At 61.9% G+C, this 56507-nt stretch carries 53 protein-coding genes and 1 pseudogene (1 of these 54 running past the window's edge); 27 read left to right on the forward strand and 27 right to left on the reverse strand.

The features are described from left to right. Positions 1-322 precede the first annotated feature (322 nt). The 4 genes from hemG to pepQ are packed head-to-tail and all read right to left on the reverse strand — an operon-like array spanning position 323 to position 4288. On the reverse strand, positions 323-847 hold the full coding sequence (gene hemG, locus AB5Y93_RS00845; RefSeq protein WP_029313439.1) for a menaquinone-dependent protoporphyrinogen IX dehydrogenase: 525 nt from the start codon (positions 845-847) through the stop codon (positions 323-325). Between the two features lie 7 nt (positions 848-854). Continuing rightward, positions 855-2312, reverse strand: coding sequence for a TrkH family potassium uptake protein (locus AB5Y93_RS00850; RefSeq protein WP_048209300.1), 1458 nt, complete (start codon positions 2310-2312; stop codon positions 855-857). 36 nt (positions 2313-2348) lie between these two features. After that, entirely contained in the window at positions 2349-2966 is a 618-nt protein-coding gene (locus AB5Y93_RS00855) for a YigZ family protein (RefSeq protein ID WP_010672418.1), read from the reverse strand. Then, positions 2966-4288 (reverse strand): Xaa-Pro dipeptidase, encoded by a 1323-nt coding sequence (pepQ, locus tag AB5Y93_RS00860; protein ID WP_368228652.1) that lies wholly within the window; start codon positions 4286-4288, stop codon positions 2966-2968. The genes AB5Y93_RS00855 and pepQ overlap by 1 nt, the downstream gene beginning before the upstream one ends. Before the next feature lie 196 nt (positions 4289-4484). Between pepQ and AB5Y93_RS00865 the strand changes: the two genes are divergently transcribed. From AB5Y93_RS00865 to AB5Y93_RS00890, 6 genes are all read left to right on the forward strand, one after another. Next, the gene (locus AB5Y93_RS00865) at positions 4485-6422 is read left to right on the forward strand and encodes an acetoacetate--CoA ligase (protein WP_368228653.1); all 1938 of its coding nucleotides are present in this window, start codon (positions 4485-4487) and stop codon (positions 6420-6422) included. Between the two features lie 204 nt (positions 6423-6626). Further along, positions 6627-8774: a fatty acid oxidation complex subunit alpha FadB gene (fadB, locus tag AB5Y93_RS00870; RefSeq protein WP_368228654.1), complete on the forward strand. Its 2148-nt coding sequence runs from the start codon at positions 6627-6629 to the stop codon at positions 8772-8774. A gap of 21 nt (positions 8775-8795) precedes the next feature. Next, positions 8796-9959 (forward strand): acetyl-CoA C-acyltransferase FadA, encoded by a 1164-nt coding sequence (gene fadA / locus AB5Y93_RS00875; RefSeq protein WP_182976184.1) that lies wholly within the window; start codon positions 8796-8798, stop codon positions 9957-9959. Between the two features lie 347 nt (positions 9960-10306). Continuing rightward, positions 10307-11029 (forward strand): response regulator, encoded by a 723-nt coding sequence (locus AB5Y93_RS00880; RefSeq protein WP_010672413.1) that lies wholly within the window; start codon positions 10307-10309, stop codon positions 11027-11029. A 113-nt stretch (positions 11030-11142) separates the two neighbouring features. Further along, positions 11143-12588: an ATP-binding protein gene (locus tag AB5Y93_RS00885; RefSeq protein ID WP_010672412.1), complete on the forward strand. Its 1446-nt coding sequence runs from the start codon at positions 11143-11145 to the stop codon at positions 12586-12588. 3 nt (positions 12589-12591) lie between these two features. Beyond that, positions 12592-13848 carry an ABC transporter substrate-binding protein gene (locus AB5Y93_RS00890; RefSeq protein WP_069784354.1) on the forward strand — a complete coding sequence of 419 codons (1257 nt, stop codon included), beginning with the start codon at positions 12592-12594 and terminating at the stop codon, positions 13846-13848. Between the two features lie 44 nt (positions 13849-13892). Here AB5Y93_RS00890 and AB5Y93_RS00895 read toward each other — a convergent pair whose 3' ends face one another. After that, the gene (locus tag AB5Y93_RS00895) at positions 13893-14084 is read right to left on the reverse strand and encodes a hypothetical protein (protein WP_010672410.1); all 192 of its coding nucleotides are present in this window, start codon (positions 14082-14084) and stop codon (positions 13893-13895) included. 281 nt (positions 14085-14365) lie between these two features. On the opposite strand from AB5Y93_RS00895, the gene tusA reads away from it, so the two are divergent. From tusA to AB5Y93_RS00910, 3 genes and pseudogenes are all read left to right on the forward strand, one after another. Then, positions 14366-14611 carry a sulfurtransferase TusA gene (tusA, locus tag AB5Y93_RS00900; protein WP_041214136.1) on the forward strand — a complete coding sequence of 82 codons (246 nt, stop codon included), beginning with the start codon at positions 14366-14368 and terminating at the stop codon, positions 14609-14611. Positions 14612-14629: 18 nt separating this feature from the next. Continuing rightward, positions 14630-14977, forward strand: a complete 348-nt coding sequence (locus AB5Y93_RS00905; RefSeq protein WP_045522565.1) for a RidA family protein — start codon at positions 14630-14632, stop codon at positions 14975-14977. 28 nt (positions 14978-15005) lie between these two features. Further along, a pseudogene (locus AB5Y93_RS00910) lies at positions 15006-15095 on the forward strand (endoribonuclease L-PSP); the annotation flags it as partial. A 145-nt stretch (positions 15096-15240) separates the two neighbouring features. On the opposite strand, the gene AB5Y93_RS00915 reads toward AB5Y93_RS00910, so the two are convergent. Beyond that, complete coding sequence (locus AB5Y93_RS00915) at positions 15241-15897, reverse strand: OmpA family lipoprotein (RefSeq protein WP_010672405.1); 657 nt, start codon at positions 15895-15897, stop codon at positions 15241-15243. Positions 15898-16058: 161 nt separating this feature from the next. Then, on the reverse strand, positions 16059-16301 hold the full coding sequence (locus AB5Y93_RS00920) for a hypothetical protein (RefSeq protein ID WP_043156027.1): 243 nt from the start codon (positions 16299-16301) through the stop codon (positions 16059-16061). Positions 16302-16727: 426 nt separating this feature from the next. Here AB5Y93_RS00920 and AB5Y93_RS00925 point away from each other — a divergent pair, with 426 nt between their 5' ends. Then, positions 16728-17288, forward strand: a complete 561-nt coding sequence (locus AB5Y93_RS00925; protein ID WP_368228655.1) for a cysteine hydrolase family protein — start codon at positions 16728-16730, stop codon at positions 17286-17288. A 55-nt stretch (positions 17289-17343) separates the two neighbouring features. Here AB5Y93_RS00925 and AB5Y93_RS00930 read toward each other — a convergent pair whose 3' ends face one another. Beyond that, a complete protein-coding gene (locus tag AB5Y93_RS00930; RefSeq protein WP_368228656.1) occupies positions 17344-17922 on the reverse strand; it encodes a DNA-3-methyladenine glycosylase I in 579 nt (192 codons plus the stop codon). A 187-nt stretch (positions 17923-18109) separates the two neighbouring features. Between AB5Y93_RS00930 and glyQ the strand changes: the two genes are divergently transcribed. Beyond that, positions 18110-19033 (forward strand): glycine--tRNA ligase subunit alpha, encoded by a 924-nt coding sequence (gene glyQ, locus AB5Y93_RS00935; RefSeq protein ID WP_041212022.1) that lies wholly within the window; start codon positions 18110-18112, stop codon positions 19031-19033. A 9-nt stretch (positions 19034-19042) separates the two neighbouring features. Further along, positions 19043-21124, forward strand: coding sequence for a glycine--tRNA ligase subunit beta (glyS, locus tag AB5Y93_RS00940; RefSeq protein WP_368228657.1), 2082 nt, complete (start codon positions 19043-19045; stop codon positions 21122-21124). An 81-nt stretch (positions 21125-21205) separates the two neighbouring features. Here the strand turns inward: glyS and AB5Y93_RS00945 are convergent, their stop codons facing one another. Continuing rightward, positions 21206-22042, reverse strand: a complete 837-nt coding sequence (locus tag AB5Y93_RS00945) for a hypothetical protein (RefSeq protein ID WP_368228658.1) — start codon at positions 22040-22042, stop codon at positions 21206-21208. Between the two features lie 446 nt (positions 22043-22488). Beyond that, on the reverse strand, positions 22489-22995 hold the full coding sequence (locus AB5Y93_RS00950; RefSeq protein WP_368228659.1) for an AAA family ATPase: 507 nt from the start codon (positions 22993-22995) through the stop codon (positions 22489-22491). 426 nt (positions 22996-23421) lie between these two features. Between AB5Y93_RS00950 and AB5Y93_RS00955 the strand changes: the two genes are divergently transcribed. Both AB5Y93_RS00955 and AB5Y93_RS00960 read left to right on the forward strand, forming a co-directional pair. After that, on the forward strand, positions 23422-24186 hold the full coding sequence (locus tag AB5Y93_RS00955; protein WP_368228660.1) for an EAL domain-containing protein: 765 nt from the start codon (positions 23422-23424) through the stop codon (positions 24184-24186). A gap of 165 nt (positions 24187-24351) precedes the next feature. Further along, positions 24352-25125 (forward strand): hypothetical protein, encoded by a 774-nt coding sequence (locus tag AB5Y93_RS00960; RefSeq protein WP_368228661.1) that lies wholly within the window; start codon positions 24352-24354, stop codon positions 25123-25125. A gap of 57 nt (positions 25126-25182) precedes the next feature. Here AB5Y93_RS00960 and AB5Y93_RS00965 read toward each other — a convergent pair whose 3' ends face one another. Further along, entirely contained in the window at positions 25183-25359 is a 177-nt protein-coding gene (locus tag AB5Y93_RS00965) for a hypothetical protein (RefSeq protein WP_154670450.1), read from the reverse strand. Positions 25360-25463: 104 nt separating this feature from the next. Between AB5Y93_RS00965 and AB5Y93_RS00970 the strand changes: the two genes are divergently transcribed. Then, positions 25464-25868, forward strand: a complete 405-nt coding sequence (locus AB5Y93_RS00970) for a hypothetical protein (protein WP_010672394.1) — start codon at positions 25464-25466, stop codon at positions 25866-25868. A 93-nt stretch (positions 25869-25961) separates the two neighbouring features. Here AB5Y93_RS00970 and AB5Y93_RS00975 read toward each other — a convergent pair whose 3' ends face one another. The 8 genes from AB5Y93_RS00975 to norV all read right to left on the reverse strand — a co-directional run bounded on the left by AB5Y93_RS00975 (position 25962) and on the right by norV (position 34974). After that, a complete protein-coding gene (locus tag AB5Y93_RS00975) occupies positions 25962-27182 on the reverse strand; it encodes an aromatic amino acid transporter (RefSeq protein ID WP_041214146.1) in 1221 nt (406 codons plus the stop codon). Positions 27183-27380: 198 nt separating this feature from the next. Further along, entirely contained in the window at positions 27381-28595 is a 1215-nt protein-coding gene (locus AB5Y93_RS00980) for an aromatic amino acid transporter (RefSeq protein ID WP_368228662.1), read from the reverse strand. 70 nt (positions 28596-28665) lie between these two features. Continuing rightward, positions 28666-30132: a tryptophanase gene (gene tnaA, locus AB5Y93_RS00985; protein ID WP_010672391.1), complete on the reverse strand. Its 1467-nt coding sequence runs from the start codon at positions 30130-30132 to the stop codon at positions 28666-28668. Between the two features lie 203 nt (positions 30133-30335). Beyond that, positions 30336-30419 (reverse strand): tryptophanase leader peptide, encoded by an 84-nt coding sequence (gene tnaC, locus AB5Y93_RS00990; RefSeq protein WP_069652909.1) that lies wholly within the window; start codon positions 30417-30419, stop codon positions 30336-30338. A gap of 176 nt (positions 30420-30595) precedes the next feature. Continuing rightward, on the reverse strand, positions 30596-31813 hold the full coding sequence (locus AB5Y93_RS00995) for a 4Fe-4S binding protein (protein ID WP_368228663.1): 1218 nt from the start codon (positions 31811-31813) through the stop codon (positions 30596-30598). A 120-nt stretch (positions 31814-31933) separates the two neighbouring features. Then, on the reverse strand, positions 31934-32275 hold the full coding sequence (locus AB5Y93_RS01000) for a DUF1971 domain-containing protein (protein WP_043155426.1): 342 nt from the start codon (positions 32273-32275) through the stop codon (positions 31934-31936). 51 nt (positions 32276-32326) lie between these two features. Continuing rightward, the gene (gene norW, locus AB5Y93_RS01005; protein WP_368228664.1) at positions 32327-33493 is read right to left on the reverse strand and encodes an NADH:flavorubredoxin reductase NorW; all 1167 of its coding nucleotides are present in this window, start codon (positions 33491-33493) and stop codon (positions 32327-32329) included. Continuing rightward, complete coding sequence (gene norV, locus AB5Y93_RS01010) at positions 33490-34974, reverse strand: anaerobic nitric oxide reductase flavorubredoxin (RefSeq protein WP_182935042.1); 1485 nt, start codon at positions 34972-34974, stop codon at positions 33490-33492. Before norV ends, norW begins: the two co-directional genes overlap by 4 nt. Positions 34975-35144: 170 nt before the next feature. On the opposite strand from norV, the gene norR reads away from it, so the two are divergent. Continuing rightward, positions 35145-36671, forward strand: a complete 1527-nt coding sequence (gene norR, locus AB5Y93_RS01015; RefSeq protein WP_368228665.1) for a nitric oxide reductase transcriptional regulator NorR — start codon at positions 35145-35147, stop codon at positions 36669-36671. Between the two features lie 83 nt (positions 36672-36754). Here the strand turns inward: norR and AB5Y93_RS01020 are convergent, their stop codons facing one another. Further along, positions 36755-37759, reverse strand: coding sequence for a substrate-binding domain-containing protein (locus AB5Y93_RS01020; RefSeq protein WP_010672385.1), 1005 nt, complete (start codon positions 37757-37759; stop codon positions 36755-36757). A 435-nt stretch (positions 37760-38194) separates the two neighbouring features. On the opposite strand from AB5Y93_RS01020, the gene AB5Y93_RS01025 reads away from it, so the two are divergent. The 6 genes from AB5Y93_RS01025 to AB5Y93_RS01050 all read left to right on the forward strand — a co-directional run bounded on the left by AB5Y93_RS01025 (position 38195) and on the right by AB5Y93_RS01050 (position 44070). Continuing rightward, positions 38195-39316, forward strand: a complete 1122-nt coding sequence (locus tag AB5Y93_RS01025; protein WP_039041003.1) for a branched-chain amino acid ABC transporter substrate-binding protein — start codon at positions 38195-38197, stop codon at positions 39314-39316. Between the two features lie 66 nt (positions 39317-39382). After that, on the forward strand, positions 39383-40309 hold the full coding sequence (gene livH, locus AB5Y93_RS01030; protein WP_368228666.1) for a high-affinity branched-chain amino acid ABC transporter permease LivH: 927 nt from the start codon (positions 39383-39385) through the stop codon (positions 40307-40309). A gap of 82 nt (positions 40310-40391) precedes the next feature. Further along, positions 40392-41660 carry a high-affinity branched-chain amino acid ABC transporter permease LivM gene (locus AB5Y93_RS01035; protein WP_039041002.1) on the forward strand — a complete coding sequence of 423 codons (1269 nt, stop codon included), beginning with the start codon at positions 40392-40394 and terminating at the stop codon, positions 41658-41660. After that, complete coding sequence (gene livG / locus AB5Y93_RS01040; protein ID WP_010672381.1) at positions 41657-42430, forward strand: high-affinity branched-chain amino acid ABC transporter ATP-binding protein LivG; 774 nt, start codon at positions 41657-41659, stop codon at positions 42428-42430. The genes AB5Y93_RS01035 and livG overlap by 4 nt, the downstream gene beginning before the upstream one ends. 10 nt (positions 42431-42440) lie before the next feature. After that, complete coding sequence (locus AB5Y93_RS01045) at positions 42441-43142, forward strand: ABC transporter ATP-binding protein (protein ID WP_010672380.1); 702 nt, start codon at positions 42441-42443, stop codon at positions 43140-43142. Positions 43143-43224: 82 nt separating this feature from the next. Beyond that, complete coding sequence (locus AB5Y93_RS01050; protein ID WP_069652902.1) at positions 43225-44070, forward strand: AraC family transcriptional regulator; 846 nt, start codon at positions 43225-43227, stop codon at positions 44068-44070. Here the strand turns inward: AB5Y93_RS01050 and AB5Y93_RS01055 are convergent. After that, positions 44049-44642 (reverse strand): LysE family translocator, encoded by a 594-nt coding sequence (locus AB5Y93_RS01055; protein WP_010672378.1) that lies wholly within the window; start codon positions 44640-44642, stop codon positions 44049-44051. The two genes, AB5Y93_RS01050 and AB5Y93_RS01055, sit on opposite strands and share 22 nt — an antisense overlap. Positions 44643-44805: 163 nt before the next feature. On the opposite strand from AB5Y93_RS01055, the gene glpE reads away from it, so the two are divergent. Then, positions 44806-45129: a thiosulfate sulfurtransferase GlpE gene (gene glpE, locus AB5Y93_RS01060; protein WP_368228667.1), complete on the forward strand. Its 324-nt coding sequence runs from the start codon at positions 44806-44808 to the stop codon at positions 45127-45129. Between the two features lie 29 nt (positions 45130-45158). Next, a complete protein-coding gene (glpG, locus tag AB5Y93_RS01065; RefSeq protein ID WP_161653360.1) occupies positions 45159-45992 on the forward strand; it encodes a rhomboid family intramembrane serine protease GlpG in 834 nt (277 codons plus the stop codon). Positions 45993-46051: 59 nt separating this feature from the next. On the opposite strand, the gene AB5Y93_RS01070 is transcribed toward glpG, so the two are convergent. Then, positions 46052-48469, reverse strand: a complete 2418-nt coding sequence (locus tag AB5Y93_RS01070) for a VolA/Pla-1 family phospholipase (protein ID WP_053288913.1) — start codon at positions 48467-48469, stop codon at positions 46052-46054. A gap of 301 nt (positions 48470-48770) precedes the next feature. Between AB5Y93_RS01070 and AB5Y93_RS01075 the strand changes: the two genes are divergently transcribed. After that, a complete protein-coding gene (locus AB5Y93_RS01075) occupies positions 48771-49028 on the forward strand; it encodes an accessory factor UbiK family protein (RefSeq protein ID WP_041212039.1) in 258 nt (85 codons plus the stop codon). 139 nt (positions 49029-49167) lie between these two features. Here the strand turns inward: AB5Y93_RS01075 and fre are convergent, their stop codons facing one another. From fre to trxA, 5 genes are all read right to left on the reverse strand, one after another. Beyond that, complete coding sequence (gene fre / locus AB5Y93_RS01080; RefSeq protein WP_010672373.1) at positions 49168-49866, reverse strand: NAD(P)H-flavin reductase; 699 nt, start codon at positions 49864-49866, stop codon at positions 49168-49170. A 155-nt stretch (positions 49867-50021) separates the two neighbouring features. Beyond that, positions 50022-51491 (reverse strand): 4-hydroxy-3-polyprenylbenzoate decarboxylase, encoded by a 1470-nt coding sequence (gene ubiD / locus AB5Y93_RS01085; RefSeq protein WP_052815127.1) that lies wholly within the window; start codon positions 51489-51491, stop codon positions 50022-50024. A 33-nt stretch (positions 51492-51524) separates the two neighbouring features. After that, positions 51525-52532, reverse strand: a complete 1008-nt coding sequence (locus AB5Y93_RS01090) for a hypothetical protein (RefSeq protein ID WP_368228668.1) — start codon at positions 52530-52532, stop codon at positions 51525-51527. 106 nt (positions 52533-52638) lie between these two features. Then, on the reverse strand, positions 52639-53904 hold the full coding sequence (gene rho, locus AB5Y93_RS01095; protein ID WP_010672370.1) for a transcription termination factor Rho: 1266 nt from the start codon (positions 53902-53904) through the stop codon (positions 52639-52641). Positions 53905-54111: 207 nt separating this feature from the next. Continuing rightward, a complete protein-coding gene (gene trxA / locus AB5Y93_RS01100) occupies positions 54112-54438 on the reverse strand; it encodes a thioredoxin TrxA (RefSeq protein WP_010672369.1) in 327 nt (108 codons plus the stop codon). Between the two features lie 113 nt (positions 54439-54551). Between trxA and rhlB the strand changes: the two genes are divergently transcribed. Both rhlB and gppA read left to right on the forward strand, forming a co-directional pair. Beyond that, positions 54552-55841 (forward strand): ATP-dependent RNA helicase RhlB, encoded by a 1290-nt coding sequence (rhlB, locus tag AB5Y93_RS01105; protein ID WP_368228669.1) that lies wholly within the window; start codon positions 54552-54554, stop codon positions 55839-55841. 13 nt (positions 55842-55854) lie between these two features. After that, positions 55855-56507 carry the beginning of a guanosine-5'-triphosphate,3'-diphosphate diphosphatase gene (gene gppA / locus AB5Y93_RS01110; protein WP_049636360.1) on the forward strand. It continues 838 nt past the right edge of the window, so the window shows 653 of its 1491 coding nt (coding positions 1-653); the start codon lies at positions 55855-55857; the stop codon falls past the right edge of the window.

Below are 56507 nucleotides of genomic sequence, written 5' to 3' on the forward strand. Positions count from 1 at the left end.
GTGCCCACACAGATTGCTTGATTCAAATTGTTAAAGAGCGTCACGCTTATCGCGTTGAGGAGGCGCATCTTACGCTCCTCACTTCGAAAGTCAAGAGGTTGTTTTCGCTTTTCTTTCGGCGCCCACCTCACCAGGAGGCTAGCTCATCAGTTCGGCGTGGTCCGCCGTGCTGGTAGGGGCGCATTATAGGGAGCCGCGCCGGGATGACAAGGGCTATTCTGCGAAAAATAGTCCTTTTTACCGTTTTATTGCTCGAACGCCTACTTATCAAACAAAAAGCCCTGCTTACGCAGGGCTCTGGCCGCTCTGAATGACGTCACTGTTACTTTTTTGACCAGAACTCACGGGCAAAGCCGCGCACCTTGTCCCAGTCGGTGAATTCCAGATCCTTGCTGGTATCCGTGCTGCCCCCGGTGATCTTCATGATCAACTGAATGATGCGGGTCTGCCACCAGTTGTAACGGGAGTACTGCAATGCCCCGGCAAACACCCCCAGAGTTTTGGGCTTCCAGGGAGATAGGCGCAGAAACTTCTTCATGTAGGCGTTGGTCTGCGGCGTCTGCTTCTCGGGCTTGCGTGCCGTCAGGTTCACGCAGAAGAACGCCGCATTGGCTACTTCCAACTGTTCATGATGTGCGTGTATGAAGCTAAGCAGGCTGGGGTGGAAGTTACCGTAGCGAATGGAAGCGCCAATCAACACCTTGGCATACTTGCTGAGGTTGCACATGGGCAGGGTGTGCAGGTCGTGCATCACCACTTCGCATCCTGATATTTCCTCCAGCATGACATCCACGATTTTCCGCGTTTGCCCGTCCCGGGAAGAATAAAGCACCAAAATCTTGTCCATACCAACCTCAACTACGCCAGAATGCAGGAGTAAACAGTACCAGAAGTGTGAAGATTTCCAATCGACCAAACAACATGGCCACGATTAATATCCACTGTGCTGTGGCCGAGATATTGCCGAAATTGGCCGACACCTCCCCCAGACCCGGCCCCACGTTGGTGAATGCCGCAGCCACGGCGGAGAAGGCCGTCACTTCGTTCAGCCCCGTCATCAGCAGCAACAACATGAAGATGAAGAACAGGATGATGTAGGTGGCAAAGTAGCCCCAGACCGCTTCCACGATCCGTTCCGGTACGGCACGCCGCCCCAGCTTCAAGGTGTAGATGGCCCGCGGATGCACCAGCCGTTTGAGTTCACGCATCCCCTGCAGGAACAGGATCATGAAGCGCATCACCTTGATGCCCCCCCCGGTACTGCCAGCACAACAGCCGATGAAGGCGGAGAACATCAACAGCATGGGCAGAAAGGAGGGCCACTCCGCATAGCTGGTCGTGCTGTAGCCGGTGGTCGTGCCCAGCGACACCGCCTGGAACAGACCATGGTTGAGCGCCTCCTGCCAGGTGGCGTAATGACCGTGGAACAGCAGAGAGACGAAACAGATCAGCACCAGCACGCATTGGATGCTCAGAAACACTTTGAGCTCCGAGTCCCGCAGATAGCTGCTCACGCGCACCGGCTTATGGGCAAACACCATGAAGTGAAGCGCGAAGTTGACGCTCGCCAGCAACAGGAACACCACTGTGATCAGGTTGATGGCCGGGCTGTCGAAGAATCCGATGCTGGCGTCGTGGGTCGAGAACCCCCCAACCGACAAGGTGGAGAAGGAGTGGCAGATGGCATCGAACAACGTCATTCCCGCCATCCAGTACGCGAGAGCGCACAGGGAGGTCAGCAACAGATAGATGAACCAGAGCGCCTTGGCCGTCTCGGCGATGCGCGGGGTCACCTTGTTGTCCTTGACGGGCCCCGGGATCTCGGCGCGATAGAGCTGCATGCCCCCGATACCCAGCAGTGGCAGCACGGCCACCGCCAGCACGATGATCCCCATGCCACCGAGCCATTGCAGCAGCTGGCGGTAGAAGAGAAACGCCTTGGGCAGATTGTCCAGCCCGGTCAGCACCGTTGCGCCCGTGGTAGTCAGGCCGGAAAACGACTCGAAAAATGCCTCCGAGACCGACATGTTCGGCACGTCGCTGATGATGAAGGGGACGGCCCCCACGCTCCCCAGCACCACCCAGAACAGCACCACGATGAGGAAGCCTTCCTTGGACCTGAGTTCCTTTTTCTGGTGGCGGTTGGGGAACCAGAGCAGGAGGCCGAGCAGGAGGGCTATGACGAAGGAGTTGACGAACTCGGTACCACCGCCATCACGATACCCAAAAGCGACCATCGCGGGCAGCAGCATGGTCGAGCTGAACAGGGCAACCAGCAGACCGACGATACGAATGATGCTCAGAATCTGCATTCCGGCTCCCTCTTCAGACTAAAAGAGCGATGGATTCTAGCCATCTAAGGGACGAAGGGATACCCGACCCTGGGTCCGGTCGGTCAATTCCTGTGCGATACGGGCCCAGAGCGCAGACTCCCACGCTACCTGAAGGGTGACGCTGGCACCATAATCGGCCACCAGCAACTGCCCTTGATGGGCAGAGATGAGGGACTCCACGGCCCCCATGTCGGTGTAGTCACACTGGATCACGGAAGAGGTCAGCTGACGCTTGATACAGGTTTCAAGTTGCTTGAGTGCTGCCCCCACACCACCGCCATAGGCCTTCACCAGGCCACCGGTCCCCAGCAGCACGCCACCGTAATAGCGCACCACCACGGCGGCGACTTCACCCAGACCGGCCCCCATCAACTGGGCCAGCATGGGTTTGCCCGCTGTGCCCGAGGGTTCGCCATCATCACTGAAACCATAAACCTGGCTGTCTTGCGGGGCGCCGGCGACAAAAGCCCAGCAGTGATGCCGGGCTCCCGGGTGTTGCTGTTTGATCTCGTCTATCCAGGCCTTGGCGGCCTCGACGGTCGGAGTGTGGGCGATGTAGGTAATGAAGCGGCTCTTCTTGATCTCTTCGCTCACCTCCAGTGGGGCTGCCGGTATGGGGTAATCCGTCGCCATCAGAGCCCTGCTTGTCTGGTCAGGTTCTCCACCCCGTTGGCATGCAGCACCACGTTGTCCTCGATGCGAATGCCACCATAGGGACGCAGCGCCTCCACCTTGTTCCAGTTGACCCGCTTGCCCTGCTCACCCTGGCGCAGCGGCTCCAGCAGGCTGTCGATGAAGTAGAGACCCGGCTCTATGGTGAAGACCTGGCCCACTTCCATCACCCGGGTGCAGCGCAGATAAGGGAACTGCTCGGGGGCCGCCAGGTGGGTGCCGCGCTCATCCTGCATGAAGCCGCCGACATCGTGTACCTGCAGGCCGAGGAAGTGGCCGAGACCGTGGGGGAAGAAGACATTGGTCACCCCGGTGTGGATCATCTCGTCCACCGACATGTCTACCAGTTCGGTGGCTTGCAGCAGGCGCGCCAGCCTGTGGTGCATCTGCAGGTGCAGCTCGCTGTAGCGGCGGCCCGGCTTGATCTCGTCGATGATCTCCTGTTGCTGTGCATCCAGCGCAGCAATCAGATCGGCGAACTCACCGCGGCGCCAGGCCCAGGTCCGGGTAATGTCGGAGGCATAACCGTGCACGTCCACTCCGGCATCGATGAGGAAGGAGTACCGCTCCGCATCGGGCACCCGCTGGGTGGAGAGATGGGTGTAGTGCAGGATGGCCGCATTGCGGTTGATGGCAACAATGTTGCCGTAGGGCGCCTCATTGGCCCCCTGTCCGACCGCCTTCATGTAGGCCAGGTTGATCTCGAACTCGCTCGCCCCCGCCATGAAGGAGTCCTTGGCAGCGATGTGGCCGCGCACGCCGATGCGGTTGGCATCGCGAAGACATTCCAGCTCATAGGACGTCTTGTAGGCACGGTGGTAGTGCAGGTAGTTGAGGACCGCCTCCGGATTGGGCTGGCCCAGTCCCAGCAGCTCGGCCACTTCCAGATGGCCGCCCAGATAGGCCCACTCCTGCTTGTTGGCCGGCAGGTGATCGGCAACCTGCTCCGGGCGAGTCAGGAAGCGAATGTCGAAGAAGTCGACCCAGAAGGCGTTGGGCAACTCCGCCACCTTGTGCCAAAAGTCCACCGGCCGGTAGAACAGCAGCACCGGCTTGCTCACGCCATCCACCAGCAACCAGCAGTGAGGGTTGTCCAGCACCGGCAGCCAGGCCTTGAACTGGGGATTCACCTTGAAGGGATAATCCTGATCATCGAGGAAGATACGATGAGTCTGGCCGGAGTGGATAGCGAGACCGCCAAGACCCTGTTGTTGCAGGATGTCGCGGGTACGCTGCTGAAGGGTGTCGAGATGCTGGGCAAAAAGTTGGCTGTAACTGCTCATGGCGTCCTGCTCCGGGCGAATGTGACTTCAGCATAACATCAAGCGAATCAAGGCTCGAGCCACCCGGCTTTCGCTTCGTGAGGTAACGCATAGGTTACAGGCTTTTTGTTATTAAGATAAAACAGGCAATTAACAAACAAAGAACAATTCAATACACTGCCCACAGACAGTAGATATCAGCCGTCAGGAACGACTCATGCAAAACCTTTGTCTGTGGACACCGGATCAGGACAGGATGCAGCACTCCAACCTCCACCAGTTCATGGCCGAGGTCAATCACTTCCATGGTCTGCAACTGCGCAGCTATGCCGACCTGTATCAATGGTCGGTGGAGAAGACCACCCGCTTCTGGCCCCTGGTGTGGCAGCACTGCGGCGTCAAGGGCGAGCTTGGCAACATTGTGGCGGAGAACCGCCAGGATATGCAGCGTGCCCGCTGGTTCCCCGACAGCCAGCTCAACTTCGCCGAGAACCTGCTGCGCCGTCAGGATGAGAGCCCGGCCATTATCTCCCGCATCGAAGGGGGCCCAAGCCGGACCCTGAGCTGGCATGAGCTGGCAGATCAGGTCGCCCGCCTGACCCAGTGGCTTCGCAGCCAGGGCATAGGCCGAGGTGATGTGGTCGCAGCCTACCTGCCCAATATCCCGGAAACCGTGGTGGCCATGCTGGCAACCACCAGCCTCGGCGCGATCTGGACCTCCACCAGTCCCGATTTTGGCGAGGCCAGCGTGGTGGAGCGCTTCGGCCAGACCCGTCCCAGGGTGCTGTTCGCGGTGGATGGCTACCGCTACGGCGGCAAGGCCATCGACATTCAGGACAAGGTGGCCAGCGTCGTCGGTCAGCTCGACAGCATAGAGCAGACGGTGATGATCCCTCTGCTCGGCAACCCGCTGCAGCTTGGTCACAACTGGCAGCAATTGCTGGCAAGCCAGCATGACACCCAGCTCGCCTTCGAGCCCATGGCTTTCAATGACCCGCTCTATATCCTCTACTCCTCCGGCACCACCGGCAAACCCAAGTGCATCGTGCACGGCATTGGCGGCACCCTGCTGCAACACCTGAAAGAGCACCAGTTACACTGCGACATCAAGCCGGGGGAGCGCATCTTCTACTTCACCACCTGTGGCTGGATGATGTGGAACTGGCTGGTGAGCGCCCTCGCCTCCGGCGCCACCCTGGTGCTCTACGATGGTTCCCCCTTCTACCCGGATGGCAACGTGTTATGGGATCTGGCACGGGACGAAGAGGTCGCCCTGTTCGGCACCTCGGCCAAGTATCTCGATGCGCTGCACAAACAGGGTTATGCCCCCATCAATACCCACGACCTGCCTGCCTTGCGCCTCATCTGCAGCACCGGATCCGTGCTGTCGCCGGAGGGGTTTGACTACGTTTACCAGCAGATAAAGCCGGATGTGCAGCTCAGCTCCATCTCTGGCGGCACCGACATCTGCTCCTGCTTCGTCATCGGCAACCCCTTGAGCCCCGTCTATCGCGGCGAGAGCCAGGGGCGCGGCCTTGGTCTCGCGGTGCAGGTATTCAACGAGGCGGGCCAGCCGGTGCTGGGGGAAAAGGGCGAACTGGTCTGCACCAAGCCTTTCCCGGCCCAGCCCATCTACTTCTGGGGTGATGAGAACGGCGACAAATACCACGCCGCCTACTTCGAGCGGTTCGACAACATCTGGTGCCACGGGGACTGGATCGAGCTGACCCCGACTGGCGGCATTCTGTTCTACGGCCGCTCCGACGCGACCCTCAACCCGGGCGGCGTGCGCATCGGCACCAGCGAGATCTACCGCTATGTGGAACAACTCGACGAGGTGGAGGAGAGCATCGTCATCGGCCAGCAATGGAAACAGGACGAGCGGGTGGTGCTGTTCGTCAAGCTCAAGGCGGGTTGCAAGCTGGACGACGGGCTGCGTGAGCGGATCTGCCAGCAGATCAAGCGGCACTGCACCGCCCGTCATGTGCCTGCCCGCATCCTGCAGGTGGATGCCATCCCCCGCACCAAGTCCGGCAAGATAGTGGAGCTGGCGGTGCGGGAAGTGGTGCACAACCGCCCCGTCAACAACACCCACGCCCTCGCCGATCCCGAGGTCTTGAACCAGTATCGCAACCGGCCGGAACTGGCTAGCTGATACCACGCTCATCTCCATCGGAGGCGCCGCAAGGCGCCTCTTTTTTGCCCGTTTTGTGATGAAGAGCTTTTACTCGATAACTGTTAAACAAATGTTTTAAATAGGTGTTGAAAATGTCTCCTTTTGGATCAATAGTGAGCCTCGCCCCCTGCTGGGGATAAAGGAGCACCATTCCCCACAGAGTGGGAACAAGGAGACACTCTCATGATCTACCAAGGCGAAACCCTGACGGTCAGCTACCTCGAAGACGGCATTGCCGAGCTGAGGTTCGATGCCCCGGGTTCAGTCAACAAGCTGGATCGCGCTACCCTGCTCTCCCTGAGCGAAGCGATCGCCGCATTACAGCAACAAGCCGATTTGAAGGGTCTGATCCTCACCTCCGGCAAAGACGCTTTCATCGTCGGCGCCGACATCACCGAATTCCTGGAACTGTTCGATCTGCCGCAAGAAGACCTGCTCGGCTGGCTGAAAAAGGCCAACGACATCTTCAACGCCATCGAAGATCTGCCGGTGCCGACCCTCTCTGCCATCAAGGGTCACGCCCTGGGTGGCGGCTGCGAGACTATTCTCTCCACCGATTTCCGCCTGGCTGATACCACAGCCAAAATCGGCCTGCCCGAGACCAAGCTCGGCATCATGCCGGGCTTTGGCGGCACCGTCCGTCTGCCGCGGGTGATCGGTGCCGACAACGCACTGGAGTGGATCACCACCGGCAAGGATTACCGTGCCGATGACGCCCTCAAGGTGGGTGCCATCGATGCCGTGGTCGCCCCCGACGCGCTGCACAGCGCCGCCGTGCAGATGATCAAGGACGCGATCAAGGGCAAGCTGGACTGGCAGGGCCGCCGCGCCGCCAAGAAGGCCCCGCTGCGCCTCTCCAAACTGGAAGCCATGATGAGCTTCACCACCGCCGCCGGCATGGTTGCCGCCGTGGCGGGCAAACATTACCCGGCGCCGATGACCGCGGTGAAAACCGTCGAAGCCGCTGCCGGCATGAGCCGTGACGAGGCGCTGGCCGTCGAGGCACAGGGTTTCATCAAGCTGGCCAAGACCGATGTCGCCAAGGCGCTGGTCGGTATCTTCTTGAACGATCAGCACATCAAGGCGCTGGCCAAGAAGGCCGCCAAGCAGGCAAACAAGGCCACCGGCCACGCCGCCGTACTGGGTGCCGGCATCATGGGGGGTGGCATCGCCTACCAGTCTGCCAGCAAAGGCATCCCGGCGGTGATGAAGGACATCAACGAGAAGGCGCTGGCACTTGGCATGAATGAGGCCACCAAGCTGCTCAACGGCCAGCTCGAGCGCGGTCGCATCGACGGCATCAAGATGGGCCAGGTGCTCTCCGCCATCACGCCGACCCTCAGCTATGACAACGTCAAGCATGTGGACGTGGTGGTCGAAGCCGTGGTCGAGAACCCGAAAGTGAAGGCGGCCGTGCTGAGTGAAGTGGAAGGGATCATCGGCGAAGACGCCGTGCTCGCCAGCAACACCTCCACCATCCCCATCTCCCTGCTGGCCAAGGGACTGAAGCGCCCCGAGAATTTCTGCGGCATGCACTTCTTCAACCCGGTGCACCGCATGCCACTGGTGGAGATCATCCGCGGCGAGCAAACTTCCGATGAAACCATCAACCGCGTGGTGGCCTATGCCGCAGCCATGGGCAAGTCCCCGGTCGTGGTCAACGACTGCCCCGGCTTCTTCGTGAATCGCGTGCTGTTCCCCTACTTCTTCGGCTTCAACAAGCTGGTCGCCGATGGCGCCGACTTCGCCGCCGTCGACAAGGTGATGGAGAAGGAGTTCGGCTGGCCCATGGGCCCCGCCTACCTGCTGGACGTGGTCGGCATCGACACCGGCCACCACGCCGGTGACGTGATGGCGCAGGGTTTCCCGGCGCGCATGAGCAAGGAAGGTCGTACCGCCATCGACGTAATGTATGACGCCAGCCGCTTCGGTCAGAAGAACGGCAAGGGCTTCTACGCCTACGAACAGGACAAGAAGGGCAAGCCGAAGAAAGTGGCCGACGCCGCTGCTTACGAGCTGCTGGCCCCCATCGCCAAGCCGAAACAGGAATTTGACAAGGACGCCATCATCGCCCGCATGATGATCCCGATGATCAACGAGGTGGTGCTCTGTCTGGAAGAGGGCATCGTCGCCACGCCAGCCGAAGCCGACATCGCGCTGGTCTACGGTCTGGGCTTCCCTCCCTTCCGCGGCGGCGTGTTCCGCTATCTGGACACTATCGGTCTGGATCGCTATGTGGCCATGGCCGACCAGTATGCCGACTTGGGCCCGCTCTACCGCGTCAGCGACCGCTTGCGTGAGATGGCCGCCCAGGGCAACACCTTCTACTGATTGCGGAAAGGAGATCTATTCATGAAAGACGTAGTCATTGTCGACTGTATCCGGACCCCCATGGGCCGGTCCAAGGGCGGCGCCTTCCGCAACGTGCGTGCAGAAGACTTGTCCGCGCACCTGATGAAATCCATCCTGCTGCGCAACCCCAACCTCGACCCGAACGAGATCGAGGATATCTACTGGGGCTGCGTACAGCAGACCCTGGAGCAGGGCTTCAACATCGCCCGCAACGCCGCGCTGCTGGCCGGCATTCCCAAGCAGGTGGGGGCGGTCACCGTCAACCGCCTGTGCGGCTCCAGCATGCAGGCGCTGCACGACGCCTCCCGCGCCATTCAGGTAGGTGATGGGGATATCTTCATCATCGGCGGCGTCGAACACATGGGCCACGTGCCCATGAGCCACGGCGTCGACTTCCACCCCGGCATGGCCAAGTCGGTGGCGAAAGCCTCCGGCATGATGGGGCTGACCGCCGAGATGCTCGGCAAGCTGCACGGCATCAGCCGATCGCAGCAGGACGAGTTTGCCGCCCGCTCCCACCGCCGCGCTCACGCAGCCACCGTGGAAGGCCGTTTTGCCAAGGAGATCGTCGGGCTGGAAGGGCACGACGCCAGCGGCGCCCGCTTTTTCTACGACTACGACGAAGTGATCCGCCCGGAGACCACGGTCGATGGCTTAAGCCAGCTGCGCCCGGTGTTCGACCCGGTCAACGGTACCGTCACCGCAGGCACCTCCTCGGCCCTGTCCGATGGCGCCGCCGCCATGCTGGTGATGAGTGCGGACCGTGCCAAGGCCCTCGGCCTCACGCCGCGCGCCAGGGTACGTGCCATGGCAATTGCCGGCTGTGACGCCGCCATCATGGGTTACGGCCCGGTGCCGGCCACCCAGAAAGCGCTCAAGCGAGCCGGGCTGACCGTCGGCGACATCGACCTCTTCGAGCTGAACGAGGCGTTTGCCGCCCAGTCCCTCCCCTGTGTGAAGGATCTGGGTCTGCAAGACCTGGTGGATGAGAAGGTGAACCTCAACGGTGGCGCCATCGCCCTGGGTCACCCGCTCGGCTGCTCCGGTGCCCGCATCTCCACCACCCTGATCAACCTGATGGAAGAGAAGGACGCCACCCTGGGAGTCGCCACCATGTGCATCGGCCTGGGTCAGGGCATCGCCACCGTGTTCGAACGGGTGTAAGTGAATCGCCCCTGACTGCTCACCGGTCAGGGACGCCGCCTCGGGGCGGCAACAACAGACAGAAGGCGGCCCTGCTTCCCGGCACAGCGGCCCCATCACGAATACCGGGTCGGCCTGCCGACCCTGCTGTCGAGTCTGTGGAACGCGCCACACGGGGTGCGCTCCTGCCGTCGGAATCTGCGTGTTGGCCGGCCCGTTTGGGTCGGCCTTTTTTATTCTTTTCCTGCGATCGGGGCCAATCCTGAGGCTATATTGCCCATAACTTCACATTAGAGGGGGGGCTTGCTTGCTTTTTGCTCCCCCGACAGGTTCAATCTGCACAAAAAAATGGGTGGATGCACATACATATGTCAACGAGCAAACAACTGCTTATCGTCGACGACGATCGGGAGATCCGCGAGCTGCTCAACGAGTACCTGACCCGGGCTGGTTTCGAGGTACTGACCGCGGCAGAAGGGAACGAGATGCGCCAACAACTGGCCCAGCACAGCCCGGACCTCATCATTCTGGACATCATGATGCCCGGCGACGACGGCTTTACCCTCTGCCAGCAGATCCGCCGCGACTCCCAGGTACCCATCATCATGCTCACCGCCGCCTCCGACGAGGCTGACCGGGTGATCGGTCTGGAACTTGGCGCCGACGACTACATCGCCAAGCCGTTCAGCCCGCGCGAACTGCAGGCCCGCATCAAGGCGCTGCTGCGCCGCGCCGAATTCCGCCAGCCGGAGAAAGAGAAGGAACCGAGCCGTCGGCTGCGCTTCGCCGAGTGGACCCTGGACACCCTGAGCCACCAGCTGACCCACGAAGATGGCAGCCTGCTGGATCTCTCCGGCAGCGATGCCCTGCTGCTCGGCATGTTCCTGCAGCAGCCCGGCGTGGTGCTGGACCGGGATACCATCTCGGACGCCACCCGCGGTCGCGAGAGCCTGCCCATGGAACGCGGCATCGATGTGCAGATCAGCCGCCTGCGCCAGAAGCTGGGTGACAACGGCAAGAGCCCGCGCATCATCAAGACCATTCGCGGCAGCGGCTACATGCTGATCGCCGAAGTCCACGAGATCCCGTAACAGACAGACGCTGCGGCGAGACCTTGAACGGGCAGAAGAGAGACCCATGACGGGGCAACGGCAAGGCACAGAGGTAAGCACCCCATGCTGATCGACAAGAGACACACGCTGCCATGACGGGGCAGAAGTTCTGGCGGGCCCTGGTGCCCCGCTCCCTGCTGTCGCGGATGCTGCTGCTGTTGCTGCTCGCCATCCTTCTCTCCCAGACCATCCTCACCGGCATCTGGATGCAGCAGATCCAGAAGCGGGAGCTGGAGGGCATGCTCAGCACCACCCGCAACCTGGCGCTGTCGGCGGCTTCCACCGTCAACTTCTTCAAGTCCCTGCCCCTGCAATACCGCCACATCGCCCTGGATCAGCTGCGCAACATGGGGGGCAGCCGCTTCTTCGTCTCCCTGAACGAGGAAGAGATCCACATCAGCGCCATCCCCGACAGCGAGCGCAAGACGCTGGTGCTCAAAGAGGTGCAGGAGGTGCTCAGCCGCAAACTCTCCGACGCCATGGCGATCAAGGTGGACTTCTCCCGCCCCGAGGAGCTGCACGTCTTCAACAACGACACCCTGCTGGCGGATCTTCCCTCCTCCTGGGCCCGCTACACCCTGTCCCTGGAGCCCATCAATCCGCCGGTGCTGGTGACCCAGATCGAGATAGAACCGGGGGAGTGGCTCTATCTGGCGGCCCTGCTGCCCGCCCCCTACATGACGCTGGATGACACCGTGATGCCGAGCAACCAGGTGCGTTTCATCGCCCTGATGACGGTCTTCCTCTGCTTCTTCACCTTCATGCTGGTGCGCTGGCAGACCCGCCCCCTGCGTCGCCTCGCCAAGGCAGCGGTCAACCTCGGCAAGGACATCGACCAGCCGTCCCTCAAGGAGGAGGGTGCCTCCGAAATCGTGGCGGCGACCCGCGCCTTCAACATCATGCAGCAGCGCATTCGCCGCTTCATCGACGACAGGGAGCGGCTGTTCAGCTCCATCTCCCACGACCTCAAGACCCCCATCACCCGGCTGCGACTGCGGGTCGAACTGCTGGACGACGAGGTACAGATCGCCAAGTTCAACAAGGACCTGGACGAGCTGGAGCTGATGGTCAAAGGGGCGCTGCAGACGGTCAAAGAGACGGACATTCACGAGAACCTTGAGCAGATCGACGTCAACGCCCTGCTGGAGCAGATGGCGGAGGCCATGAACCTGCACGAGGATCTGCTTACCATCGAGGGCCACTGCAAGTGGCCCTATCGCGGCAAGCTGCTGGCCCTCAAGCGCTGCATCGGCAACCTGGTGGACAACGGCATCAAGTACGGCCAGAAGGTGCGCATCATCATCATGGATGACGAGGAGATGCTGATCCTCTTCATCATGGACGAGGGGCCCGGTCTGCCGGACGATCAGTTCGAGCGCATCTTCGAGCCCTACTACCGCCTCAGCACCGATGCCGCTGGCACCGGGCTGGGCCTTGGCATCGCCCGCAACATAGCCCACGCCCACGGCGGCGACCTGGTGCTGGAAAATCGCCCCCAGGGCGGCCTGCAGGCCACCCTCTCCCTACCAAGGCAGTAATGTATGAAGTGGTTGTCTTTTTCTGTCATCGCCCTGCTCTCCCTACCCGTTTGTGCCTCCCAGGTGGAGGTATTGCACTGGTGGACCTCCGGCGGCGAGGCCAGGGCCGTGGAAGTGCTCAAGTCCGAGTGGGCCGAACAGGGCAACCAGTGGAACGACTTCGCGGTACAGGGGGGGGGCGGCAAGAGCGCCATGACGGTGCTCAAGAGCCGGGCCCTGGCGGCAAACCCGCCGGAGGCGGCCCACCTCAAGGGGTTCGAGCTGCACGAGTGGGGCAGCCTGGGCTTTCTGCGCGATCTCACCCCCATGGCCGAGCACCTCGGCTGGTACCCTCAGCTGCCCCCCATGGTGCGCGACACACTCAGCCAGAACGGCGCCCTGATGGCGGTCCCCACCGGCATCCACCGGGTCAACTGGCTGTGGCTCAACCGCAAGGTATTCGAGCGACAGGGGCTAAAGCCCCCCACCGACTGGGCCCAGTTCGTGGCGGTGGCGGACAAGCTCAAGGAGCAGGGCATCACCCCCCTCGCCATCGGTAACGAACCCTGGCAGATCGCGGTGCTGTTCGAAACGGTGGCCCTCGGCGAAGGGGGCAAGACCTTCTATCGCAAGGCCTTCCTCGAACAGGACAGCGCCACCCTGACCGGCCCCGACATGGTGCGGGTGCTGACCCGCTTCCAGCAGTTGCGCGCTTATGTACCCGAGAAATACGCCGGCCTGAAGTGGCACCAGGCCACCAACCTGCTGGAGAGCGGCGGCGCCGCCATGCAGGTGATGGGGGACTGGGTGAAAGGGGAGCTGAGCGCCGGCAACTACCGCCCCGGCGAGGATATCGAGTGCCTGCCAAGCCCGGGCAGCCAGGGGCTGTTCAGCTACAACCTCGACTCCATCGCCATGTTCAAGCAGCGGGATCCCGCCCAGTTGCAGGCCCAGGGCGAGCTGGCCAGGCTGTTGATGACACCGCGCTTCCAGGAAGCGTTCAACCGGGTGAAGGGCTCCATCCCGGCGCTCATCAAGCCGGACATGAGCAAGTTCGATCGCTGCGCCATCCGCTCCTATCGGGACTTCCTCCACGCCGAGCAACAGGACAACCTGCTGCCCAGCATGGCGGAGGGGATGGCGGTGCCCACCAACATGCGCCAGGGGATCATGGATGTGCTGAGCAGCTTCTTCAACGACGCCAGGGCCAACCCCGAGCAGACGGCGCAGCAGTTGGAGCGCGCCATGCGCTCGACCCGTTCCGGCGCGGAGCAGAAATGACAAAGGCGGACATCGTCCGCCTTTGAGTGCCGAGAGCCAGGCTCTCAGGAGGGATCGTTCTCGTCCTCATCCTCGTCGTAGTAGTCGCTGAGCTCGATCCAGAGCCCCAGGCCTATCATCACCATGGAGCCGAACCAGGTTCCGGTATTACCGATCGGGCTGCCCAGCACTATCATGGCGAACGACAAGAACCCCATGCCTGCGTAGGCTTGCAATCTGCCGTAGGAGACCTGCATATTCACACCTCCTTGTTGAATATGGTTCAATTTTTATATTACTCATCGAGCGAAGCCTGGGTAGAGCCGGTTCACATTTTGGTAGCATATGCTGCAAAACCGCCCCGTGGTTTGATTATTTTTTCGCCGTGAGTATCATTGCTGGCCGAATTGGTTGAAGGTTGATTATTGATGAGTGCTTTATTCTGCGGCGCAACGCACGAGTTGGACGCAATCGGGCTTCGTTGCCCCGAACCCGTGACGATAGCGCGCAAGAAGGTGCGGCTGAAGGTTGATTATTCATGAGTACTGAATTCTGCAATGCGACCCACGAGCTGGACGCAATCGGGCTTCGTTGCCCCGAACCCGTGATGATGGTTCGCAAGAAAGTGCGGCTGATGGCGGATGGGGAGACCCTGCTGGTCAGCGCCGACGACCCCTCCACCACCCGTGACATTCCCAGCTTCTGCCGCTTCATGGACCACACCCTGGTCGCCAGCGAGACTGAGCAGGCCCCTTACCGCTACCTGATCCGCAAGGGTCAATAACCCCGTACCGGAGCAAACATGACAACCATTACCCGTATCGGGACCACCCAGCGCTGGTCTGATGTGGTCATCCACAACGGCACCCTCTACGTGGTGGAAGTGCCCGCCACCGAGACCGCCGACATCCACCAGCAGACCCGTGAAGTGCTGGAAAGCCTGCAGCGTCTGCTGGAAGCCAACGGTTCCGGCGTCGACAGGATCCTGATGGCCAACATCTATCTCAAGGACATTGAAGACATCGCCGCCTTCAACGCGCAGTGGGATGCCTGGATCCCGGCCGGCACAGCCCCGGTCCGCGCCTGCGTGCAGGCCCGCCTCGCCCACGAAGGCTACAGGGTAGAAGTTCAGCTGACTGCCGCTGTCTAAGCAAAACGGGATGTCTGGCTCCCCTGATGCCGACACAGCCCCCGAGCGCGCCTGTGTACAGGCCCGTCTGGCCCACGAGGGCTACAAGGTGGAAGTGCAGCTGACCGCGGCTATCTAATAGGCAGTTATCCCCCTCATCCCCGCCCCTTCTCCCACAAGGGGATAAGGGAGCAAAAAACAAGGCGCCACTGCCCACAACGCCGAATAGCAAAAGGCCCCGCCATCGCTGGCGGGGCCTTTTTCATGACTGCAACGCAGGCCGCTTAGGCGGTCGGGGTCAGGGTGATGGTCACCCGACGGTTCTGGGCCTTGCCTTCGGCGGTGCTGTTGCTGGCCACCGGCTGATCCGGGCCCACACCACTGATGGCGATGCGGCTGCCGGACACGCCCTGGCCGATCAGCTGGGCGGCAACGGCATCGGCGCGATCCCGGGAGAGCTTCATGTTCAGCTCGCGGGAGCCGGTGCTGTCGGTGTGGCCGACCACGTTCAGACGGGTCTTGTCGAACTCGGCAACCACCAGGGCCACGCCGGACAGGGTGTTGGCACCGGCGGCTTTCAGCTGGGCGCTGGAGCTGTCGAAGGTAACGTTGTTCGGCATGTTGAGGATCAGCTGATCACCGTTGCGGGTCACGCTGACGCCGGTGCCTTGCAGCTTCTCGCGCAGCTTGGCTTCCTGCACATCCATGTAGTAACCGATACCGCCACCCAGGGCCGCACCGGCGGCGACGCCAGTCAGGATGCCCTTTTTGCGGTCGCCCTTGCTGGAGGAGAGCGCCCCCACGGCTGCGCCGGTCGCCGCACCCGCCAACGCGCCCCAGGCGCCCTTGGAGGTCTGGGATTCACCGGTATAGGGGTTGGTGGTACAGCCAGTGATGGCGACGGTCAGGGCAAGTGCAGGAACCAGTTTCTTGAAATGCATGAAAAAACCTCTGAAAAAGAACGACTCTAGCCAATGGCCGCGCATTCTAACCCAGAGAGGCGCCAGAGTGTGACGCGCGCATTGCGAAGATGGGCAGGGGGCAAAACGCCCTCTGCCCCTTGCGACTTACCCGGTGCAGGCCATCTTCGGACGGGCCCGCATCAATATTTGATATCCCGGGCCTTGTCTCGCCCCTCCTGCTTGTTGTCACGATGCTCCTGGCGGCAGTCGGCATTGCCCACCACCCCCTCACGACACGCCTGTTTCGCGTCACGGGACTCCTGACGGGTATCCTGACGCACATCGCGGGCGTCACGGCGCTCCTGGGCCTGCTTGGTGGCCTGTGCAGGCAGGGCGGCCAGCAAGGCGGTGGCGGCAAGCAGCGCCAATACGGACTTCTTCATGATGGCTCCTTCGCCAGACAACCTGAACCGGTCCGGCGTCTTTCAATGATAGGGGAGGGGCAAGATCCCGGTAGCGCAGACTCGGCCCTCGGGGGCGTCGTTTGTGCAGCCTCGGACCTTCTTGCACAGGGCCGGCTTCCCCTCGTGTTTGCCCTGACGAGCAACGTCATCCCCAGAGTGCAGCCGATCAGGCCGGGGGAGAGAGGGCGAGCGGCGCTCAGTGACACGGGATTCCCTCGTGATGACGATCCCGATGGTGAACCCGTGTGACTGTATCCCGGCTGTACCAAGGGGCGAAAAGGCCCCTGGCCCGATGCAACGGCAACATGCTCCATGGGTCTGGCGCAATGGAGCCCCCCATATGCGGGTTGTCTCATAAGAGCCCATGGCCCCAGAGTGGAGGACATTTCTCACGGAGCCATGATCATGTCGTCCCTTTCCCGCCCCGCGCTGCTCATCATCGACATCCAGGTGGGCCTCCTTCACGGCCCGGAAGCCCCCCATGCCGGGGCCGAGACCCTGGCCAACATCAATCGCCTGAGCCAGGCGGCCCGCAGTGCCGCTCTCCCCGTGCTGGCGGTGCGTCACACGGGCCCGGCCGGCAGCCCCATCGCCGCCGGCAGCCCGTTCTGGCAGCTTGCGCCTGAGCTGGTCGTCGGCGAGGCCGACCGGGTGTTCGACAAGCTGCGCCCCAGCGCCTTCCATGGCACCGGTCTCGATGGCTGGCTGAAAGAGGACGGCGTGCAGACCCTGATCATCACCGGCATGAAGACCCAGTACTGCATCGACACCACCTGCCGGGCGGCGGCAGATCTCGGCTACACCGTAGTGCTGGTGAGCGATGCCCATACCTGCATGGACACGCCGCAACTGACCGCCCCCCAGATCATCGCCCATCACAACGCCACCCTGGCCGGCCCCTTCGTGCGGCTGATGAGCAGCGACGAGGTGTGCGAGGCGCTCGGCCGCACCCTTGAGCCCTGCTGATTCAGAGCAAAAAAAGAAGGGAGGCCTGAGCCTCCCTTCTTCGTGCATTTCCCCTTCACGTCGCCGCTGCTTGCTGGCACTCGGCGTGGCAAGGGCAGGTCACCAGATGATCGTTCACCATGCCCACCGCCTGCATGAAGGCGTAGCAGATGGTGCTGCCGACGAAGGTGAAGCCGCGCTTCTTGAGGGCCTTGGACATGGCATCCGACTCCGGTGAGGTCGCCGGAATGTCGCCGTTGCCCTGACGCTGGTTGACGATGGGGGCGCCGCCCACGAAGCCCCACAGATACTCGACGAAGTCGATACCCTCGGCCTCCAGCGCCAGATAGGCGCGGGCGTTTTTGATGATCGACTGCACCTTGAGCCGGTTGCGGATGATGCCGCTGTCCTGCATCAGCCGTTCCACATCCTGGTCGTCGAACTGCACGATGCGCACCGGATCAAAATCCGCATAGGCGCGATGGTAGCTCTCGGTGCGCTTGAGGATGGTGATCCACGACAGCCCCGCCTGTTGACCATCGAGGCAGAGCTTGGCAAACAACTCGCGGCCGTCATACACCGGCCTGCCCCACTGCTTGTCATGGTATTCGATGTATTCCGGGTCTCTGGTCACCCAGGCGCAGCGCAGTTCCATTTCCTCTCCCCTGTTTTTCATCGGCCATCAGCAGGCCGCTTGTGTCGGCGACATCATAGGGCAAGCGGCAACATAGCCCCACTAATCCCCTGTAATTTCGCCTATTATCCGACCATGCCAGACGGTATACTCCCTCGGTTCACATTCAGCAAATCTTGCTCTGATTTCATTTCGCGCGAAAAACACTATGCAAAAATTCGATGTCAAAACCTTTCAGGGCCTGATCCTGCAGTTGCAGGACTATTGGTCCCGCCAGGGCTGTACCATCATTCAGCCGCTGGATATGGAAGTGGGTGCCGGTACCTCCCACCCCATGACCTGCCTGCGCGCCCTGGGCCCGGAGCCCATCGCCTGCGCCTACGTACAACCGTCCCGCCGTCCGACTGACGGCCGCTACGGTGAAAACCCGAACCGCCTGCAGCACTACTACCAGTTCCAGGTGATCATCAAGCCCTCCCCCGACAACATTCAGGAACTCTATCTGGGCTCCCTGAAAGAGCTGGGCATGGATCCTGAAATCCACGACATCCGCTTCGTGGAAGACAACTGGGAAAACCCGACGCTGGGTGCCTGGGGTCTGGGTTGGGAAGTGTGGCTGAACGGCATGGAAGTGACCCAGTTCACCTACTTCCAGCAAGTTGGCGGCCTCGAGTGCAAGCCGGTCACCGGCGAGATCACCTACGGTCTCGAGCGTTTGGCCATGTACATCCAGGGCGTCGACAGCGTCTACGACCTGGTCTGGTCTGACGGCCCCCTGGGCAAGACCACCTACGGCGACGTGTTCCACCAGAACGAAGTGGAGCAATCCACCTACAACTTCGAACACGCCGACGTGGAGTTCCTGTTCCACTGCTTCGAGCAGTACGAGAAGGAAGCCCAGAATCTGCTGGCACTGGAAAAACCGCTGCCGCTGCCTGCCTACGAGCGCATCCTCAAAGCCGCTCACTCCTTCAACCTGCTGGATGCCCGCAAGGCCATCTCGGTCACCGAGCGTCAGCGCTACATCCTGCGCATTCGCACCCTGACCAAGGCCGTGGCAGAGGCATACTACGCCTCCCGCGAAGCGCTGGGTTTCCCCATGTGTCAGCGCACAGAGAACAAGCAAGGTTAAGGAACGGACATGGCACAACATACATTTCTGGTAGAGATCGGTACTGCTGAGCTGCCGCCCAAAGCCCTGCGCTCCCTGGCCGAAGCCTTTGCCGACAACTTCAAAGCCGAACTGACCAAGGCCGATCTGGCCTTCGGCGACGTCGAGTGGTTTGCCTCACCGCGCCGTCTGGCGCTGAAAGTGAGCGAGCTGGCCGGCGAGCAGCCGAGCAAGAGCGTCGAGAAGCGCGGTCCGGCCGTGGCTCAGGCGTTCGATGCCGAAGGCAAGCCGACCAAGGCTGCCGAAGGCTGGGCCCGTGGCAACGGCATCACCGTTGAGCAGGCCGAGCGTCTGGTCACCGACAAGGGCGAGTGGCTGGTTCACACCGCCAAGGTCGAAGGCCGTCCGGCTGTCGATCTGCTGGGTGAGCTGGTTGCCTCTGCACTGGCCAAGCTGCCGATCCCGAAGATGATGCGCTGGGGCGACAAGACCATCCAGTTCGTGCGTCCGGTCTTCACCGTGACCCTGCTGCTGGATGGGGATCTGGTCCCCGCCCACATTCTGGGTATCGACTCTGCCCGCACCATCCGCGGTCACCGCTTTATGGGCGAGAGCGAGATCACCATCGACAACGCCAGCCAGTACCCGCAGATCCTGCAGGAGCGCGGCATGGTGATTGCCGACTTCATGGCCCGCAAGGCCAAGATCAAGGCTGACGTCGAAGCGGCCGCTGCCGCCTTCGGTGGCGTAGCCGATCTGGACGACGCCCTGCTGGAAGAAGTGACCGCCCTGGTCGAGTGGCCGGTGGTGCTGACCGCCAACTTCGAAGAGAAGTTCCTGGCCGTGCCGGCTGAAGCGCTGGTGCACACCATGAAGGGTGACCAGAAGTACTTCCCGGTCTACGACAAGAACGGCAAGCTGCTGCCGAAGTTCATCTTCGTCACCAACATCGAGTCCAAAGACCCGAGCCAGATCATCAGCGGCAACGAGAAGGTGGTTCGCCCCCGTCTCTCTGACGCCGAGTTCTTCTTCAAGACCGACCTCAAGCAGACCCTGGCCTCCCGCCTGCCGCGCCTCGAAACCGTGCTGTTCCAGCAACAGCTGGGCACCGTCAAGGCCAAGGTCGAGCGCATCGAGACCGTCGCCGGCTTTATCGCCGAGCGTATCAGTGGTGGCGATAATGCCGTCGTGACTCAGGCCCGCCGTGCCGGCCTGCTCTCCAAGTGTGACCTGATGACCAACATGGTCGGCGAGTTCACCGACACCCAGGGTGTCATGGGGATGCACTACGCCCGTCACGATGGCGAAGACGAAGCAGTGGCCGTGGCCCTCAACGAGCAGTACATGCCGCGCTTTGCCGGTGATGCCCTGCCGTCCGGTCTGGTTGCCTGCGCCGTCGCGCTGGCCGACAAGTTCGATACCCTGGCCGGTATCTTCGGCATCGGCATGCTGCCGAAGGGTGACAAGGACCCGTTCGCCCTGCGCCGCGCCGCCATCGGTGCCCTGCGCATCATGACCGAGAAGCAGCTGGATCTGGATCTGGTTGAACTGGTTGAAGAAGCGGTACGCGTCTACGGCGACAAGCTGACCAACAAAACCGTCGTCACCGACGTGGTCGACTTTATGCTGGGCCGCTTCCGCGCCGCCTATCAGGACGAAGGCATCGGTGCCGACGTGGTGCTGGCCGTACTGGCCCGCCGCCCGACCCGTCCGCTCGACTTCGATCGTCGCGTCAAGGCCGTCAGCCACTTCCGCACGCTGGATGCCGCACTGGCTCTGGCTGCCGCCAACAAGCGCGTGAGCAACATTCTGGCCAAGGTCGAAGGCGAACTGCCGACTGCCGTCAAACCGGAACTGCTGGTCGATGCCGCCGAGAAGGCGCTGGCCACCCAGGTTGCCGAACTGCAAGCCGAACTGGCCCCGCTGTTCGCTGCCGGTGACTATCAGGCTGCCCTCACCCGTCTAGCCGCCCTGCGCGAGCCGGTCGACACCTTCTTCAACGAGGTGATGGTGATGGCCGACGACGAAGCCCTCAAGGCCAACCGTCTGGCACTGCTGAACAACCTGCGCAACCTGTTCCTGCAAGTCGCGGATATCTCACTGCTGCAGTGATCTTGGTTGGGGTCAGTGGAAATAAAACGGCACCGAGAGGTGCCGTTTTATTACTAGAATCAATCGCGAATAAAATAATAATCATTGATGACACGTCGTACATGCTCTAAAGCCAAATGAGCTCAGCATCTCCCCATTAAATGAAAACTCAGGGTTATATTCCGCAATCAAATGGCTGTGCACTAAGTCTTTTAACTGCCTTTTCAGGTTGTGCCATTTTTTTATTATCACTAAACCATCACTACTTAAATTACATGCCCGTGGATTTTCCATTACCTTGTAAGTATTAAAACCTAACCGTTCTATTATTTCCTTTGTGTAATCGTTACTCTCTTTGAATTCAAGCATACTATTAATGTGATGGCTTATATAAATCAGGAGATCACGAGGTGCTTTTAAATTATAGTTCTCTACAGTTTCATCACCTGTGTTATCAGCTTGAACTTCTTTGACTCGGATTAAAACGTTAAATTTAAGCTCTACTTGCGCATAAAACGCCGTCTGATTACGCCCATATAATTCTATGTTATTTAAGAAAAAATCTCGATACTCCTCTATTCTGTTATCAGGTATCTCGACTGGAATATCATAGTTTTTATATTCTGACACGAGTTTTGTGCAGTCCTTTTTTTTATGATACGCAGGGGCGCCACCTAAATAAATCCACCTATCTTTCCGGCTACGTTCTCTAGGCTTATAATCTTCTGCGAATTTAATCAATTTGAACAAAACTTCATGATCGCTAACACTTTCCACAATTAATTTTACTGCTGATAGCAATTTCATTTCAGGAGCGGCTAAAATACGGCTCAACTCTTGTGTATAAAGTGATTCAATTCCCTTTACGCCTGAAATAGAATGTGAGACGTACGTTGCTATTCTCTTAAAGTTAGCCTTTGTTATATAAACGACAGTCATAATACCTCACAAGCCATCAATAAATAACATACATAATAGTCTCACGAATTGTTTTAACTGTGATTTTAGTCACACAAAAAAATATTTAATATTCCTCAGCTCGCCACACCGAACAAAAATATTGTATCCCGTATGTTGGGCTGAGTTTACGAAAAAAAAAATGCAAACCGCAATTCAAACAATGCCTTTTATCGGGGAAAAGCTGGGACTCCCATCTAGCCCCAGCTTTGACAACTCACTCCCATTCCACTTTTCTTAAACAGAGAGACCAAAGGGGAGGGCTTGTAGGTTCGATTAGCCATCAGACGTAATCGAACATTCGCGTCAATGGATTCTCTCACCATCACGGCCAGCCGTATTTCCCCCTCCGGCTGGCCGCCGCTGACTTGAAGGAACAGCCGGAACAAAACCCTCTCGATCGTCCGATTAGGCTGCGCCAATCGAACCTACAACGGCTTTGCCAACGCGGCAATGATCCGCTCCACACTCTGCTCTACCGACAGGGTGGCGCTATCCAATATCAAACGCTCACTGTCCCAGGGTTCATAATCGCGAGTGATCACCGCCTGCCAATCCGGCAATGACAGCCCCTCGATATCCACCGTCCGGTTCTCTACCCGCTCGCGGTGCAACTTAGAATTGGAGCAGACCACCTCGATATCGAGACAGGGCACCCCGACCGAGCGGGCGATCTCGTGGTAAGCATCCCGGGTGAGTTGGAGGGGGTTAACGGAATCCGTGATGACGATCGAGCCAAGTGCCAGGTTCTCTCGGGCCAGCCCATAGGCGACGAAATAACCGGCCGGCCCCATCTCGTTATCCCCCTGCTCGGCGGCACGAATGGTCTGCTCTATGGTATCGATGCGCAGGTAGACGGCCCTCAACCGCCGGGCCAAGGCTCGCGCGATAGTACTTTTTCCGCTGCCCGGCAAACCACTGAAGATGATCAGCATGTTCCATTCCCGTGATGAAAGAAGAATCCGAGCCATAGGGTATCGGATTACCATCGCACCCACAGCCCGTAGGTTCGATTAGCCGTCAGGCGTAATCGGACGTTCGCGTAAATGGATTCTCCCACCATCACGGCTAGCCGCATTTCTCCCTCCGGCTGTCCGCTCCTGCTGCACGGCAACAACCACTATCAACACCTCTCGTTCGTCCGATTACGCTCCGCTAATCGAACCTACGGGGCGACGGAGGCCTACGGAGTATGCTGCTTGGTATTGATCGGTCATTGTCGAATCCATCATGGCCCCGACTTTGCCGCACAATCCTCTACCCGATACCCGCCAGCCCCAAGGAATAACCTCTGCTGGCGAGAGAGGAGCTGTTATCCTTTGAGGCAATCTCTCGCGACCCCCCGCCTTGAAAGGAACGTCATGGACATACCTGCCGCCCCGTCCTCCCCCCTCTGCCAGCAGTGTCATGAGCAGGTGGATCTCGACTTCGATTTCACCATGGCCTTCCAGCCCATCGTCGATTGCAGCCAGCTCACCCTCTTCGGTTATGAGGCCCTGGTGCGGGGGCTCAACAACGAGTCGGCGCAGAGCGTGATTGACCGGGTCAACGACGACAACCGCTACCGCTTCGATCAGCTGTGCCGGATCAAGGCCATCGCGCTGGCCGCCCGCCTCGACATGCGGGGCATGCTGAGCATCAACTTCCTGCCCAATGCGGTCTACCGCCCGGAGCGCTGCATCCGCACCACCCTGCAGGCGGCTCGCGAGCATCTCTTTCCCATCGAGCAGATCATGTTCGAGTTCACCGAGGTGGAGCAGGTGCTGGATAACCGCCATATTCGCGGCATCGTCGATCACTATCAGGCGCTCGGCTTCAAGACGGCGATCGACGACTTTGGCGCCGGTTACTCGGGCCTGAGCCTGCTGGCCGATTTTCGCCCCGACATCATCAAACTCGATATGCACCTGCTGCGCGGCATCGACCAGGACCCGATCCGTCAGGCCATAGTGCGCCACTGTCTGGCGCTGTTTACGGAGTTGCAGATCACCCCGCTGGCGGAGGGGGTCGAGACCCGCGACGAGATGGCCTGCCTGCGGGAGATGGGCGTTAGCCTGATGCAGGGCTATCTGTTTGCCCGCCCCGGCTTCGAAACCCTGCCCGAGGTGGATTTCGCCAGCCTGTGAGCGGCGCTGGCCATCTCCCTTGGTTGGCGTTCAGTCGGGCAAGGCGGGACGGGAGGCGGCCCGGAGGGTATCCACGGGCGGACGGCAGAAAGCGCTGGACCGGGCAACCCCTTGGGCTAGGATGGGACTGTCACCCTTTGCAACCACCGCTCTGACAGGGACACCATGGCGCAGGTTTCAGGATACCGCTTCTTCGCTCTTTCACTGCTCTTGCTGCTGACCTTCCAGGTATGGGGGGCGCAAGGCAGGGGCAACATCACACTGGTGAGCTCCCTTGAAACCAGGGAGTCCCCCTATGGTCGCTGGCTCGATCTCATCTATCGGGATGCGTTCGCCCGCCTGGGCTATGACTTCCAGTACCAGGGCTACCCCGGGGGACGGGCCCCCCTGCTGGCAGAGCAGGGACAGGTCGATGGCGAGATCCACCGCGCCGCCAGCTACCAGCAGCAGACCCGCACCCTCCAGCGCGTGCCCGAGCCCCATTTCGCCGTCTCCTATCAGGCCTATGCCCACCAGCCCGGGATCCAGCTGCAGGGGTGGCACAGCCTGCAGGGCACCGGTTATCGGGTCGAGTTTCGCCGTGGCGCCAAGCTGCCGGAGATGATGCTGGGCAAGGTGGTGGCACCGGACCGGCTCTTTGCCATCGCCACCGCCGAGCAGGGGATGGGCAAGCTGCTCAAGGGGCGCAGTGACCTCTATGTGGAGCAGACCCTGATTGCCAGCCAGACCCTGGCCGCCCTGACGCGCCAGGACCCGGGCTATGCCGGCATCTACTCCGCCGGGGTGATGGAGCTGGCCGATTCTTACGTCTATCTGCACGAACGGCATCAGGATCTGCTGGCCCCCCTTGCCAGCGTGATCCGGCAAATGAAGCAGGACGGCACGGTAGCGCGCTATGAGCAGCAGGCCATGGCGGCTGAGGGCACCAGCCAGCCATGACGTCCTCTTTTTCCGCAAGCCCTCCCGCGCCCTGACCATGCAGGAGACCCGGGGCGATCAATTCTGTCGCAGAGTCATGGCCGCAGCGGGCACCCTGTTCGTCAACACCACGTTGACAAAAACGCCCCCTGTATCAGGGAACTCGCCATATAAAACCCCATCGACCTTGTGTTCATCTGGCTTGCGGCCAAAAGGCACCATGTCCGTCTGTGCATACCCCAAATCTTGCAACATCCCCCACTCCGACCGCCCCATCATTTCGATGGAGTCGCGTCATCGTTCAGGCATATCTTCCCATCGAGGCCCGTGCCAGGGCCCGATCACAGGAGCAATACATAATGAAAAAAGCAGTAACGGCCGCCTTGCTGGCCATGATGATGGCGGCCTCGGTTCAGGCGGCAGACAAGGTGACCACGGTGCCGGTGCACTTCGCCAAAGGCGCGCACAGCGCCAAGGTTGACGGCACCTTCTCCGGTTATGACACCATCAACTACACCCTGGGCGCCAAAGAAGGCCAGACTATGACGGTCGCCATCACCGGCAGCACCAATGCCAACTTCAACGTCTTCGCGCCGGGCGCCATCCCGGGTCAGGCCGAGGCACTGGGCGGCGGCAACGTGGACACAAAATGGCAAGGCACCCTGCCCAAGTCGGGCAAGTACCTGATCCAGGTCTACCAGATGCGCGCCACCGCCCGTAAAGGCGCCAAGGTCCCCCACTCCCTGTCGGTCGGCATTCAGTAACCGACGCCAATATTGCCTGTGTGACAAGCAAGAAGGAGCCCATGAGGCTCCTTCTTTGTCATTGTGTGCTGGCACTGCGACCCGGGTAACGGCTCAGCCCTTGTAGGCGGGCAGCAGGTCCACCATGTTGAGCAGGTGGAAGGCGGCGGTCAGCACGCCGAACAGGATCACCAGGACGATCATGAAGAGGCCGCCGGGGGCGCGGAAGCCCTCGCCACCTTCTTCACGCCGGGCCGCCCGCACCTTCCAGGCCAGCAGGGGCGGGATGATGCAGGTCCACAGGGTCGCCACGGCGCCCGCATAGCCGATGGCCACCAGGAAGCCGAACGGGAACAGCAAGGAGAGCACCAGGGGCGGCAGGAAGGTCACCGCCCAGGACTTGGCGCGGCCACCCCGGCTATTGTCGAACTTGAACAGATCCGCCAGGTAGTCGAATACCCCGAGCCCCACCCCGATGAAGGAGGAGAGGATGGCCGCCATGGAGAAGGCGTTGAGGGCGCTGGCCACCGCCTTGGACTCGATCACCGAGCCGAGGGCCTTGAGCAGGGCATCCACGTTGCCCCCCTCTGCGATCACCGGGCCGAACTCGCTGCGGGGCAGGTTGCCAAAGACGCTCACCAGCCAGATGAGGTAAAACGCGAGCGCGATCAGGGTGCCCCCCAGAATGGCGCGGCTGGCACGGCGCTCTTCACCGTAGTAGGCGCGCATGGAGGAGACCGAATGGTGGTAGCCGAACGAGGTGAGCGCCACCGGCAGCATCACCAGGGCATAGGGGGCGTAGCTCACTTCGCTGCCCACCCGGTCGAGCAGCAGATCGAGGCGCACGTTCATCGACAGGCCCGAGATGCCGAAGGCAAAGCTCAGCCCCATCAGGATCACCAGCAACACCGAGATGCGGTCCACCGCCCGGGTGGAGTGCCACACCAGCAGGGAGAAGGCCAGGGTAAAGAGCACGGACGCCCACTGGCTGCCCATCCCCGTCATGCCGTCGATGATGAGACCGGCCGAGGTGATGTAGGCATAGAGCAGGATGCCGCCGACGAAATAAACGCTGAGATTGTTGAGGGCGTTGACCTTCTCCCCCAGCAGATCCCGGGTCACGGTATCGAAGGAGACGCGCAGGGGATAGCCCCGATAGGACTCCAGCAGCATCCAGCCGGAGACCGTCATCACCACCATGGTCAGTGCCACCGCGAGCATGGACCAGAGGGTCCAGGCGCCCGCCCCCGCACTCGGCAACCCCAGCATGCCGGCCCCCACACAGACGCCGGCAATGATGCATGCCCCGCCCACCAACGATGGTTTCTGTTCCATTACTCCCCCAAACGGATTGTCGACTGGTCACGGCACACCGCCGTGCTTCTCCTGCGTTCGCCACTGCTGGCGCCGGGGGACTTTACCCTGCATGCCTTCGGGTATCAAATCCGGAGGGGAAATGGGGGGAAACGGGCCGGATCCTGCGCCCCATCCGTGGAATATGTTCGGGATGGGGCCAGGTTCAGCACACCAGGGTCAGCCGGTGTAGACGGGCAGCAGACCCGCCATGGCCATCAGGTGGAAGATGGCGGTAAGCACCCCGAAGACGATGACGGCCACCACCATGGGCTGGCCGCCGGGGGCCTTGAACCCCGCCTCGTCCGGGGCCAGCTCCCGGGACTTTTTCGCCAGCAGGGCCGGGATGATGCAGGCCCAGACGGTCGCCGCGGCCCCGGCATAGCCGATGGCCACCACGAAGCCGAACGGGAACATCAGGGAGAGCGCCAGGGGGGGCAGGAAGGTCACCGCCCAGGATTTGGCCCGCCCCCGGCGGCTGTTGTCGAACCGGAACAGATCCGCCAGATAGTCGAACACCCCGAGCCCCACCCCGATGAAGGAGGAGAGGATGGCCGCCATGGAGAAGAGGTTGATGGCCTGGGAGACCTGCCTGGACTCGATCACCGAGGCCAGCGCCCCCAGCAGCACATCCACGTCCCCCCCCTTGGCGATGACGGGGCCGAAGGCGGGACGAGGCAGGTTGCCGAAGATGCTGAGCAGCCACAGCAGATAGAGCGCCAGGGCGATCAGGGTCCCCCCCAGGATCGCCTGCCTGGCTTTCTGCTCCTCGCCGTAATAGGCGCGCATCGATGCCACCGAGTGGTGGTAGCCAAACGAGGTGAGCGCCACCGGCAACATGGCCAGGGCGTAAGGGGCGCGGCCCAGCTCCTCGGCAAAGGAGTTGAACAACTTGGCGGTGTCGATCTTGCTGGCAAGCCCGGAGACCCCGAACACGAAGCTCAGCACCATGAAGACGATCAGGACGACCGAAATCCTGTCCACCGCTCGGGTCGAATGCCAGACGAACCAGGAGAACACCAGCACGAACAACACCGAGGCCAGCTGGCTATTGATGCCCAGCAGGCCGCCCAGAATGAGACCCGACGAGGTGATGTAGGCATAGAGCAAAATGCCGCCCACGAAATAGACGGTGAGGTTGTTGAAGAGATTGATCCTGCGACCGAGCAGATCCTTGGTCACCGAGTTGAAGGAGGCGGTCAATGCGTAGGGTTTCAGGGCTTCCAGCAGCATCCAGCCTGAAACCGTCATGACGACCATGGTAAGAATGATGGCGAGGGTTGACCAGCTGGTCCAGGCCCCGGCTCCCGCGCTCGGCAGCCCCAGCATGCCGGCACCGACACAGACGCTGGCAATGATGCAGGCCCCTCCAATGACGGACGGTGTTGATGTCATGTGTGTCACTCCAAATCTTTCACAGAGCAGTGAAAAAAAAGGGCACAGAAAAATCTGTGCCCCTGACTCGTTATGCTTCTATCAATTTTTTCTGCGTCTTGCCGGCTGACGGGTCGTTATGCTCGACCTCTTTCAGTCTGGCGGTGAAGTGGCGCAGCACGGCCGGCTCGTAAATGAAGTCGAGCCCCTTCACCCGGTGGGCGTTCTTCTTCACCTCGCCGAAGGCCTCGATGACAAAGTCCATGTGGGTCTGGGTATAGGTGGCACGGGGAATGGTCAGGCGCAGCAGCTCCGCCGGGCAGGGGTGCTGCTTGCCGGTGGCGGGGTCGCGCCCCAGCAGCAGGGAACCTATCTCCACCGCCCGGATGCCGGCGACCTTGTAGAGCTCGCAGGCCAGGGCGTGGGCCGGGAACTGATCCGCCGGGATGTGGGGCAGCAGCTTGCCCGCATCCACGAAGGCCGCATGGCCCCCTGCCTGCTGGCACACCACGCCGATGGCCTCCAGCCCGTCCACCAGGTACTGCACCTGGCCGATGCGATAGGCCAGCCAGTCCTGGCGCATGCCGTCCCGCAGGCCCACCGCCAGGCGCTCCATGGCGCCCCCTTCCAGGCCGCCATAGGTCGGGAAGCCCTCCTGCACCACGCACAGGGTGCGGCACTCGGTGTAGACGTCCAGCATGCTGTCATCCTTGAAGCACAGCAGCCCCCCCATCTGCACCATGGCATCCTTCTTCGCCGACATGGCGAGGCCGTCGGCGTACTTGTAGGACTCCCTGGTGATCTCCTCGATGGTCCAGTTCGCGTAGCCGGGCTCCCGCTGCTGGATGAAGTAGGCGTTCTCGGCGAAGCGGGCGGAGTCCATGATGACGGGGATGTCGTACTTTCTGGCGATCTCGTACACCGCCTTCAGGTTGGCAATGGAGACCGGCTGCCCCCCGGCGGAGTTGCAGGTGATGGTGCTGACGATGTAGGGCACGTTGGCGGGGCCCGCCTCCAGGATGGCCTCTTCCAGCTTCACCAGATCGAAGTTGCCTTTGAAGTCGGCGGTGACCGAGGTATCGAACGCCTCCCTGGTGTAGACGTTCTTCGCCACGCAGCAGTTGATCTGGGTGTGGCCCTGGGTGGTGTCGAAGAAATAGTTGGAGAGGGCCACCATCTTCTTGCGATCCAGCCCCTTCTCCTGCTCCCGCTTCTTGATGAGCACGGGGATGTAAATCTGCTCGGCGCCGCGCCCCTGGTGAGTGGGGATGGTCAGGGAGTAGCCGAAGATCTCCTGCACCGCCTGTTGCAGGGCATAGTAGCTGCGGCTGCCGCTGTAGGCCTCGTCACCGCGCAGCATGGCGGCCTGCATGTCCTGGGTGATGGCGCCGGTGCCACTGTCGGTCAGCAGGTCGATGAAGACGTCTTCGCTGTCCAGCAGGAAGGGGTTCATGCCCGCCCGGACAATGGCCTCTTCCCGATAGGCACGGGTGGTGCGCTTGACCGGCTCGATGACACGAATACGGAAGGGTTCGGGCAGATGCTTGAAGTTTTCCATAATATAAACACCCCAGATTTAAATATTCAGAATGAGTCTCTTCCCCCGCCGAAAATAGAATGTCCGGCAGGTGGGAAATATTGGTAAATAGGTGCACGATATCGCCTCGCCAGAATAAACAGGCGAAGACGGGTGCAGCTATTTCAGTTCAGGAATGGAGGCGGGCTCGTGGCATGGCAGGCATGCCGTGCCGCCACGGGGAATTACAGCGGGAAGAAGAACGCGATCTTATGGTCCAGGGTAAACCACTTGGGATAGCTGACCTTGATATTCATGTTGTTGCTCATCCAATTGATATTAACAACGCCAAATAACAGCACCCATTATGGTGGCGAGCGCTATATGATCAATTGCAATATGAGCAAAGTGGGATGGCGCTAACAATTTGGCGGGGGATTTTTATACAGCTTATTATCGCCAATCCGAAAGATCCCCCCATCATCCACCTTTTTCCCTTTCCCCCTCAGTGGGTCAACCAGGGCAGCCGCTGCAACAACTCGTAGCGGTCAGGGATCGGTGTCTGGCTGACCCAGAGATCCAGCAAGCCGTAAGCAAGCAGCGGCAACACCAGCAGCAACAGACAGAGCAGTCCCAGCAGTTGGCGGGGGACGAGTCGCTGCCCTTGCGTGCCAAGATGCAGGGCATCGGCCCGCTTGGGGCAGGCGGCCACGCAGCTCTGGCAACTGGTGCACTCGAGGCTCTGCACCGCGATGAGCTGGTGCACCTGGATGCGCGAGGGGCAAACCCGGCTGCACTTGTCACAATCGTGGCCCAGGCTTCGCAGGCAGCGGGCCGGGTCGCGGCGAATGCGCACTGGGGTCAGCAGGCCGAGCAGGGCGAACCAGGCGCCATAGGGGCAGAGGTAGCGGCAGAACCCTTGCCGGAAGGTGGCGGTGAGCAACAACACCCAGCCAAGGCACAGGCCCGAGATCAGGGTCAGGTTGAAGAAGAAGGCCCCCATCTTCATGTCCGCCGCCTGATGGTAGGGGGTGGCGAGGTAGCCGGACAGGGCGGCGGCGGGTACCGCCAGCAATATGATGAAGAGCAGAAAACCGAGCACCAGAAACTTCTGGCCGCGCAACACGGCATCGAGCCAGCGCGGCGGGGTCCACTCCCCCGGCAACAGGCGCGAGCGCAGGCCGTGCAGCCACTCCCCCACCAACCCGAGCGGGCAGAACCAGGCACAAAACGCCCGACCCAGCAGCAGGGCCGATAGGGAGAGCACCAGCACGGTGACGGTGGCCGCCGGGTGGTGGGGGTCCCTCAGCCCCTGCCCGAGCCAGGCCCGCAGCCCGAGACCACCGGCGATGGGCAGGAAACCGTCCACCACGTCAGGGCGTACCAGCCAGGGAACCGTCCCCCGTGCCAGCAGCCAGATATAGACCCCATATTGCACCGACACCAGCAACCAGCAGAGCAGCAGCAGATGACGCGCCCACTCCCGCAGCGGCTGACTGCCCAGCTCGTCCAGTGCGGGGAAGGGCTGGATGCGATGAAGCAGGCTGAGACTGCCGACCACCAGCCCCAGGCCAAGCCAGAGGCTGACATCTGCCGCCGCCAGCCAGGCAATGACCAGCACTCCGAGGGAGAGTCGAGATGACCAGCCCGGCCCCGTTTTCAACACCAACAGGACCAGATAGACCAGTCCGGCCACCATGGTCATCGCCTCAATCACGCTCATGCATCCTCCACTGCGTACACCCGATCTGGCGGCAAGGATAACCAACATCTGATTTGATTATTTTGATCTGCATAGGCACAGGGGGAGATTCGGGCCAGTGCCCCTGCCCGCGATTGAGCCTTATGCCTTGCGGCTGTGGAACAGCGGCTGGTCGGATTCGGCCTGCTCGGCCCAGAAGTGGATGTTGAAGCGGGCATCCTCCGACAGCTCGACCCTGTGCCAGTACTGGGGTGGGCTGGTGGCAAACTCCCCGGCCCGGATCACCAGGCTCACCTCGGGCTCCTCGGCCTGCTCGTTGGCAAAGCCGTGATAGGTGACGGTGCCTTCCATCACGCAGAGTTGGCCAAACACCCCGGCCGCGGTGTTGTGGTGGGTGAGCAGGGCCTGGGGCACATTCTCGCGGGTGAAGAAGGGGGTGGAGCGACGCACCACCCAGTGAGACGGGATCAGTTGCATGGCCATATCGGTTCTCCTTGAGTGGCCGGGTCGACCCGGCCGGTGCAATGAAAGGGGTTAACGGGGCAGCTGGCGCAGCAGCGGGAAGGCGGCACTCATCTGATCCCCACCCACCACGAAGCCGCACAGCTTGCCATCTTCGCCGTGCGCCTCGGCCACCATGCCGTGACTGTTCCAGCGGCACTGCCAGGCAAGATCCTCGCCCCGGGTAAGGCCCGCCAGTTGCAGCGGGTAGCGCGGCGTCTTCACCTTCACCAGCATGGGGGGCAGGGCCAGCGGGGTTGGCGTGCCGAGCAGGGTGCGCGCCAGCGCATTGGCCCCCAGCACGATGGGTTGCAGGAAGGGGAGCAGCTGGCCCTGCCACTGCACGCAATCCCCCAGCGCGAAGATATGGGGGTCGCTGGTCTGCAGCCGATCGTCGACCAGGATGCCACGCTCCACTGCCAGCCCGGCCCCACGGGCCAGGGCCAGATTCGGCCACAGGCCGATCGCGGCGATCACCAGATCTTGCTCGCTGACGCGCCCGTCGGTCAGGGTGACGCGCCAGCCATCCCCCGGCTGGGCATCTATCCTGGCGAGACCCGTCCCGAACTGCAGACTGACCCCCTGGGTGCGCAGGGCCTGTTGCAGCGGCTGGGTCAGGGTAGCAGGCAACAGGGCGCTGAGCGGGCTATCGGCCAGATCCAGCAGGGTGACCTCGCGGCCATCGCTCGCCATGTCCATCGCCAGCTCGCAGCCGATGAGCCCCGCCCCCAGCACCAGGATGCGGCGGGCCTGGCGCAGTTGCGCCTCGATGGCGGCGTACTCCTGCTGGCTGTTGAGGGTGACCAGGTGTTCGCTGCCCGGCAGATCGGGGCGCGCCGCGCTCGCCCCGGTGGCCAGCACCAGCTTGCCGTAGGGGAATTCCCCCTGCTCGGTCAGCACCAACCGCCTTGCTGGGTCGATGCCATGCACCGGGCAGTGGGGCAGCAGCGCGATGCGCTGCTGCTCGGCAAAATCGCTGCCGCTCTGGCGGGTCATGGCCGCGGCAGGGCAGCCCCGACTCACCACGTGGCTCAAGTCGGGCTTGTTGTACTCGTCACCGCTGTCGGCGGTGATGAGGCGGATGGGCTGCTCGGCATCCAGCTTGCGCAGGCTCTTGACCAGCTGCTGGGCGGCGAAGCCGCTGCCGATCACCACTATCTCCCGGCTGATGCCGGCGTCACTCTGCGTTGCTGCGCTCATACACAGACCTCCACGGCGCAGGGTTCAAATACCTCCTTGCCGATGCCGCAACCCGGGCAAAGGAAACTCTCCGGTACCTGGGCCCAGGGGGTGCCCGGCGCCACCAGCTGATCCGGCTCGCCCAGCGCCGGGTCATAGACCCACTGGCAGACGGTGCAGAGCATGGCCTGGTCATCGTCCCATTCGGCGGCGGCCGCTGCGGCTTGCGGCTCAACAGCAGGCATCGCGAGGACGGGCGTCACGGTTGTCTGGGTTGTGGTGATCGGGCGGGGTGCGTCCAGCGGGTGCAACGCCCACTGACGGGCGAGCTGGCGGCCATGCTCGCGGCATTCGGCCAGCGCCGAACCATCCGGGCGCCACTTGGCCTTGAGGGAGATGCTGATGTCAAAGCCTGCGTCCATCAATCGGGTCTGGATCCGGTCCACCGCACCGCCGGTCCAGCCGTAGCTGCCGAAGGCCGAGGCACGCTTGTTGCGAAAACGCAGGCCGGTGATCTCCTCGAGCATGCCCGCCACCTTGGGCATCATGACGTTGTTCATGGTGGAGGATCCCACCAGTATCCCCTTGGAGCGGAACACCTGGGTCAGGATCTCGTTCTTGTCGTGGCGGGCCACGTTGTAGATCTTCACCGCCACGCCGGGGTCCACCTCGTGGATGCCCTGGGCGATGGCGTCGGCCATCATGCGGGTGTTGTTGGACATGGAGTCGTAGAACAAGGTGATGCGATCTTCCTGATAGTGGTCGGCCCACTCCAGGTATTTCAGGATGATCTGGGTGGGGTCCTCGCGCCAGACGATGCCGTGGGAGGTGGCCACCATGCTCACTGGCAGGTTGAAGCCCAGCACCTCTTTGATCTTGGCGGTCACCAGGGGGCTGAAGGGGGTGAGGATGTTGGCGTAGTAGCGCTGGCACTGCTCCATCAGCTCGCTCTGATCCACCTCGTCGTTGAACAGGTGCTCGTCGCAGTAGTGCTGGCCGAAGGCGTCGTTGGAGAAGAGCACCGCATCCTCGGTCATGTAGGTCATCATGCTGTCGGGCCAGTGCAGCATGGGGGTCTCGATGAACACCAGCTGCTTGCCGTTGCCGATGTCCAGGCTGTCACCGGTCTTGACCGGGTGGAAGTTCCACTCCGGGTGGTGATGATGGCCGGTGATGGAGTCGATGGCGTTGTGGGTGCAATAGATGGGGGTGCCGGGGATGCGGGCCATCAGCTCGGTCAGGGCGCCAGCGTGATCCTCCTCGGCGTGGTTGATCACCACGTAGTCGATGGAAGCGAGATCGATCTCGGCCGCCAGGTTCTGCACGAACTCCCGGCTGAACTTGTGATCGACGGTGTCGATCAGCACGTTTTTCCCTTCGCGGATCAGATAGCTGTTGTAGCTGGTGCCCTTGTGGGTCTTGTACTCGGTACCGTGGAAGTCGCGTACCTCCCAGTCCCGTTGGCCGACCCAGTGGATGTTGTTCTTGACGTGAATGCTCATCAGGCAGTTCCTCGAATGCAATAGTGGATGTTCGACTGAACCAGCTATTGCAGCGGACGTGCCAAAATGTAACTCATTGTTTTTAATGGTTTCGCATATCACACATTGTCATTATGACACCATGCCTTTATAGTCAAAATCACAAACACACTGTCATTTGGACAATTATCGTGATCTCGACCGACAGCCTGGCGCGCATCGCCCTCGACCTGCAACTCGGCATCTCTCATCAGGACCGCTTCCACCGCCTGATCCAGAGCGTGCGCAGCCTGCTGAACTCCGATGCCTCGGCCCTGCTGCGCTACGAGGGGGGCCAGTTCATTCCGCTGGCCATCGACGGCCTGATGCAGGACGTGCTGGGTCGCCGCTTCGCCCTCAAGGATCACCCACGCCTCGAGGCCATCGCCCGCGCCGGGGATGTGGTGCGCTTCCCTGCCGACAGCGCCCTGCCCGACCCCTATGACGGCCTGCTGCCGGATCACGACGACTTCAAGGTACACGCCTGCGTCGGCCTGCCGCTCTTCTCGGATCAGACGCTGATCGGCGCCCTGACCATAGACGGCATGAACCCGACCCAGTTCGACGGCATCAGCGACGAGGAGCTGCGGCTGGTGGGGGCCCTGGCCGCCGCCGCCCTCGACAACGCCCTGCTGCTGGAGCGGCTCGCCCGCCAGAGCAGCGAGCCCCTGGTCCCCGGCACCCGGCCCGGCCCTGAGCAGCCGGAGATGATAGGGCACTCCCCCGCCATGGCCCGGTTGCGCCACGAGATAGACGTGGTGGCAAGCTCCGAGCTGAACGTGCTGATTTTGGGGGAGACCGGGGTCGGCAAGGAGCTGATCGCCAAGGCGGTGCATGGCGGCTCGCCCCGCGCCCATGCCCCCCTGGTCTATCTCAACTGCGCCGCCCTGCCCGAATCCGTGGCCGAGAGCGAGCTGTTCGGCCACGTGAAGGGGGCCTTCACCGGCGCCATCCACAATCGGGCGGGCAAGTTCGAGCTCGCGGACAAGGGCACTCTGTTTCTCGACGAGATAGGGGAGCTCTCCCTGGCGCTGCAGGCCAAGCTGCTGCGGGTGCTGCAATACGGCGATCTGCAGCGGATCGGTGACGACACCCCGCTCAAGGTGAATGTGCGCATCCTGGCGGCCACCAACCGGGATCTGAAACAGGCGGTGGTCGAGGGGCAGTTTCGGGCCGACCTCTACCACCGGCTGAGCGTCTTCCCGATCCACGCCCCGGCACTGCGGGAACGTCCGGGCGACATTCCCCTGCTGGCCGGTTACTTTTGCGAGCGCTGCCGGCTCGGCCTGGGGCTGGAGCAGCTGCGTATCCAGCCACAAGCGCTGCAACTGCTCGAGCGCCACGACTGGCCCGGCAACGTGCGGGAGCTGGAGCACGCCATCCACCGCGCCGCCGTGCTGGCCAGGGCCGAACAGGGCAGCCCCTCGCCGACCCTGAAACCCCACCACTTCAACCTGGGACCGACGGGCTCATCCCTTCCCGCCGACACCGTCAGCCAGCCCGCCTCTCCGGCCATTGCTGGCCTCGGCCTTCGCGCCGCCACCGATCTGTTCCAGCGCCAACTCATCGAGCAGACCCTGACGGCCCATGACGGCAACTGGGCCGCCAGCGCCCGGGCGCTGGATCTGGACGGCGGCAACCTGCACCGCCTCGCCAGGCGGCTCGGTCTCAAGGCCTGACGCCCCCAGATACGAGAGGGGCCCAAAAACAGAAACCCCCTCGCTGGCGAGGGGGTTTCTTGTTCATGGCACCCGTGGCGCCGTCAGCGCAGGGACTTGACCGAGCGGCGGACGATGAGCTCGGGCTGCACCGTCATGGACTCCACTTCCAGCTCCTTGTTGCGGATCCGGCTCACCAGTTGCTGCACCGCCAGCAGGCCGAGCTCGGCCTTGGGGTGGCGGATGGTGGTGAGCGGCGGGCTGGAGAAGCGCGCCATCTCCACGTCGTCATAGCCGATCATGGAGATATCGTCCGGCACCTTGACCCCGGCCTCCCAGGCGGCGCAGATGGCACCGATGGCCATGGGATCGTCGAAGGCAAAGACCGCGGTCGGGCGAGGGGTGAGGGCCAGGATGCGCTGCATGGCATCGAAGCCGCTCTGGCTCTCGTAGTCCCCTTCGAAGATCTGCTCTTCTTTCAGGGTCATCCCCTGTTCAGCCAGGGCATCGCGCACCCCGTCCAGCCGTTGCTGGGTAGTCGGCTTGGCGAGATGGCCGGTGATGCAGACGATGTTGGTGTGGCCCTGCTCCAGCAGATGGCGCACCGCCAGACGCGCGCCGATGCGGGCGTTGTCGTTGATCACGTTGGCGAAATCGCACTCGTTGCCCCAGTCCAGCACCACTTGCGGCACGTTTTTGTGGATACGCAGCATGTCCCTGAACTGGGTGTCGATATCGGTCCCCAGCACCAGCAGGCCGTCGACCCGCTTCTCCATCAGCATGCGCAGATAGTGCTGCTGGCGGGGCGGCTGGTTCTCGGTGTTGCACAGGATCAGGCTGTAACCCTGCTCGAAGCAGTAGGCTTCCACCCCCTGTACCACTTCCGCGAAGAAGGGGTTGGCACTGGTGGTCACCAGCATGCCGATGGTCTTGGTCGAATTGATCTTGAGACTGCGCGCCACCGAGTTGGGCGCGTAGTTCAGCTCTGCCACCGCCTCAAGCACTTTCTGGGTTGCGTCTTCGCTGACCCGACGGGTGTGATTGAGTACATGTGAGACGGTGGAGATGGATACGCCTGCGCGCGAGGCGACATCCTTGATAGTTGCCATCTCTGTCTCCTGAATAACAAAGGCGGAACAGTAGCAGATTTCCCGAATAAAGGCTTGGTTTTAACGGGCGCTGCCAGTGAATTATCAATGCTGGCTAATCTATGCGGTCATTTCTTTTTGCGCAAACGGATTTTGGTCAAAATGAGAGCGGACGCAGAATGAAATATCGTCAGTTTTTTACTCTGGAAATTGTCACCATGACAATTTGTTATCTGTATGTTGCGCCATCGCAACAACATTAAACTCCAATAAACAGCAATAAACTGCGTGTTAGTTTCACAAAACCCCTCTCGCGCCTGCTCCGGTTAGTATCTTTAACATCTTGTTATTGCCCGGCGAGGAATGATAGAACCTTATCTATCGCCGGGCTGGCGGGACACAGGCTCGGAATGACGTGCATAAAATGAAACAATTCACTGATTAAGGGACGAATCAATGCATAACTTCAGCAAAATGGCAGTCAGAGCAGCGGTTTCTTTGGCTCTGTTTGGATCAGTTTCCATGGCCAATGCGGCCGATACCATCAAGATCGGCATTGCCGGCCCCCTGACCGGCCCGGTCGCCCAGTACGGTGACATGCAGTTCACCGGCGGCAAGATGGCGGTCGAGCAGATCAACAAGGCGGGCGGCATCAAGGGCAAGCAGATCGAAGCCGTCATCTATGACGATGCCTGCGATCCCAAACAGGCCGTGGCCATCGCCAACAAGGTGATCAACGACGGCGTCAAGTTCGTGGTCGGCCACCTCTGCTCCGACAACACCCTGCCCGCCTCCGACATCTATGAAGATGAAGGGGTCCTGATGGTCACCCCCGCCTCCACCAACCCCAAGATCACCGAGCGCGGTTACCAGCTGACCCTGCGTACCATCGGTCTGGACAGCGACCAGGGCCCGACCGCTGCCAAGTACATCATCGAGCAGGTCAAACCCCAGCGCGTGGCCGTCATCCACGACAAGAAACAGTACGGTGAAGGCATCGCCTCCAGCGTGAAAGCCGCGCTGGACAAGGCCGGCGTCAAGGTCGTTGCCTATGAGGGCATCACCGCAGGCGACAAGGACTTCTCCGCCCTGATCGCCAAGCTGCAGAAAGAGAACGTCGACTTCGTCTACTACGGCGGCTACCACCCCGAGCTGGGTCTGATCCTGCGCCAGGCTGGCGAGAAGGGTCTGAAGGCCAAGTTCATGGGTCCGGAAGGCGTGGGCAACAAGGACATCTCCGCCATCGGCGGCCCGGCTTCCGAAGGCCTGCTGGTGACCCTGCCGAACAAATATGACCTGGTGCCGGCCAACGCCCCCATCGTAGAAGCGTTCAAGGCCAAGGGTCAGGACTCCTCCGGTCCGTTCGTCTGGACCACCTACGCCGCCATGCAGGCCCTGGCGGCCGGTATCGCCAAGGCGGGCGAGGATGATCCGGCTGCCGTCGCTGCCGCCATCAAGGCCGCACCGATCGACACCGTGATGGGCCCCCTGACCTGGGCGCCGAACGGTGACCTGAAAGGCTTCGAATTCGGTGTGTTCCAGTGGCACGCCGACGGTACCTCCACTCAACTCAAATAATCTGCCGGTCGGGGTGACGTGAGTCACCCCTCCTTTCTTTGCGGGCAAGTACACAGGGAACGCGGTATGTCCGAACACCTTCTTTATCTGGTTCAGCAGTTGCTGAACGGATTGACCATAGGCAGCACCTATGCGTTGATCGCCATCGGCTACACCATGGTCTACGGCATCATCGGCATGATCAACTTCGCCCACGGCGAGGTCTACATGATCGGCTCCTATGTCGCCTTCATGGTGATGGCCGGGCTCATGATGATGGGCATCGACAGCACCGTGCTGCTGCTGGGGGGCGCCTTCCTGGTCAGCATCATCATCACCGGCAGCTATGGCTGGTCCATAGAACGGGTGGCCTATCGTCCACTGCGGGGCGGCAACCGCCTGATCCCCCTCATCTCCGCCATCGGCATGTCGATCTTCCTGCAGAACATGATGCGGATGGCCCAGGGCTCGCGTGACATCGCCATGCCCACTCTGCTCTCCGGGGGCTGGACCCTCGGCGGCGAGGATGGCTTCCAGGCCAGCCTCTCCTACATGCAGCTCATCATCTTCGTGGTGACCTTCGTCACCATGCTGGCGTTGACCCAGTTCATCGGCCGCTCCCGCATGGGGCGTGCCTGCCGTGCCTGTTCCGAAGACATCAAGATGGCCAACCTGTTAGGGATAGACACCCACGTGGTCATCTCCATCACCTTCGTGCTGGGGGCCGCCCTGGCCGCCGTCGCGGGGGTGCTGCTCGGCATGTACTACGGTGTCATCAACCCCTATCTCGGCTTCATGGCGGGCTTGAAGGCCTTCACCGCCGCGGTATTGGGCGGCATCGGCAGCATTCCCGGCGCCGTACTGGGCGGCCTGCTGCTCGGCGTGGTGGAAGCGCTCACCGCGGGCTATCTCAGCACCGAGTACAAGGATGTGATGGCGTTCGCCCTGCTCATCTTCGTGTTGCTCTTCATGCCCACCGGCATCCTGGGTCGTCCGGAGGTCGAGAAGGTATGAAAAACCAATCTATGCATGCCCTCGTGCTGCTGTTCATGACCATCACTGGCATTCTCGGCCGTCCGGAAGTGGAGAAAGTCTGATGAAACGTCAATTTATCCATGCCTGCATCGCCAGCCTGGTGCTGCTGGTGCTCTCCTTCTGGCTGCTCGGCTTCAAGCTGGAGACCGATGGCTCCCGCCTGCTGGTGGTGAGCCGCCTCGATGTATCGCTGGCCTGGCTGCTGGGGGGCGCCACCATCGTCTTCTGGTTCCAGATGCTGCGCGGCCAGATAAGCCGGCTGTTCCAGGCTTCCATCAGCGGCTTCTCCGTCGGTTTCACCAAGCTGGTGCTGCCAAGCCCCGAAGAGGCCCCCAAGCTCTATAACCTCACCGCCGTGCTGGTGCTGCTGTTTGCGGTGAGCTGGCCCTTCATGGCCTCTCGCGGCGCCATCGATCTGGCCACCCTCACCCTGATTTACATCATGCTGGGGCTGGGACTGAACGTGGTGGTGGGCCTCGCCGGTCTGCTCGACCTCGGCTATGTCGGCTTCTATGCGGTCGGCGCCTACAGCTACGCCCTGCTCAACACCTACTTCGGTCTGAGCTTCTGGGAGTGTCTGCCCATCGCCGGTCTGCTGGCGGCCACCTTCGGCTTCCTGCTCGGGTTCCCGGTGCTGCGGCTGCGGGGGGACTACCTGGCCATCGTCACCCTGGGCTTTGGCGAGATCATCCGCATCCTGCTCAACAACATGACCACCCTGACCGGCGGTCCGAACGGGATCTCCGGCATTCCGAAACCGACTCTGGGGGGGCTCGAGTTCAACCGCACCGTCAAGGATGGGGGCTTTGGCACCTTCCACGACTTCTTCGGCATCGCCTACAACGCCAACCACAAGGTGATCTTCCTCTACCTGATGGCCCTGGTGCTGGTAGTGGCGACCCTGTTCGTCATCAACCGCCTGCTGCGCATGCCGCTCGGCCGTGCCTGGGAGGCGCTGCGGGAAGACGAGATCGCCTGCAAGTCCCTGGGGCTCAACCCCACCATCATCAAGCTGACCGCCTTCACCATAGGCGCCTGCTTCGCGGGCTTTGCCGGCAGCTTCTTCGCCTCGCGCCAGGGCTTCATCAGCCCGGAATCCTTCGTCTTCATCGAGTCGGCCATCGTTCTTGCGATTGTGGTGCTGGGGGGCATGGGATCCCAGATCGGGGTGGTGCTGGCGGCCATCGTGATGACGGTGCTGCCGGAGCTCGCCCGCGAGTTCAACGAATATCGCATGCTGATGTTCGGTCTCTTGATGGTATTCATGATGATCTGGCGGCCGCAGGGACTGCTGCCCATGAGTCGACCCCATATGGAGCTGCGTAAATGAGCAACAATCAACCATTGTTGGATGTCTCAGATCTGTCGATGCGCTTTGGCGGCCTGCTCGCGGTCAACGGCGTCAAGCTGGATGTGGAAAAGGGGGAGGTGATCTCCATCATCGGCCCCAACGGGGCGGGCAAGACCACCATCTTCAACTGCCTGACCGGCTTCTATCGCCCGAGTGGCGGTGTCATTCGCTACAAGGGTGAGGAGATCCAGGGGTTGCCCGGCCACCTCATCGCCCGCAAGGGCATAGTGCGGACTTTCCAGCACGTGCGCCTGTTCAAGGAGATGACAGCGGTGGAAAACCTGCTGGTGGCCCAGCACAGGCATCTCAATACCGGCTTCATCGCCGGCCTGTTCAAGACCCCCTCTTTCCGCCGTGCCGAGAAAGAGGGGCTGGAGCAGTCCGCCTTCTGGCTGGAAAAGGTGGGCCTCAAGGATCTCGCCAACCGCGCCGCGGGCAACCTGGCTTACGGCCAGCAGCGCCGCCTCGAGATCGCCCGCTGCATGGCGACCCGGCCCGAGCTGCTGATGCTCGATGAACCGGCCGCAGGCCTCAACCCCAAGGAGACCGACGAGCTCAACGAGCTCATCTCCAACCTGAGGGACGAGTTCGGGGTCTCGGTGCTGCTGATCGAGCACGACATGAAGCTGGTGATGGAGATCTCCAACCGCATCTTCGTGGTCAACCAGGGCACCCCGCTGGCCCACGGCAAACCGGACGAAATCCGCAGCAATCCGGCGGTGATCAAGGCCTATCTGGGCGAGTCGTAAGGACAAAAAGATGTTAGAACTTCGCAACGTATCGACCCACTACGGCAAAATTCAGGCGCTGCACGACGTCAGCGTCGAGGTGAAAGAGGGGGAAATCGTCACCCTGATCGGCGCCAACGGCGCCGGCAAGACCACTCTGCTGATGACCCTGTGTGGCGAGCCCAAACCCAGCAGCGGTTCCATCTGGTTCGAGGGGGAGCAGATAGACTCTCTCACCACCGCCCGCATCATGCGCAAGGACATCGCCGTGGTGCCGGAGGGGCGCCGCATCTTCGCCCGCCTCACGGTGGAGGAGAACCTGCTGATGGGGGCCTTCTTCGTCGACAAGGCGGAGCAGCGCGGCCTGCTGGATCAGATATTTACCTTGTTCCCCCGCCTGCACGAGCGGCTGGAGCAGCGGGCAGGCACCATGTCCGGCGGCGAGCAGCAGATGCTGGCCATCGGCCGCGCCCTGATGAGCAAGCCGCGCCTGCTGCTGCTGGATGAACCCTCCCTCGGATTGGCGCCCATCGTCATCCAGCAGATCTTCGACACCATAGAGCAACTGCGCCAGAAGGGGATGACCATCTTCCTGGTGGAGCAGAACGCGAACCAGGCGCTCAAGCTGGCGGATCGCGGCTATGTGCTGGAGAACGGCCGGGTGGTGCTGCAAGACACGGGAGAGGCCCTGCTGGCCAACCCCGCCGTCCGCCAGGCCTATCTCGGCGGCTGAGGATGCAGCAACCATCGTCACCCTTCCCCTGCCGCGCTCCCCGAGCCTGGCAGGGGAACAGCCCCCCGCCGAGGAGCACATTGTGAGCCGTGCGCGGGCGACGCAGGATCAGCACCACTTCTGGCACGATCCCGCCCTGCCCTTCATCGAGGCGCGGGCGGTGCAGGATGGCCGGCGCGTCTGCTATGACAAGCACAGCCACCCCCACTTCTCCATCGGTGCCATCACCGGCGGCCACAGCCACTACCTCAACCAGCGCAGCCTGCAAGAGGTCGGCCGCGGCAGCCTAGTGCTGATGAACCCGGAAGAGGTGCATGCCTGCAATCCCGTCGCTGACCAGCCCTGGTCCTATCTGATGTTCTACATCGACAACCTCTGGTTGCAGCGCCAGCAGGAGGAGGCCGGGCTCGGCAACGCGTTTCGCCCCTTCGACATGACCGCAAGCCGGGATCCCCTGCTCTACCAGGGGCTCTGCCGGCTTCATCGGCAACTGGTGGAGGAGCCGGATCCCCTGGCTCGCGAAGTGGCCTGCCACCTCTTCAGCCGCCAGCTTCTGGCCAGGCTCACCCCGGCCAAGTGGGATGACCGCCCTCCCCGGCACCTGCAGCGAGCCGCCGAGCTGATGCAGGACGAGAGTGCCTGCGCCCTCACCCTGGCACAGCTGAGTGCGGTGGCCGGGCTTACCCCTTCCCACTTCGTGCGCGCCTTCAGCCGCCACTACGGCATGACGCCCCACGCCTACCTGCTCGATCAGCGCATTCGCCACGCCCGCACCCTGCTGCGCCAGGGGCAGCCCCTGGCGGAAGTGGCCCTTGCCAGCGGTTTTGCCGATCAGGCCCACTTCCAGCGCCAGTTCAAACGCCGGGTGGCCGCCACCCCGGGCCAGTACAGAGCGCAGCTCGCCCCTCAGGACGAGCGCACCAGATAGGCGGCGCTGAGCAGCAGCAAGAGCGCCATGGCCCGATTGAACCAGCGCAACCGGCGGGGAGAGACCAGCCACCCCTGCAATCGGCTGCCCGCATAGGCCCAGCAGGCGATGGAGCCGAGGCAGATCACCAGATAGATGCCGGTAAAGAGGGCGATCTGGCTCATGCCGCCCGCGATCCCATAGGCTCCCATCCCCATGCTGGCGGCGAGCCAGGCCTTGGGATTGAGCCACTGCATCAAGGCCCCGTACCAGAAGGCGGGGGGCACGCCCTCCACTTCCTCCACCTCGCCGCTGTCCACCAGCAACTGCCAGGCCATCCAGCCGAGAAAGAGCACGCCGCCCCAGTGAATGGCCCCCAGCGCCACAGGCCAGCGGGACAGGGCGCCGCCAAGACCCAGCCCCATCAGCAGGAGCAGCAGGATGAAGCCGAGGGTGGCCCCCACCACGTGGCGCAGGCTGGCCGTGAAACCGTACCGGGCGCCGGTGCCAAGGGCGACCAGATTGACCGGCCCCGGGGAGATGGACATGGCCAGGGCAAACCCGGCCATGGATAACAGCAGACTGAATTCCATGGATGATGCTCGTTCAATTGAGGGAAGTCCGAGCCTACCCAGCCTGGGCGGCCCGATATTGAAGAAAATTGCGATCCCCTGGATGCCGCCCCCATTGCACACTTAGCGCAAACCGCCGCTTGCGGTAAACTGCCCTTCAACCCTCCATTTTCAGGACATCTCAATGGACCAGTTTGCCCATATCAGCGCCCATGATGCCCACCAGAAGCTGAGCGCAGGCGAAGCCCGTCTCGTGGACATTCGCGATCCCCAATCCTTCGAGACGGCCCACGCAGTCGGCGCCTTCCACCTTACCAACGACACCCTGGTTCGCTTTATGAACGAGGTGGACTTCGATACCCCTGTCATCGTGATGTGCTATCACGGCAACAGCAGCCAGGGGGCGGCCCAGTACCTGCTGCAACAAGGCTATGACGAGGTCTATAGTCTGGATGGCGGTTTCGAGGCCTGGCGCAGGGAGTTCCCAATCCAGGCGGGGGACGCATGACAGAGGCGGGTCGCTCCTCCTCAACCGGCATGATCCAACTGCTGGTGCTGGGTGACGCACGCATGGCCCAGGCGCTGGTGGATTATCTCGCTACCCTGGGCATTCCGTGCGAGCTGACCCAGTCAGAGCTTGGCGTCTCGGTCTGGCTGGCAGACGAACGGCGCCTCGCCCAGGCCCAGCAGGAGGTCAAGCGCTTCCTGAGCGAACCCAATCACCCCCGCTACATGGAGGCCTCCTGGCAATCCGGCCATGCCGATGCCCGGATCGACTACAGCAAGGGGATGACGGATCCGGTCACCGATTTCCTCCACCAGGCGGGCCCCCTGACCCTGGTGGTCATCATCGCCTGCCTGGCCATCTACGCTCTGGATGCCATCGGCCTGCCCATCTTCGACGAGCTCGCCTTCCACCCCACCCTGGCCCAGTTCACCGACTGGCAGGCCTGGCGCTACGTCACCCCGGCCTTCATCCACTTCTCGGTGCTGCACCTGGTGTTCAACCTGTTGTGGTGGTGGTATCTCGGTGGCCAGATAGAGCAGCGCCTCGGCAGCGGCAAGCTGTTCATCCTGCTCATCGTCGGGGCTGCCCTGCCCAATATCGCCGAGTTCTTTGTCAGCGGCCCGCGCTTTGGCGGCCTCTCCGGGGTGGTCTATGCCCTGCTCGGCTACAGCTGGCTGCGAACCAGGCTGCAACCTGATTGCGGCCTCGCCATGCCGCCAGCCCTGATGGGCTTCATGCTGGTCTGGCTGGTGCTCGGCTTCTTGGACATGCTCGGCACCCCCACCGCCAACATGGCCTATTTGGTCGGCCTGCTGGTCGGCCTTGCCCAAGGCTGGCTGGACAGGCACCACAGGCCAGCCTGAGCCGATTTGCCATAAAAAAACGCCGCCCCAAGGGGCGGCGTTTTTATTGGTCGGCCGGCTTACTGCTTGAGCAGGCTGCCGTCGGTCACCTTGACCGCGGTACCGCCGCTTGCGAAGAAGCTGCCGAACTGGGTCTGCATCTCGGTGGTGACGGCGCCGGTCGGATCGAAGTTCTCGTCAGGTGCCAGCAGCGAGCTGTGCCCCCCGGCCACGAAGCGGGCCGCTCTGTGGTTGGCGGCGCCGGTGGCGGTCAGCGGTTGCAGGGCCAGGACCTTGAACAGCGGCTCGGTGCCACCCAGCGGGGCGGTGGCGATGCTGTTCGGGATCACTCGATCCGACAGGCTCAGGGCGCCGTCGCCGACGATTTCGGTGGCAAACAGCGGGAAGTCCGCCGCGATGCCGCTCCCCAGGTTGATGGGGTCTGCCGAATCCAGCACCGACTGCGCCGCGAAGCTGTAGCTCTGCAGGGTGCTGGCCGCCGTGGCCTGGGTGGCCGCATCCTGGCTCGGCAGGAACTCGTTGACGAAGCAGGTCGGCACCGCCGTCTTGCAGTTCGGGGCGTAGGCGGTGAAGGCTGCCTTCAGGGCCGCACTGCCAGCGGTCAGCACGCTCATCTGGATGGTCGGGCCGAAGGTCGGCGAGTTCAGCAACAGCGGCGCTATGCCGCCACCCGGCATGGCCAGGCCGCCAGTGTCGAACTTGAACAGGGCGTCTGCCGTCGGGTTGCCAACAGACTGGTTGGCCACCGCCAGCAGGTTGGCCCCCGCGATGGCACCCAGAGAGTGACCCAGGAAGTGTACCTTGAGGCTGCCAGCGGTGCCGATAGCCCCCTTGGCATTGGCCAGCCCCACCGCCAGACGCAGGCCCAGCAGATCCGCCACGCTCTGTTTCAGGTTGTCGCGGGCCACGGTCAGGTAGCTCAGGTTCAGGTAGGGGGTCGGGTTGTCGGAGGTGGTCACCGAGTCCATGCTGCCGGTCAGGGCGAAGCCGCGTTCACCGTGCAACGGATGATCGATCACCACCACGGCCACGTTCTTGCTCGCCTGGGCACCGGCACCAATCTGGCCAAGGGCCAGGGCGTAGGCGTTCTCCTTCACCGAGGTGACGCCGTGCTGATAGATGATCACGTCGGTGATGTTCGCCAGCGGTGCGGCGGCGAAGATCCGCATCGGGACGGACTGCACCTCTTCCAATGCCGGCAGCGGGTTGAAGCGCCCGATATTCATCTCGGGATCCAGCGCCTTGCCGCCGGAGGTGAGGGTCACCCCGATCAACTTGCTCGCCTCCGCCAGCAGCTCGGCCTGACGGCTCGGATCGGCGATGAGTTCGCCCAGCAGGGCCGGATCCACACCCGCCCCCACCAGGCCGCCGATCACTTCGGCATCCTGGGCCTTCAGGGCGTTCGCGATGGCGTAGAGGCTGGGGATGGCACCGTGCCAGGACTGGGTCTTCGCCTTGTCCCAGGAGCCGGCGGTGGTCGGGGAGGAGAGGAAGTAGGGCAGCTTGACGGTGCCGCTGTAGACGGTGGTACCCAAGGCCAGATTGTGGAGTGGAGTGCCGTCACCAAAAGCGGCGGCAATCGCATCCTTCTGCTCCTGGGGCAGGAAGTTCTCGGCGTCCAGCTGGGTCAGGAAGGGGCTGCCGCCGCTCACCGACAGGGTATAGGTGCCAGGCAGGCTGGTATTGCCCAAGGCGTCCTGCTTCCACAGGGCGGCAGCGTCCAGGGTCGGGCTCTTGAGCACGGATGCGGCCGCCCCTTTCACCGCCACCAGCACGTCGGCGCCGGACTGGGTACCGAACCAGTCGGAGAAGATCACGTGGTCGCTAGTGATGCCGGTGGCAGCCTTGAACAGCCCTTCCTGCAGCGCAATCAGGCCGCTGATGGTCTGCTCCTGGGCGTTGCTGCCGGTGCTGGTCTTGTAGTTGCTGTAGTCGCTACCCGGTCGCAGGGGGGCACCCGTGCTGTCTTTGAGGGTATCGGTCGCCACTATCATGTAGTAGGAAGAGGGGTTGAGCGGCTTGAGCGGCACCAGATTCAGCTTCCCGGTCGTCTCGGCCACCACGAAGTCCACCCCGTAGGTCAGCACCTTTTTCACGCCGCTCGGACGCAGGGCCGCACTGTCAAACTCCAGCTCCATCAGGTAGAGGGGGGCCACGGAGGCTGCGAATTCAGCAGCGGCCGGCGCCTTGACCTGGATGCCGGAGGCCGTCACCGGCACTATCTGGATCGCCTGGGTAGTCGACCAGCCATCCAAGGTGGAGAGGGCGGACACCGGGTTGGAGAGATCCGCCGTTTCCGTGGAGAATTTCAGGGTACCGTCGGTCGCACGGGCTGCCAGGGCGCTGGGTCGGACTGCATTGGAGCCGCTCAGCAGATAATCGAGATAGCTTGAGGTATCGCCTGTGTTGTCGTCACTGCCACCACAACCGCTCAGCAGCGCACTGACGACGGCCGCGTAAATTAGCTTTTTCTTCATATCCTTATCTCTTTTATGTTGTTATCCATGATGAGCCTGACGGGGTAGGGTTCAAACCCGACCGAATCATATTAACAGCAACGCAACAATTAATAAGCCTCTGGTCAGTCATCTGATCTGATTTTTTTGTGTACACCATCAAGGAATTGGAATTGATTCCCGGTGCCACAGGGTAGCAGCCAGGGTACATCAACCAGACCCGACCAGAGCCCGATGGGATCCATGGCGCAAAAAGCCGCCCCGATCTCGGCAAAGGGGACGATTTGTCGGTAGAATGGCGCCATTGCTTAAGGAGACCCCCATGATCGACCCGAAAAAACTGGAAGAGATCGCCAAACAGATACACAACGCCCTGCCCCCCGGCATTCGCAGCATGGGTGAAGAGGTGGAGAAAAAGACCCGTCAGGTCTTGCAGGCTCAGCTCAACAAGCTGGATCTGGTGAGCCGCGAGGAGTTCGACGTGCAGACCAAGGTGCTGCTGCGCACCCGGGAGAAGCTGACCGCCCTCGAGACCAAGCTGGCCCAGCTCGAGCAGCAGCTTGCTGCCAAGGGCGAATGATCCGGCGTGACCCGCCGTAGATAGCACAAACCCCAGCCAGGCTGGGGTTTGTCGTTTTTATGGGGACAACGAGTTTCTCATCCCCCCTTCTCTCGCAAGACGATAAGGGGGCAGATCGACGCTCTGCGGTTGGCCGTGGTCAGATAAACTCGTAGGCATCGCCGAAGATGCGCTCGGGCTCGGCGCCCAGCACCTTGAACTCTTCCCGCGCGGCACCGGCCATCTCGAAGCGGCCCGCCACATAGATGTCGTAGTCATGCAGGCTGACGAAGTCATCCATGATGGCCTTGTGCACCAGCCCGGTCCTGCCGGTCCAGTCGCTCTCGGGCTCCTGCACCACGGGAATGAAGGTCAGCGGCGCGTAGTCGCGCTCCCACTGCTGCATCTGCTCCAGCTCGTAGAGCCAGTGCGCCTGGCGTACCCCCCAGTAGAGGAACACCGGACGCTTGCTGCCGCTGCCGATCAGGTATTCCAGGATGGCGCGGGCATAGGAGAAGCCGGTGCCTCCCGCCATCAGGATCAGCGGTCGGGGGGATTCGTCGCGCAGGAACGCCTTGCCGGCGGCCAGCTCGACCTCGATCTCTCCCTGCTCGCGCATGCGGGCCAGCACCTGACCGGCATAGGCATTCTCGGGAGTGGCACCGATCTGCAGCTCCAGCACGCCGGAGCGGGTCGGCGAGTTGGCGATGGAGAAGGGGCGCTTGTCCGAATCGCTCATCACCACCAGCAGATACTGGCCCGGCTTGAAGCTCACCTCCTGCTGCGGCGCCAGCGCCACGTGCCAGATGGTGTCGACATATTCGCGCAGTTCCTCTACGCGGCACTTGATACGTTGCATTCTTGTCCTTGTGAGGGGCCTGCCCGGCCCGCTTCGCTCATGGTTTCACTGTTTTTATGGCGACCAGTTGGTGGTCAGGTCCGTCGAGCATACCCAATTCGGCACGGCAATACCGCACTTTTGCGTCACAATGGCCGCGCCGCATCGGGGATCCCTCAGTCGAGGATCTTCAGCTCGTCCCAGATGGCATCGATCTTCTGCTTTACCGCCTCGTCCTGGACGATGGGCTGACCCCACTCGCGATTGGTCTCCCCCGGCCACTTGTTGGTGGCATCCAGCCCCATCTTGGAGCCGAGCCCGGAGACCGGCGAGGCGAAGTCCAGGTAGTCGATGGGGGTGTGCTCGATCAGGGTGGTGTCCCTGGCCGGATCCATCCGGGTGGTGATGGCCCAGATCACGTCCTTCCAGTCGCGGGCGTTGATGTCATCATCGCAGACGATCACGAACTTGGTGTACATGAACTGGCGCAGGAAGGACCAGACCCCCAGCATCACCCGCTTGGCGTGGCCAGGGTAACGCTTCTTGATGGTCACCACCGCCATCCGGTAGGAGCACCCCTCCGGCGGCAGGTAGAAGTCCACTATCTCGGGAAACTGCTTCTGCAACAGCGGCACGAACACCTCGTTGAGCGCCACCCCGAGCACCGCCGGCTCATCGGGCGGACGGCCGGTGTAGGTGCTGTGGTAGATGGCATCCCGGCGCATGGTCATGTGGGTGATGGTGAAGACCGGGAACTCGTCCACTTCGTTGTAGTAGCCGGTGTGATCGCCGTAAGGCCCTTCGGGGGCCATCTCCCCCGGCTCCAGATAGCCTTCCAGCACGATCTCGGCGCTGGCGGGCACTTCCAGATCGCAGCTCAGCGCCTTCACCACCTCGGTACGGCTGCCCCGCAGCAGACCGGCAAAGGCGTATTCGGAGAGGCTGTCCGGCACCGGCGTCACCGCGCCCAGGATGGTCGCCGGATCGGCGCCCAGCGCCACCGCCACCGGGAAGCGTTCGCCCGGGTGGGCCTCCTGCCACTCGCGAAAATCGATGGCGCCACCCCGGTGATCCAGCCAGCGCATGATCAGCTTGTTCTTGCCGATCTTCTGCTGGCGATAGATGCCGAGGTTCTGTCGCTTCTTGTAGGGACCGCGGGTGATGGTCAGCCCCCAGGTGACCAGGGGCGCCACATCCCCGGGCCAGCAGTGCTGGATGGGGATCTGATCCAGATCCACCGCGTCCCCTTCCAGCACCACCTGCTGACAGGGGGCCGAAGAGAGCCGCTTGGTCGGCATGTTGAGCACCTGCTTGAAGATGGGCAGCTTCTCCATCAGCTCCTTGAGCCCGCGAGGCGGCTCCGGCTCTTTCAGGTAGGAGAGCCAGGTCCCCACCTGGCGCAGGGCGCTGACGTTGGGCTGGCCCATGCCCATGGCAACCCGGTCCGGTGTGCCGAACAGGTTGGTCAACACCGGCATGGTGTAGCCCTTGGGATTCTCAAACAGCAGAGCCGGGCCCCCCGCACGCAGGGTACGGTCGCTGATCTCGGTCATCTCCAGATAGGGGTCTATCTCGCGACTGATGCGCCTGAGCTGTCCGTTTTGTTCCAACTGCGCGATAAAATCACGCAAGTCCTTGTATTTCATGCAAGTACCCCAGCGGGATCAGGTGGTCCCGCATTATAACCCTGGCGGCGTATCCGGTGTACCCGTATCGGACCTCATGACGGACGAGGCGTGTCGCCGCTCCTGAAGCGTCAGCCGGTTTGCCAATTGACCCAGGAGCCTGGGTTCGTCCATCTGCAACAACAGGCCGGCCACCAGCCCGCCATACTGGTGCTTGCCGAGTTCGGCCAGGAGGAACTGCTGGGCCACGTCCGGCAAGGGGGAGAGGCGGCTGAGCTGGTGCAGGGCGGGGACCATCAGGCGGCTGTTCTGGCTGGCGGCGATCAGCAGATCGCTCGCCTCCTGCCCTGAATAAAAGCGGGAAATGGTGTGCAGTGCAGTCAGGCTATCGTGATCCACTGGCTGACGCCACAGCTTGAGGTAGAGTGCCGTCTCCCCGGTCTGTTCGATGAAGTGCAGCAGCAACTGGTTGTCCGGCAGGAAGAGATTGAGGGCGGCAAGCCGCTGCGCCTCCCGACGCAGCACGGATACCGGCTGCCGATCGAGCACCGCCAGCAGGGCCTGCTGCTGCTGTGCCAGCTCGGGATTGCGGCTGTAGTAGACCTGCTTGAAGTCGAAGCGATCCTGCTCCAGCAACTGGCGATAGTTGTCCTGCCAAGCCAGCTGCTGCCAGTGGCTCAGCACCAGCCGGGCCTCGGCGGGGAAGTCATAGGCGGGTAGCTGCACCAGGAAACCGTCCACCTTCCCTTCCACCAGCCATTGTGGCGCCTTGGCCGCTTGTGCCCGCACCCAGGCCAGCAGCGCCGGGCTCGGTGCGCCCGATGACTTGAGCTCACCCAGCAACTGGAACAACAGGAACTCCCGCTGCCCCACCGACAGGGTCTCGAGCAACGAGTCCATGGCATCAAACTGCCCGAGCGCCATGCGCCCGTCCAGGTACGCCCGATGCCCCTCCAGTCCCTCGTCCGCCACCAGGGGAGTCTGCAATTGCGGCGGGGAATCGGCATGCACCGGGGCCGCCAGCCACAACCAACCCATCCATATGAACAACACCAGCTTCATGACGTCCCTTTCCTTGTGACATCGAGGCTTCATACTACTAAGCCAGCCGTGAAATAGATAAACAAAAACCGCGACCTGGGCCGCGGTTTTGTCATGGAAGAGGCTGTTACTTCTGTTGACGCTTCATGGAGTCGAAGAACTCGTCGTTGGTCTTGGTCGCAGCCAGCTTGTCGATGAGGAACTCGATGCTGTCGATCTCGCCCATGGGGTGAATGATCTTGCGCAGGATCCACATCTTCTGCAGCTCGTCCGGGGCAGTCAGCAGCTCTTCCTTGCGGGTGCCGGAGCGGGTGATGTCGATGGCCGGGTAGACGCGCTTCTCGGCAATCTTGCGCGAGAGGTGCAGTTCCATGTTGCCGGTACCCTTGAACTCTTCGTAGATGACTTCATCCATCTTGGAGCCGGTATCGATCAGCGCGGTGGCGATGATGGTCAGGCTGCCGCCCTCTTCGACGTTGCGCGCCGCACCGAAGAAACGCTTCGGACGGTGCAGGGCGTTGGCGTCCACACCACCGGTCAGCACCTTGCCGGAAGACGGGATGACGGTGTTGTAGGCGCGGGCCAAACGGGTGATGGAGTCCAGCAGAATCACCACGTCCTTCTTGTGCTCGACCAGACGCTTGGCCTTCTCGATCACCATTTCGGCGACCTGGACGTGACGGGAGGCCGGCTCGTCGAAGGTGGAGGCGATCACTTCACCCTTCACCATCCGCTGCATCTCGGTCACTTCTTCCGGACGCTCGTCAATCAGCAGCACGATCAGCTCGCAATCCGGGTGGTTGTAGGCGATGCTCTGGGCGATGTTCTGCAGCAGCATGGTCTTACCGGCCTTGGGCGGTGCAACGATGAGACCGCGCTGGCCCTTGCCGATCGGGGATGCCAGATCCAGTACGCGGGCGGTGATGTCTTCGGTGGAACCGTTGCCACGCTCCATGCGCAGACGCTCGTTGGCGTGCAGGGGAGTGAGGTTTTCAAACAGGATCTTGTTGCGGGAGTTTTCCGGACGGTCGTAGTTGACGTCGTTGACCTTGAGCAGGGCGAAATAGCGCTCGCCCTCTTTCGGCGGCCGGATCTTGCCGGAAATGGTATCGCCGGTACGCAGGTTGAAGCGGCGGATCTGGCTCGGGGAGACATAGATGTCATCCGGACCAGCGAGATAAGAGCCGTCTGCACTGCGCAGGAAACCGAAACCGTCGGTCAGGATTTCCAGCACACCGTCGCCAAAGATATCCTCGCCGCCCTTGGCGTGCGCCTTGAGGATTGCAAAGATAATGTCTTTCTTGTGCGCCCGAGCCAGATTTTCCAACCCCATGGATTCGCCAAGCTGGACCAGCTCGGACACAGGAGTGTTCTTAAGTTCAGTCAGATTCATAGTGGTGAAAGTCTGTAAGCAAGGATTGAAATGAGGAGACAGTCTGCTGGATTGATGCTGATCGGATTTGACTTGCCAGGCTGGTAGTTAAGCAAAGAGTCAGGCAAAAAGGTTAGCAAACGAGCGATAAACTAGCACCAATCAGGGTGAGCGTCTAGGTGATAAAACACAAGGAGCGCATTATTGCAATGCGCTCCTTCTTGATTATTACAGGTTGCCGTCCAGGAACTCTTTCAGTTGGGTCTTGGACAGGGCGCCGACCTTGGTCGCTGCCACTTCACCATTCTTGAACAGCAGCAGGGTCGGGATACCACGAATGCCGTACTTGGGCGGAGTGTCGGCGTTATGATCGATGTTCAATTTCGCCACGGTCACGCGACCTTCATATTCCTGAGCAACTTCGTTCAGGATCGGGGCAATCATCTTGCACGGTCCACACCATTCGGCCCAGAAATCGACCAGAACAGGGCTGTCGGCGTTGATTACATCGGCCTCGAAGCTGGCATCGCTCAGCTGAACAATCTTGTCACTCATCTCCAACTCCAGTCAGTAATTAAGGCTTTATTGATGGTTCAACAAAGGCAATAGTTGCCCTATTTGAAATGATCCTGTTTATTATTGCAAGCCTAACCTGATAACCTACCGCCATGAGCAAAACACATCTAACGACCGAAAAATTCGCCCAAATGGGCCTCGAACCCGAAGTTCTGGCTGGTCTGGAATCAAAGGGATTTCACTATTGTACGCCCATCCAGGCACTGTCCCTGCCCCTGCTGGTTGAAGGTCATGACCTCGCCGGTCAGGCCCAGACGGGGACCGGCAAAACCCTGGCTTTCCTGGCGGCGACATTCAACTATTTGCTGACCCATCCGCTGACCAGGCCGCGCCTCGTCAACCAGCCCCGCGCCATCATCATGGCCCCGACCCGGGAGCTGGCCGTCCAGATCTATAACGATGCAGAGAGCATGTCAGCCTCTACCGGGCTCAAGCTCGGTCTCGCCTATGGTGGCGAAGGCTACGACAAGCAGCTGGCCGTGCTGGAACAGGGCGTCGACATCCTGATCGGCACCACCGGCCGCATCATCGACTACTTCAAGTCCAAGGTCATCGATCTCGGCAACATCCAGGTCGTGGTACTGGACGAAGCGGATCGCATGTTCGATCTGGGCTTCATCAAGGACATCCGTTTCCTGTTCCGCCGCATGCCCCCCGCCACCGAGCGTCTGAGCATGCTGTTCTCCGCCACCCTCTCCCTGCGGGTGCAGGAGCTGGCCTACGAGCACATGAACCACCCGGAACACGTGCAGATAGAGCCGGAACAGATGACAGGCGTGCGCATCAAGGAGGAGCTGTTCTACCCCTCCAACGAAGACAAGATGCTGCTGCTGCTCTCCCTGATGGAAGAGGAGTGGCCCGAGAAAGCCATCGTCTTCGCCAACACCAAGCACGTCTGTGAAGACGTTCACGCCTGGCTGGAGAACGACGGCCACCGCGTCGGCCTGCTGACCGGCGACGTGCCGCAGAAGAAGCGGATGAAGATCCTGGAAGAGTTCACCAAGGGTACCCTGGATATCCTGGTCGCCACCGACGTGGCTGCCCGTGGTCTGCACATCCCCGACGTGACCCACGTCTTCAACTACGACCTGCCCGACGATGCCGAAGACTATGTCCACCGCATCGGTCGTACCGGTCGCGCAGGCAAAAGCGGTCACTCCATCAGCCTGGCCTGTGAAGACTATGCCTTCAACCTGCCGGCCATCGAGGAGTACATCCACCACCCCATCCCGGTCAGCAAGTATGACCGCGAGGCGCTGCTGGATGACGTCACCGCGCCGAAACGGGTGTTCCGCAACCGCCAGCCGGTGAACCGCAACATGCGGGATCGCCAGGGCGGTGGCAACAGCAACAACCGTCGTCGCCCCCCCCGCAAGAACTGAGGGATCGGCCAAGTTGCACAACTCGCCTCTCTATGCCGCCATCGACCTCGGCTCCAACAGCTTTCACATGCTGGTGGTGCGCGAGGTCGCCGGTGCCCTGCGCACCGTCACCAAGGTCAAGCGCAAGGTACGCCTCGCCGCCGGCCTCGATGCCGATTTTCGCCTCAACCGTGCCGCCATGGAGCGGGGCTGGGATTGTCTGCGCCTCTTCTCCGAGCAGTTGCAGGACATCCCGTCCGACAACATCCGGGTAGTGGGCACCGCCACCCTGCGCCTGGCCACCAACGTCGACGAATTCATCAGCGAAGCGGAACGGGTGCTCAACCACAGCATCGAGATCATCTCGGGCGAGGAAGAAGCCAAGACCATCTATGAAGGTGTCTCTTGGACGTCGGCAGGGGAAGGCAACCGGCTGGTGATCGACATCGGCGGGGCCAGCACCGAGCTGGTGATCGGCGAGCAGAGTGAAGCCAAGCTGCTCAACAGCCTGCACATGGGCTGCGTCACCTGGCTCAACAACCACTTCGGTGATGGCGAGCTCTCCGAGGCGCGCTTCAACCAGGCCATTGCCGCCGCCAAGGCGGTACTGGAGAAAGTGGCTGCGGACTACCGCGTCCTCGGCTGGCGCACCTGCGTCGGCGCCTCCGGCACCGTCCAGGCGCTGCA

It is taken from the genome of Aeromonas sp. R10-1 (assembly GCF_040908465.1).
GTDB classification, from domain to species: domain Bacteria; phylum Pseudomonadota; class Gammaproteobacteria; order Enterobacterales; family Aeromonadaceae; genus Aeromonas; species Aeromonas caviae.

Coding starts and splice junctions, on each gene's coding strand:
- hemG (WP_029313439.1), bottom strand. CDS start 847: ATGGACAAGATTTTGGTGCTTTATTCTTCCCGGGACGGGCAAACGCGG.
- AB5Y93_RS00850 (WP_048209300.1), bottom strand. CDS start 2,312: ATGCAGATTCTGAGCATCATTCGTATCGTCGGTCTGCTGGTTGCCCTG.
- AB5Y93_RS00855 (WP_010672418.1), bottom strand. CDS start 2,966: ATGGCGACGGATTACCCCATACCGGCAGCCCCACTGGAGGTGAGCGAA.
- pepQ (WP_368228652.1), bottom strand. CDS start 4,288: ATGAGCAGTTACAGCCAACTTTTTGCCCAGCATCTCGACACCCTTCAG.
- AB5Y93_RS00865 (WP_368228653.1), top strand. CDS start 4,485: ATGCAAAACCTTTGTCTGTGGACACCGGATCAGGACAGGATGCAGCAC.
- fadB (WP_368228654.1), top strand. CDS start 6,627: ATGATCTACCAAGGCGAAACCCTGACGGTCAGCTACCTCGAAGACGGC.
- fadA (WP_182976184.1), top strand. CDS start 8,796: ATGAAAGACGTAGTCATTGTCGACTGTATCCGGACCCCCATGGGCCGG.
- AB5Y93_RS00880 (WP_010672413.1), top strand. CDS start 10,307: ATGTCAACGAGCAAACAACTGCTTATCGTCGACGACGATCGGGAGATC.
- AB5Y93_RS00885 (WP_010672412.1), top strand. CDS start 11,143: ATGACGGGGCAGAAGTTCTGGCGGGCCCTGGTGCCCCGCTCCCTGCTG.
- AB5Y93_RS00890 (WP_069784354.1), top strand. CDS start 12,592: ATGAAGTGGTTGTCTTTTTCTGTCATCGCCCTGCTCTCCCTACCCGTT.
- AB5Y93_RS00895 (WP_010672410.1), bottom strand. CDS start 14,084: ATGCAGGTCTCCTACGGCAGATTGCAAGCCTACGCAGGCATGGGGTTC.
- tusA (WP_041214136.1), top strand. CDS start 14,366: ATGAGTACTGAATTCTGCAATGCGACCCACGAGCTGGACGCAATCGGG.
- AB5Y93_RS00905 (WP_045522565.1), top strand. CDS start 14,630: ATGACAACCATTACCCGTATCGGGACCACCCAGCGCTGGTCTGATGTG.
- AB5Y93_RS00915 (WP_010672405.1), bottom strand. CDS start 15,897: ATGCATTTCAAGAAACTGGTTCCTGCACTTGCCCTGACCGTCGCCATC.
- AB5Y93_RS00920 (WP_043156027.1), bottom strand. CDS start 16,301: ATGAAGAAGTCCGTATTGGCGCTGCTTGCCGCCACCGCCTTGCTGGCC.
- AB5Y93_RS00925 (WP_368228655.1), top strand. CDS start 16,728: ATGTCGTCCCTTTCCCGCCCCGCGCTGCTCATCATCGACATCCAGGTG.
- AB5Y93_RS00930 (WP_368228656.1), bottom strand. CDS start 17,922: ATGGAACTGCGCTGCGCCTGGGTGACCAGAGACCCGGAATACATCGAA.
- glyQ (WP_041212022.1), top strand. CDS start 18,110: ATGCAAAAATTCGATGTCAAAACCTTTCAGGGCCTGATCCTGCAGTTG.
- glyS (WP_368228657.1), top strand. CDS start 19,043: ATGGCACAACATACATTTCTGGTAGAGATCGGTACTGCTGAGCTGCCG.
- AB5Y93_RS00945 (WP_368228658.1), bottom strand. CDS start 22,042: ATGACTGTCGTTTATATAACAAAGGCTAACTTTAAGAGAATAGCAACG.
- AB5Y93_RS00950 (WP_368228659.1), bottom strand. CDS start 22,995: ATGCTGATCATCTTCAGTGGTTTGCCGGGCAGCGGAAAAAGTACTATC.
- AB5Y93_RS00955 (WP_368228660.1), top strand. CDS start 23,422: ATGGACATACCTGCCGCCCCGTCCTCCCCCCTCTGCCAGCAGTGTCAT.
- AB5Y93_RS00960 (WP_368228661.1), top strand. CDS start 24,352: ATGGCGCAGGTTTCAGGATACCGCTTCTTCGCTCTTTCACTGCTCTTG.
- AB5Y93_RS00965 (WP_154670450.1), bottom strand. CDS start 25,359: ATGTTGCAAGATTTGGGGTATGCACAGACGGACATGGTGCCTTTTGGC.
- AB5Y93_RS00970 (WP_010672394.1), top strand. CDS start 25,464: ATGAAAAAAGCAGTAACGGCCGCCTTGCTGGCCATGATGATGGCGGCC.
- AB5Y93_RS00975 (WP_041214146.1), bottom strand. CDS start 27,182: ATGGAACAGAAACCATCGTTGGTGGGCGGGGCATGCATCATTGCCGGC.
- AB5Y93_RS00980 (WP_368228662.1), bottom strand. CDS start 28,595: ATGACATCAACACCGTCCGTCATTGGAGGGGCCTGCATCATTGCCAGC.
- tnaA (WP_010672391.1), bottom strand. CDS start 30,132: ATGGAAAACTTCAAGCATCTGCCCGAACCCTTCCGTATTCGTGTCATC.
- tnaC (WP_069652909.1), bottom strand. CDS start 30,419: ATGAGCAACAACATGAATATCAAGGTCAGCTATCCCAAGTGGTTTACC.
- AB5Y93_RS00995 (WP_368228663.1), bottom strand. CDS start 31,813: ATGAGCGTGATTGAGGCGATGACCATGGTGGCCGGACTGGTCTATCTG.
- AB5Y93_RS01000 (WP_043155426.1), bottom strand. CDS start 32,275: ATGGCCATGCAACTGATCCCGTCTCACTGGGTGGTGCGTCGCTCCACC.
- norW (WP_368228664.1), bottom strand. CDS start 33,493: ATGAGCGCAGCAACGCAGAGTGACGCCGGCATCAGCCGGGAGATAGTG.
- norV (WP_182935042.1), bottom strand. CDS start 34,974: ATGAGCATTCACGTCAAGAACAACATCCACTGGGTCGGCCAACGGGAC.
- AB5Y93_RS01020 (WP_010672385.1), bottom strand. CDS start 37,759: ATGGCAACTATCAAGGATGTCGCCTCGCGCGCAGGCGTATCCATCTCC.
- AB5Y93_RS01025 (WP_039041003.1), top strand. CDS start 38,195: ATGCATAACTTCAGCAAAATGGCAGTCAGAGCAGCGGTTTCTTTGGCT.
- livH (WP_368228666.1), top strand. CDS start 39,383: ATGTCCGAACACCTTCTTTATCTGGTTCAGCAGTTGCTGAACGGATTG.
- AB5Y93_RS01035 (WP_039041002.1), top strand. CDS start 40,392: ATGAAACGTCAATTTATCCATGCCTGCATCGCCAGCCTGGTGCTGCTG.
- livG (WP_010672381.1), top strand. CDS start 41,657: ATGAGCAACAATCAACCATTGTTGGATGTCTCAGATCTGTCGATGCGC.
- AB5Y93_RS01045 (WP_010672380.1), top strand. CDS start 42,441: ATGTTAGAACTTCGCAACGTATCGACCCACTACGGCAAAATTCAGGCG.
- AB5Y93_RS01055 (WP_010672378.1), bottom strand. CDS start 44,642: ATGGAATTCAGTCTGCTGTTATCCATGGCCGGGTTTGCCCTGGCCATG.
- glpE (WP_368228667.1), top strand. CDS start 44,806: ATGGACCAGTTTGCCCATATCAGCGCCCATGATGCCCACCAGAAGCTG.
- glpG (WP_161653360.1), top strand. CDS start 45,159: ATGATCCAACTGCTGGTGCTGGGTGACGCACGCATGGCCCAGGCGCTG.
- AB5Y93_RS01070 (WP_053288913.1), bottom strand. CDS start 48,469: ATGAAGAAAAAGCTAATTTACGCGGCCGTCGTCAGTGCGCTGCTGAGC.
- AB5Y93_RS01075 (WP_041212039.1), top strand. CDS start 48,771: ATGATCGACCCGAAAAAACTGGAAGAGATCGCCAAACAGATACACAAC.
- fre (WP_010672373.1), bottom strand. CDS start 49,866: ATGCAACGTATCAAGTGCCGCGTAGAGGAACTGCGCGAATATGTCGAC.
- ubiD (WP_052815127.1), bottom strand. CDS start 51,491: ATGAAATACAAGGACTTGCGTGATTTTATCGCGCAGTTGGAACAAAAC.
- AB5Y93_RS01090 (WP_368228668.1), bottom strand. CDS start 52,532: ATGAAGCTGGTGTTGTTCATATGGATGGGTTGGTTGTGGCTGGCGGCC.
- rho (WP_010672370.1), bottom strand. CDS start 53,904: ATGAATCTGACTGAACTTAAGAACACTCCTGTGTCCGAGCTGGTCCAG.
- trxA (WP_010672369.1), bottom strand. CDS start 54,438: ATGAGTGACAAGATTGTTCAGCTGAGCGATGCCAGCTTCGAGGCCGAT.
- rhlB (WP_368228669.1), top strand. CDS start 54,552: ATGAGCAAAACACATCTAACGACCGAAAAATTCGCCCAAATGGGCCTC.